Source organism: Hymenobacter lapidiphilus (assembly GCF_003417065.2).
Taxonomy (GTDB): Bacteria; Bacteroidota; Bacteroidia; order Cytophagales; family Hymenobacteraceae; genus Hymenobacter.
In genome coordinates, this window is the sequence record NZ_QVLT01000003.1 from 112,770 (window position 1) to 169,574 (window position 56,805).

Annotated in this window: 53 protein-coding genes and 1 pseudogene (2 of these 54 running past the window's edge); 20 read left to right on the plus strand and 34 right to left on the minus strand. The window is 60.9% G+C overall.

Annotated features, from left to right (window positions below):
• The 10 genes from D0N36_RS02695 to D0N36_RS02740 form a co-directional block, all read right to left on the minus strand.
• A protein-coding gene (locus D0N36_RS02695; RefSeq protein ID WP_116939506.1) for a hypothetical protein crosses the window boundary here: on the minus strand, positions 1-1,032 show its 5' portion. It extends 432 nt beyond the left edge of the window; only the first 1,032 of its 1,464 coding nucleotides appear in the window; the start codon lies at positions 1,030-1,032; its stop codon lies off the left edge, out of view.
• Between the two features lie 151 nt (positions 1,033-1,183).
• Positions 1,184-1,735 carry an LptE family protein gene (locus tag D0N36_RS02700; protein ID WP_242478776.1) on the minus strand — a complete coding sequence of 184 codons (552 nt, stop codon included), beginning with the start codon at positions 1,733-1,735 and terminating at the stop codon, positions 1,184-1,186.
• Between the two features lie 46 nt (positions 1,736-1,781).
• On the minus strand, positions 1,782-3,104 hold the full coding sequence (locus tag D0N36_RS02705; RefSeq protein WP_116939507.1) for a sigma-54 interaction domain-containing protein: 1,323 nt from the start codon (positions 3,102-3,104) through the stop codon (positions 1,782-1,784).
• Positions 3,105-3,154: 50 nt separating this feature from the next.
• Complete coding sequence (locus D0N36_RS02710; RefSeq protein WP_147320718.1) at positions 3,155-3,583, minus strand: hypothetical protein; 429 nt, start codon at positions 3,581-3,583, stop codon at positions 3,155-3,157.
• Between the two features lie 23 nt (positions 3,584-3,606).
• Positions 3,607-5,070: a tRNA (N6-isopentenyl adenosine(37)-C2)-methylthiotransferase MiaB gene (miaB, locus tag D0N36_RS02715; RefSeq protein ID WP_116939508.1), complete on the minus strand. Its 1,464-nt coding sequence runs from the start codon at positions 5,068-5,070 to the stop codon at positions 3,607-3,609.
• 253 nt (positions 5,071-5,323) lie between these two features.
• Positions 5,324-6,601: an aminodeoxychorismate synthase component I gene (gene pabB, locus D0N36_RS02720; RefSeq protein WP_116939509.1), complete on the minus strand. Its 1,278-nt coding sequence runs from the start codon at positions 6,599-6,601 to the stop codon at positions 5,324-5,326.
• Between the two features lie 143 nt (positions 6,602-6,744).
• Positions 6,745-8,130 (minus strand): tetratricopeptide repeat protein, encoded by a 1,386-nt coding sequence (locus D0N36_RS02725; protein WP_116939510.1) that lies wholly within the window; start codon positions 8,128-8,130, stop codon positions 6,745-6,747.
• Between the two features lie 179 nt (positions 8,131-8,309).
• Positions 8,310-9,062 (minus strand): zinc ribbon domain-containing protein, encoded by a 753-nt coding sequence (locus D0N36_RS02730; RefSeq protein ID WP_116939511.1) that lies wholly within the window; start codon positions 9,060-9,062, stop codon positions 8,310-8,312.
• Positions 9,052-10,152, minus strand: coding sequence for a Nif3-like dinuclear metal center hexameric protein (locus tag D0N36_RS02735; RefSeq protein WP_199798295.1), 1,101 nt, complete (start codon positions 10,150-10,152; stop codon positions 9,052-9,054). Before D0N36_RS02735 ends, D0N36_RS02730 begins: the two co-directional genes overlap by 11 nt.
• 137 nt (positions 10,153-10,289) lie before the next feature.
• Positions 10,290-10,967, minus strand: a complete 678-nt coding sequence (locus tag D0N36_RS02740) for a uracil-DNA glycosylase family protein (RefSeq protein ID WP_116939594.1) — start codon at positions 10,965-10,967, stop codon at positions 10,290-10,292.
• 279 nt (positions 10,968-11,246) lie between these two features.
• On the opposite strand from D0N36_RS02740, the gene lpxK reads away from it, so the two are divergent.
• From lpxK to D0N36_RS02760, 4 genes are all read left to right on the plus strand, one after another.
• Positions 11,247-12,323 carry a tetraacyldisaccharide 4'-kinase gene (lpxK, locus tag D0N36_RS02745; RefSeq protein ID WP_242478777.1) on the plus strand — a complete coding sequence of 359 codons (1,077 nt, stop codon included), beginning with the start codon at positions 11,247-11,249 and terminating at the stop codon, positions 12,321-12,323.
• 7 nt (positions 12,324-12,330) lie between these two features.
• The gene (locus tag D0N36_RS02750) at positions 12,331-14,307 is read left to right on the plus strand and encodes a putative porin (RefSeq protein ID WP_200793379.1); all 1,977 of its coding nucleotides are present in this window, start codon (positions 12,331-12,333) and stop codon (positions 14,305-14,307) included.
• Positions 14,308-14,434: 127 nt separating this feature from the next.
• A complete protein-coding gene (miaE, locus tag D0N36_RS02755; protein ID WP_116939513.1) occupies positions 14,435-15,025 on the plus strand; it encodes a tRNA-(ms[2]io[6]A)-hydroxylase in 591 nt (196 codons plus the stop codon).
• A gap of 175 nt (positions 15,026-15,200) precedes the next feature.
• Positions 15,201-15,668 (plus strand): hypothetical protein, encoded by a 468-nt coding sequence (locus D0N36_RS02760; RefSeq protein WP_116939514.1) that lies wholly within the window; start codon positions 15,201-15,203, stop codon positions 15,666-15,668.
• Between the two features lie 148 nt (positions 15,669-15,816).
• On the opposite strand, the gene D0N36_RS02765 is transcribed toward D0N36_RS02760, so the two are convergent.
• Complete coding sequence (locus tag D0N36_RS02765) at positions 15,817-17,094, minus strand: asparagine synthetase B (protein ID WP_116939515.1); 1,278 nt, start codon at positions 17,092-17,094, stop codon at positions 15,817-15,819.
• A gap of 239 nt (positions 17,095-17,333) precedes the next feature.
• On the opposite strand from D0N36_RS02765, the gene D0N36_RS02770 reads away from it, so the two are divergent.
• Together D0N36_RS02770 and D0N36_RS02775 are read left to right on the plus strand one after the other, a co-directional pair.
• Complete coding sequence (locus D0N36_RS02770) at positions 17,334-18,572, plus strand: ABC transporter permease (protein WP_116939516.1); 1,239 nt, start codon at positions 17,334-17,336, stop codon at positions 18,570-18,572.
• 184 nt (positions 18,573-18,756) lie between these two features.
• The gene (locus D0N36_RS02775) at positions 18,757-19,314 is read left to right on the plus strand and encodes a hypothetical protein (RefSeq protein WP_147320719.1); all 558 of its coding nucleotides are present in this window, start codon (positions 18,757-18,759) and stop codon (positions 19,312-19,314) included.
• A gap of 195 nt (positions 19,315-19,509) precedes the next feature.
• On the opposite strand, the pseudogene mtaB reads toward D0N36_RS02775, so the two are convergent.
• The 3 genes and pseudogenes from mtaB to D0N36_RS02790 form a co-directional block, all read right to left on the minus strand.
• A pseudogene (gene mtaB, locus D0N36_RS02780) lies at positions 19,510-20,855 on the minus strand (tRNA (N(6)-L-threonylcarbamoyladenosine(37)-C(2))-methylthiotransferase MtaB).
• 185 nt (positions 20,856-21,040) lie between these two features.
• Entirely contained in the window at positions 21,041-22,159 is a 1,119-nt protein-coding gene (locus tag D0N36_RS02785) for a GTP pyrophosphokinase (RefSeq protein ID WP_116939518.1), read from the minus strand.
• 190 nt (positions 22,160-22,349) lie between these two features.
• A complete protein-coding gene (locus D0N36_RS02790; protein WP_147320720.1) occupies positions 22,350-24,104 on the minus strand; it encodes an LTA synthase family protein in 1,755 nt (584 codons plus the stop codon).
• 380 nt (positions 24,105-24,484) lie between these two features.
• Between D0N36_RS02790 and D0N36_RS02795 the strand changes: the two genes are divergently transcribed.
• Positions 24,485-26,674 carry a glutamine synthetase III family protein gene (locus D0N36_RS02795; RefSeq protein WP_116939520.1) on the plus strand — a complete coding sequence of 730 codons (2,190 nt, stop codon included), beginning with the start codon at positions 24,485-24,487 and terminating at the stop codon, positions 26,672-26,674.
• 166 nt (positions 26,675-26,840) lie between these two features.
• Here D0N36_RS02795 and D0N36_RS02800 read toward each other — a convergent pair whose 3' ends face one another.
• The 4 genes from D0N36_RS02800 to D0N36_RS02815 all read right to left on the minus strand — a co-directional run bounded on the left by D0N36_RS02800 (position 26,841) and on the right by D0N36_RS02815 (position 28,849).
• Positions 26,841-27,053: a hypothetical protein gene (locus tag D0N36_RS02800; protein ID WP_116939521.1), complete on the minus strand. Its 213-nt coding sequence runs from the start codon at positions 27,051-27,053 to the stop codon at positions 26,841-26,843.
• A gap of 226 nt (positions 27,054-27,279) precedes the next feature.
• Entirely contained in the window at positions 27,280-27,702 is a 423-nt protein-coding gene (locus D0N36_RS02805) for an STAS/SEC14 domain-containing protein (protein WP_116939522.1), read from the minus strand.
• 163 nt (positions 27,703-27,865) lie between these two features.
• Positions 27,866-28,228, minus strand: a complete 363-nt coding sequence (locus D0N36_RS02810; RefSeq protein ID WP_116939523.1) for a hypothetical protein — start codon at positions 28,226-28,228, stop codon at positions 27,866-27,868.
• A gap of 120 nt (positions 28,229-28,348) precedes the next feature.
• The gene (locus D0N36_RS02815) at positions 28,349-28,849 is read right to left on the minus strand and encodes a hypothetical protein (protein WP_116939524.1); all 501 of its coding nucleotides are present in this window, start codon (positions 28,847-28,849) and stop codon (positions 28,349-28,351) included.
• A 140-nt stretch (positions 28,850-28,989) separates the two neighbouring features.
• On the opposite strand from D0N36_RS02815, the gene D0N36_RS02820 reads away from it, so the two are divergent.
• A complete protein-coding gene (locus D0N36_RS02820; RefSeq protein WP_116939596.1) occupies positions 28,990-29,964 on the plus strand; it encodes an NAD(P)H-quinone oxidoreductase in 975 nt (324 codons plus the stop codon).
• Positions 29,965-30,073: 109 nt separating this feature from the next.
• Complete coding sequence (locus D0N36_RS02825) at positions 30,074-30,742, plus strand: NAD(P)H-binding protein (protein ID WP_242478778.1); 669 nt, start codon at positions 30,074-30,076, stop codon at positions 30,740-30,742.
• Positions 30,743-30,786: 44 nt separating this feature from the next.
• Here the strand turns inward: D0N36_RS02825 and D0N36_RS02830 are convergent, their stop codons facing one another.
• On the minus strand, positions 30,787-31,995 hold the full coding sequence (locus D0N36_RS02830) for a lactonase family protein (RefSeq protein WP_116939525.1): 1,209 nt from the start codon (positions 31,993-31,995) through the stop codon (positions 30,787-30,789).
• A 185-nt stretch (positions 31,996-32,180) separates the two neighbouring features.
• Between D0N36_RS02830 and ispG the strand changes: the two genes are divergently transcribed.
• Genes ispG through D0N36_RS02855 form a run of 5 tightly spaced genes read left to right on the plus strand, consistent with a single transcriptional unit; the run spans position 32,181 to position 35,798 of the window.
• Complete coding sequence (ispG, locus tag D0N36_RS02835) at positions 32,181-34,238, plus strand: (E)-4-hydroxy-3-methylbut-2-enyl-diphosphate synthase (RefSeq protein WP_116939526.1); 2,058 nt, start codon at positions 32,181-32,183, stop codon at positions 34,236-34,238.
• Between the two features lie 25 nt (positions 34,239-34,263).
• Positions 34,264-34,587, plus strand: a complete 324-nt coding sequence (locus D0N36_RS02840) for a hypothetical protein (RefSeq protein WP_116939527.1) — start codon at positions 34,264-34,266, stop codon at positions 34,585-34,587.
• An 11-nt stretch (positions 34,588-34,598) separates the two neighbouring features.
• Positions 34,599-34,817 (plus strand): type II toxin-antitoxin system Phd/YefM family antitoxin, encoded by a 219-nt coding sequence (locus tag D0N36_RS02845; RefSeq protein WP_116939528.1) that lies wholly within the window; start codon positions 34,599-34,601, stop codon positions 34,815-34,817.
• Entirely contained in the window at positions 34,814-35,080 is a 267-nt protein-coding gene (locus D0N36_RS02850; RefSeq protein WP_116939529.1) for a Txe/YoeB family addiction module toxin, read from the plus strand. The genes D0N36_RS02845 and D0N36_RS02850 overlap by 4 nt, the downstream gene beginning before the upstream one ends.
• Before the next feature lie 58 nt (positions 35,081-35,138).
• Positions 35,139-35,798 carry an NAD-dependent epimerase/dehydratase family protein gene (locus tag D0N36_RS02855; RefSeq protein WP_190242486.1) on the plus strand — a complete coding sequence of 220 codons (660 nt, stop codon included), beginning with the start codon at positions 35,139-35,141 and terminating at the stop codon, positions 35,796-35,798.
• Positions 35,799-35,823: 25 nt separating this feature from the next.
• Here the strand turns inward: D0N36_RS02855 and D0N36_RS02860 are convergent, their stop codons facing one another.
• Entirely contained in the window at positions 35,824-36,285 is a 462-nt protein-coding gene (locus D0N36_RS02860) for a nuclear transport factor 2 family protein (RefSeq protein ID WP_116939530.1), read from the minus strand.
• 140 nt (positions 36,286-36,425) lie between these two features.
• On the opposite strand from D0N36_RS02860, the gene D0N36_RS02865 reads away from it, so the two are divergent.
• The 3 genes from D0N36_RS02865 (at position 36,426) to D0N36_RS02875 (ending at position 38,943) form a co-directional block, all read left to right on the plus strand.
• Positions 36,426-38,195, plus strand: coding sequence for an AMP-dependent synthetase/ligase (locus D0N36_RS02865; RefSeq protein WP_116939531.1), 1,770 nt, complete (start codon positions 36,426-36,428; stop codon positions 38,193-38,195).
• A 112-nt stretch (positions 38,196-38,307) separates the two neighbouring features.
• Complete coding sequence (locus D0N36_RS02870; RefSeq protein WP_190242487.1) at positions 38,308-38,481, plus strand: DUF6728 family protein; 174 nt, start codon at positions 38,308-38,310, stop codon at positions 38,479-38,481.
• A 111-nt stretch (positions 38,482-38,592) separates the two neighbouring features.
• Positions 38,593-38,943 carry an MmcQ/YjbR family DNA-binding protein gene (locus D0N36_RS02875; RefSeq protein ID WP_116939532.1) on the plus strand — a complete coding sequence of 117 codons (351 nt, stop codon included), beginning with the start codon at positions 38,593-38,595 and terminating at the stop codon, positions 38,941-38,943.
• A 284-nt stretch (positions 38,944-39,227) separates the two neighbouring features.
• On the opposite strand, the gene D0N36_RS02880 is transcribed toward D0N36_RS02875, so the two are convergent.
• The 3 genes from D0N36_RS02880 to D0N36_RS02890 all read right to left on the minus strand — a co-directional run bounded on the left by D0N36_RS02880 (position 39,228) and on the right by D0N36_RS02890 (position 43,723).
• Positions 39,228-42,245, minus strand: coding sequence for a leucine--tRNA ligase (locus D0N36_RS02880; protein WP_116939533.1), 3,018 nt, complete (start codon positions 42,243-42,245; stop codon positions 39,228-39,230).
• A 203-nt stretch (positions 42,246-42,448) separates the two neighbouring features.
• Positions 42,449-43,129 (minus strand): spheroidene monooxygenase, encoded by a 681-nt coding sequence (locus D0N36_RS02885; protein ID WP_242478779.1) that lies wholly within the window; start codon positions 43,127-43,129, stop codon positions 42,449-42,451.
• Positions 43,130-43,207: 78 nt separating this feature from the next.
• Positions 43,208-43,723 (minus strand): pyridoxamine 5'-phosphate oxidase family protein, encoded by a 516-nt coding sequence (locus D0N36_RS02890; RefSeq protein ID WP_116939535.1) that lies wholly within the window; start codon positions 43,721-43,723, stop codon positions 43,208-43,210.
• Positions 43,724-43,870: 147 nt separating this feature from the next.
• On the opposite strand from D0N36_RS02890, the gene D0N36_RS02895 reads away from it, so the two are divergent.
• Complete coding sequence (locus D0N36_RS02895) at positions 43,871-44,497, plus strand: acyl carrier protein phosphodiesterase (RefSeq protein ID WP_190242488.1); 627 nt, start codon at positions 43,871-43,873, stop codon at positions 44,495-44,497.
• Positions 44,498-44,603: 106 nt separating this feature from the next.
• Here D0N36_RS02895 and D0N36_RS02900 read toward each other — a convergent pair whose 3' ends face one another.
• Genes D0N36_RS02900 through D0N36_RS02915 form a run of 4 tightly spaced genes read right to left on the minus strand, consistent with a single transcriptional unit; the run spans position 44,604 to position 46,584 of the window.
• Positions 44,604-45,014: a DUF6691 family protein gene (locus D0N36_RS02900; protein ID WP_116939537.1), complete on the minus strand. Its 411-nt coding sequence runs from the start codon at positions 45,012-45,014 to the stop codon at positions 44,604-44,606.
• 2 nt (positions 45,015-45,016) lie between these two features.
• Positions 45,017-45,577 (minus strand): YeeE/YedE family protein, encoded by a 561-nt coding sequence (locus tag D0N36_RS02905; RefSeq protein WP_116939538.1) that lies wholly within the window; start codon positions 45,575-45,577, stop codon positions 45,017-45,019.
• A 19-nt stretch (positions 45,578-45,596) separates the two neighbouring features.
• A complete protein-coding gene (locus tag D0N36_RS02910) occupies positions 45,597-46,241 on the minus strand; it encodes a class I SAM-dependent methyltransferase (RefSeq protein WP_116939539.1) in 645 nt (214 codons plus the stop codon).
• Between the two features lie 4 nt (positions 46,242-46,245).
• Positions 46,246-46,584: a rhodanese-like domain-containing protein gene (locus tag D0N36_RS02915; RefSeq protein ID WP_190242489.1), complete on the minus strand. Its 339-nt coding sequence runs from the start codon at positions 46,582-46,584 to the stop codon at positions 46,246-46,248.
• Between the two features lie 266 nt (positions 46,585-46,850).
• Between D0N36_RS02915 and D0N36_RS02920 the strand changes: the two genes are divergently transcribed.
• Positions 46,851-47,186 carry a TlpA family protein disulfide reductase gene (locus D0N36_RS02920; protein WP_410504150.1) on the plus strand — a complete coding sequence of 112 codons (336 nt, stop codon included), beginning with the start codon at positions 46,851-46,853 and terminating at the stop codon, positions 47,184-47,186.
• Positions 47,187-47,800: 614 nt separating this feature from the next.
• Positions 47,801-49,246: a dihydrolipoyl dehydrogenase family protein gene (locus D0N36_RS02925; protein WP_116939541.1), complete on the plus strand. Its 1,446-nt coding sequence runs from the start codon at positions 47,801-47,803 to the stop codon at positions 49,244-49,246.
• 8 nt (positions 49,247-49,254) lie between these two features.
• Here the strand turns inward: D0N36_RS02925 and D0N36_RS02930 are convergent, their stop codons facing one another.
• The 7 genes from D0N36_RS02930 to D0N36_RS02960 form a co-directional block, all read right to left on the minus strand.
• Complete coding sequence (locus D0N36_RS02930; protein WP_116939542.1) at positions 49,255-49,674, minus strand: peroxiredoxin-like family protein; 420 nt, start codon at positions 49,672-49,674, stop codon at positions 49,255-49,257.
• Between the two features lie 172 nt (positions 49,675-49,846).
• The gene (locus D0N36_RS02935; RefSeq protein WP_242478780.1) at positions 49,847-50,626 is read right to left on the minus strand and encodes a haloacid dehalogenase type II; all 780 of its coding nucleotides are present in this window, start codon (positions 50,624-50,626) and stop codon (positions 49,847-49,849) included.
• A gap of 515 nt (positions 50,627-51,141) precedes the next feature.
• The gene (locus tag D0N36_RS02940; RefSeq protein ID WP_116939543.1) at positions 51,142-51,657 is read right to left on the minus strand and encodes an FKBP-type peptidyl-prolyl cis-trans isomerase; all 516 of its coding nucleotides are present in this window, start codon (positions 51,655-51,657) and stop codon (positions 51,142-51,144) included.
• A 175-nt stretch (positions 51,658-51,832) separates the two neighbouring features.
• Positions 51,833-53,818 carry an AAA domain-containing protein gene (locus tag D0N36_RS02945; protein ID WP_116939544.1) on the minus strand — a complete coding sequence of 662 codons (1,986 nt, stop codon included), beginning with the start codon at positions 53,816-53,818 and terminating at the stop codon, positions 51,833-51,835.
• Positions 53,819-53,917: 99 nt separating this feature from the next.
• Positions 53,918-54,469, minus strand: coding sequence for a hypothetical protein (locus tag D0N36_RS02950; protein WP_147320721.1), 552 nt, complete (start codon positions 54,467-54,469; stop codon positions 53,918-53,920).
• 88 nt (positions 54,470-54,557) lie between these two features.
• Complete coding sequence (locus tag D0N36_RS02955; protein WP_116939546.1) at positions 54,558-54,848, minus strand: NifU family protein; 291 nt, start codon at positions 54,846-54,848, stop codon at positions 54,558-54,560.
• A gap of 266 nt (positions 54,849-55,114) precedes the next feature.
• Positions 55,115-56,805, minus strand: partial view of an efflux RND transporter permease subunit gene (locus tag D0N36_RS02960; RefSeq protein WP_116939547.1) — the 3' portion only. It continues 604 nt past the right edge of the window; only the last 1,691 of its 2,295 coding nucleotides appear in the window; the start codon falls outside the window, past its right edge; its stop codon occupies positions 55,115-55,117.

Consider the following 56,805-nt stretch of genomic DNA (forward strand, 5'->3'; position numbering starts at 1 on the left):
CAGCTCGGCATCGGCCCGGAAGGGAGCGGTAACGCGGGGTGGGGTAGCAGAGCGGGTGGTGGGCAGCTCGTCGTCTTCCGCCGCAAACGTATCGTCGTCGTTATCAATGCCGGGCAGCCGGTAGCTCGTAGGCTCGGGCAAACGAGCCTCGCCCAGGCCAAATTCAAAGCGCGAAATACCTGCACCGCTCGGCGGCCGGATAGGCGGCGCAACGGCCGGCAACAGTTCATCGGCAGGGTCAGCGGCATTCGTAAAAATCGGCGCAACGGCTTTTTCAGCAACGGCGGTTTCCTCCGTAGCGTCGTCGCTGGCGTCCGCCGCTTCTTCTGATGTTGTGGAGGATGTTGCCAGGGGCTTTGCCGGATCGGTAGGTTCTGCAACCGAAGCAGGCTGCCCCTCGTCAGCAGGCGTTTTCACCTCTGGCAGTTCAGCCAGCACGGCTTCAGAAGAGGTAATAGGCGCGGCTGCAGCTGGTTCGACGGCCGTTTCGTGCGCCGCCGCCGGCTCATTGGCGGTGGCCGTTGTAGCTGCTGCTGTGGTATCCTGTGTGTTGGCCGGGGCTTCGGCCGGCACCAGGGAGTCGTGGCCGGCCGGTTCGTCAGCCACCGCAGTTTCGTCAGCCGGGGCAGGTACCGAAACGACTTCCACCGCAAATAAATCGATTTCCGGAGCGGTAGCTGGCTCGGGCAAAGGCGCCGCCGCAAGGGCCACCGGCGCAACCGGGGCCACTTCGGCAGCGGCTACTGCATGGGTCTGAGGCGCACTGGTAATGTGCGTATCTACCGGAAGGGCCGCCGGGGCGGGGCGTTCCAGTAACTGGCGTAGCAGCTCGCGGTCGGCGGCGTAAGTAGCGGCGCGGCGCAGGCGCTGGCCAGCTAGCATACTGCCGCGGTCGTGGGCCGTTTTGGCCAGCAGCACATGGGCCGTCTGGCAGTACGGAAAGGCCGCGGCCAACTGCTCCAGCTCCCGGATTTCATCGTCGGAAATACCGTTTACGTGGTCCAGAATGCGTAAGAGCGACGCGCGGGTCATGCGAAATAGCGTAGAAGAGGCAGCCGGCCAATAGCCTGTGGTAGGATGCGGGCAGGAAAAAAAGGTAGTAGCGACACCCGGCAGCGGCCGGCCGGGCAAGCGGGCTACAAGAATACGGCAATTCGGGCACTAAAACGCAGCCCGCCCACAATTACCAGTTGGCCACCGACTTATTGAACGCGTCGCTGATAAGGTTGCGAAATAGCTCGTTGAGCGCCGTCTGGTCGCTGTTGACGCTGGCAATGTCGCGGGTAGCAGGGAAGGAGCGGGTCGTTTGCAGCGTCTCCTCGAAATCCTGTTTGGGGTCTTTAGTATTGGTAAATTTCACCCGCACCTGAATAGTTAGCTGGTTGGCGCCCGCCTGGTCGATGCCGTTGGCCTGCTGAATGGCGGCCGGGGCAAAGTCATAGGCAAGTATCTGACCCTCAAACTGCAGGTCGCCGTCGCGGGGCACGAGCTTCAGGCTGGTGTTACGCTGAAAGTAGTCCTTGAAATTCTCCGTGAACTGCTGCGACAGAAACGAGGGACCGTTGCTGGCGTTGTTGGCAAACGTAGCAATGGAAATCGTTTTAATGGTGGGGTCGATGTTGGTGCCACTGAACGAGTATACACCGCAGCCGCTGAACAGGAAAATAGCGGTTAGCTGACAGCTGATAGCTATTAGCCTCCGTGCAATGGATGCAAAATGCTTCAGGCTTTTCAAACAGAAAGCTAACGGCCAATAGCTAATAGCTAACAGCTTGCTAAAACTATGCTTGTTCCAGGTCATACTGCTTGAGTTTGCGGTAGAGGGTGCGCTCGGAAATTCCCAAGTCGTGGGCGGCGTACTTGCGCTTGTTATGGTGCTTTTTGAGGGCCTTGATAATCATCTCCTTCTCCTTGGCCTCCAGGCTTAGGGTTTCCTCCTCCGTTTCATGCGGAATGTCCTCCACCCGCTGTACTTCCTCCTCCTCGTAGTCGGCGTCATCGTCGTCGCTTAGCTCGCGCGAGCTGATAATGTATTCGTTGCCGCCCTCGGGCCGCAGGGGCCGGCTGCCAGCCCCCTCGTAGGGCGTTACGGCCGTGCTGTTAAACAGGTGGCTGTTCTGGCGCAGCAACTCCTGGGTTTCGTGGGGGCGCTGACCGGTGGCCAGCTCCAGCACCAGCTTTTTCAGGTCGGTCATGTCGCGGCGCATGTCGAAGAGCACCTTATAGAGCAGGTCGCGCTCCGAGTAGCTGTTGCCGGCCCCGTCGGTGGCGCCGGTGCCGGCGGCGTGCACCAGCATGGGCAGGCGGCTGCTCTGGTCGGCGGGCAGGTACTGGCGCAGGCGGCGGGCATCCACCTCCCGGTCCGTCTCCAGCACCGACATCTGCTCGGCCACGTTCTTGAGCTGGCGGATGTTGCCCGGGAACCGGAACCGCTGTAAATCCTGCACCGCCTCGGGCGTCAGACTAATCGGTTTCACCCGGTAACGGTCAGAAAAATCGGTGGCAAACTTCCTAAACAGTAAGTAGATATCATCACCTCTATCACGTAATGGTGGAACCGTAATCGGCACCGTGTTGAGGCGGTAATACAGGTCTTCGCGGAAGCGGCCCTCGCGCACGGCGTCGAGCAGATTCACGTTGGTGGCGGCCACCACGCGTACATCGGTCTTCTGCACCTTGCTGGAACCCACGCGAATAAACTCGCCGTTTTCGAGCACCCGCAGCAGCCGGGCTTGGGTGCCGAGCGGCATCTCGCCAATCTCATCGAGGAAGATGGTGCCGCCGTTGGTGACCTCGAAGTAGCCCTTGCGCGCCTCCTGCGCCCCGGTAAACGAGCCCTTCTCGTGGCCGAACAGTTCCGAATCAATAGTGCCCTCGGGAATGGCGCCGCAGTTAATGGCAATGAACTGCCCGTGCTTGCGGGGCGAAAGGGCGTGGATAATCTTGGAAAACGACTCCTTACCGGAGCCACTCTCGCCCGTTATCAGCACCGTCATATCGGTCGGGGCCACCTGCGCTGCCACCTGAATGGCATAGTTGAGCGAAGGCGCGTTGCCAATAATGCCGAAGCGCTGCTTGATTGATTGTATTTCTGATGGTGTCAAGATGGAGGGGCTTTCGCTAGAAATAGCAGAACTGTTTGGTTTATAATACCTTAATCATGTGTTCTAACCGAAATAGTTGGAGGTGTTGCTGATAGAATATCTAGACAGCTATCCGTCGTTGCAATATGATAATGGGTTAAAGGCTCCATGAAATATATGCCATACATCAGGCCTAAGTTGAATGACCGCTCCCGATTGGAGTTTGTAACAAGAAAGTTGTTGCCAACGGTTGGAGAAGCAGTTCTTTGTGCCGAAGCAGCCTCTGAAAGATCTGCCTGATAGGCTTCCAGGAATGCTTCATCCGCAATTTGGTAAGGGCCGAACTGCTCAAAATGAAAATTATACACCGTTTCCTCATGCCGAACGGAAAAGACAAGACCTGATTTATTCTCAATTAGCCCTTCAAAAACCAAATGCCAGCCCAAGTCAGAGCATGGTGTATCCCAGCGTTCTAAAACTAGTGCGTCATCGTATGCCATTTGGTGCTTGTCATCTGCTTAGGCTATCCGATGGCTTCGCCTAACAACGTATTAGTGGTTGACTCATGCACCAGCACGTCAACGTAATCACCCTTCTTGTAGTGTTTCTTGGGGAAGATGATGACCTGATTCTGGCTGTTGCGGCCGCTCAGGTGCTCGTCGCTGCGCTTGGAGAAGTTCTCGGCCAGCACGCGGTGGACCTGGCCCACGGCGCGGGCGTTCCGCTCGCGGCTATGGTTTTTCTGCTGGGCAATAACCTCGGCCAAACGGCGCTTTTTTACTTCCAGCGGCACGTCGTCTTCGAGCTTGCGAGCGGCCAGCGTACCGGGGCGCTCCGAGTAGAAGAACATGAAGGCCATGTCGTAGCGCACCTGCGCCATCAGGCTGAGCGTGTCCTGGTGCTCGTCTTCGGTTTCGGAGCAGAAACCCGAAATCATGTCGGTTGAAATGGCGCAGTCGTCGCCCAAGATGCGGCGGATGGCTTGTACGCGCTCCTCGTACCAGGGTCGGTCGTAGGTGCGGTTCATCAGGGCCAGTACCCGCGAATTGCCGCTCTGGGCAGGTAAATGGATGTATTTACAAATGTTTTCGTGTCGCGCTATGGTGTGCAGCACCTCGTCGGTAATGTCTTTGGGGTGGGAAGTGGAGAAGCGCACCCGCAACTCAGGGCTGATGAGGGCCACCTGCTCCAATAGCTGGGCAAAGTTGACGTGCTCGGTGCCAACTTCCGAAGCCCACTTATAGGAGTCCACGTTCTGGCCCAGCAGGGTCACTTCCTTGTAGCCGGCCGCTACCAAATCCTGCGCCTCGCGCACGATGCTGTGGGCGTCGCGGCTCCGCTCGCGGCCCCGGGTGAAGGGCACCACGCAGAACGAGCACATGTTGTCGCAGCCCCGCATGATGCTGATGAAGGCCGTGATACCGTTGGAGTTGAGGCGCACCGGCGTGATGTCGGCGTAGGTTTCCTCGCGGCTCAGCAGCACGTTCACGGCCTTCTGGCCGCCATCCACCTGGGCAATGAGCTGGGGTAGGTCGCGGTAGGCGTCGGGGCCCACCACGAGGTCCACGAGCTTTTCTTCTTCCAGAAACCGGGTTTTCAGGCGCTCGGCCATGCAACCGAGCACGCCCACCAGCATACCGGGCCGGCGCTTCTTGTAGCTGTTGATTTGCGAGAGGCGCATACGCACGGTCTGCTCGGCCTTCTCGCGGATGGAGCAGGTGTTGAGCAGCACCAGGTCGGCCTGGTCGAGCGAGTCGGTAGTGTCGAAGCCTTCGTCGAAGAGGATACTCGACACGATTTCCGAGTCGGAGAAGTTCATCTGGCAGCCGTAGCTTTCCAGGTAGAGCTTGCGCGAGCGGCCGGTGCGGGTGGCCGGGTTCACGCGCACCTCGCCCGAGGGCGTATCGGCGTGCGTAACGGCGTCCACGCTGGGCGCAGGCAGGGTAGGAGCGTCGAGAAAATCGAGGGTAATCAGGGGTTGGGCCATCGGAAAAATGCCGGTTAACGGCAGCAGCTTCGCAGTTCAGGGAACGGCAAAGGTAGCGGTTTTAGGCTGAAAAAATGACAGAATGGCAGAGGGAGATGCGTGAGTTGCTGGGGGAAAATGGAACGTCATGCTGAGCGAAGCCGAAGCATCTCTACTGCAGTGCTAATCAAGTGTACCGTTACAACGATGCGGTAGAGATGCTTCGACTCCGGCTCCGCCTGCGCTCAGCATGACACGTTCTTGTGAAACCAACTCACTCAGCCACCACTGCCCCAAGTACCTCCAGGATGGCGCGGGCTTTGAGCAGGCACTCGGCGTACTCGCGCTTGGAGTCCGAGTCGTAGGTGATGGCCGAACCGACCTGGAAGCTGAGGTGGCGCGTGTCGGTGCGGTACTGCAGGCTGCGGATGACGACGTTGAAATCGAAGTCGCCATTGGGCCAGATGAGGCCTAGCGAACCGCTGTAGAGGCCGCGGCGGCTCCGCTCATAGTGCTCGATGAGCTGCATAGCCCTGATTTTTGGCGCGCCGGTCATCGAGCCCATTGGGAAGGTGGCCCGCAACACGTCTACCACGTCCAGATCGGGCCGCAGGCGGGCGGTTACGCTGGAAATCATCTGCCAGACGTGGCGGAAGGGGTAGAGGCCGAACAGCTCGGGTACCTGCACGGTGCCAGTCTGGGCCACCCGGGCCAAGTCGTTGCGCACGAGGTCCACAATCATCAGGTTTTCGGCGCGCTCCTTTTCATCGTGCAGCAGGATCTGGCGCTGCTGCTCATCTTCAGCCGGCGTGGCCCCGCGCCCAACGGTGCCCTTGATGGGTTGGGAAAGCAGCTCGGGGCCGGTGCGGCGCACGAACCGCTCGGGCGAGGCGCAGAGCAGGTAATGGTTTTCGTGGCGCACAAAGCCCGCAAACGGTGCCGGCGAGGCTGCGTTGAGGCGATGGAATACGTCCACCGGGTCCAGCGGCACATCGTCGGCGCAGAATTCCTGGCAAAGATTCAACTCGTACACCTCGCCGTTGAGAATATCTTCGCGCACGGCTTGCACGGCCCGCAGGTAATCGGCTTTCGGCATCCGGGGCCTGACGGTGGCCACGGCCGGGGTCGGAACCGTGGGCAGGGGCGTGGCCGCAATGGCGGCCAGCACGCCCGCTGTGTCGCCGTGAATATGCAGGGCATCCACTTCCCAAATCAGCCAGGTACGGGGCCGGAAGAAGTGCAGCTGAGGCCAGGCTAGGTCGCTGTAGTTGGCGCTGGTAAGATCCTCCAGCTCATCCTTTACTTCATAACTGATGAAGCCGCAAGCCGGGGCTTCCGCACCGTCCCCGGCCGCCAGCCAGGCCTGCAGTTCGCCCAGACTGCGCGGGGCGTCCGGTGCCGCTTCAGCCACGGCCAGCAGCCGCCGGAACGGGCCGCCCGGGTAGGCCAGGTCGTTGGGCTCGTAGTAGGCACAGTGGGCAAAGCTGGCCGCCCAGCGCAGAGCGCGGGCACGGAAGTCGGGCGTCAGTTGGGCGAGAGGAACAGTCAGCACGTTTGATTCAGTGAATAAGGAAGAACGTCATTCAGAGCGCAGCGAAGAATCTCGCGTGCTGATGTTGCAACGGTGTAACAACGATTTCACGCGAGATTCTTCGCTGCGCTCTGAATGACGTTCTTCTTTATTCACTAGCCTCCTCATTTCAACTCCGCCAAAGCTAGCTTGGCTTTGGTGTCGGTGCTGTTCTTATACTCGTGGCGGGGGTAGCTCAGGGCCTTCTGGAAGTACGCTTTGGCCGTGCTCTTCTGGCCTTCCAAATGATACAGGTAGCCCAACTGCAACGCTGACTGGGGCGCGTAGTAGTAGGGCGCGAGGCCGGCGCGGGCAATGGTTTGGGCGTAGAGCACGCGGGCCGAATCGGGCTGGCCAAGCAGGTGCAGGGCGCGGGCGCGGCGGTAAAAGTGCTCCAACTGGTCGCGCAGAGGCGTGGCGGTGTGGGGGCGGAACGCGGCCAGCGTGGCCAAAGCGGGGCGGTAGTAGCCGCCGTCAATCTGCAGGCGGGCGCGGGTGAGGGTGGCATCGAGCGGCTGCGGGTCGTCGAAGAAGCGCTGGGCGTAGGTGTCCTCCTCCAGCACCGTGCGGCCCGCGGAGCCGATGCGGGCGCGGTAGCGAGCAGCAGCCGGCGCATCGCCCCCCAGCCAGCAGGCCAGATACAGCTTGAAATAAGCATCCTTCAGGTAATGCCGGCCTCGGTACTGCTGCAGAAACAGCTCGTTTTCGCGGCGTGCGGCGGCGTACTGGCCCTTATAGAGCAGCAGGTCGGCGGCCAAGTGGTGCAGATAGGGTAGCGGCAGATAGTCCGGGCCGGTGGGGCGGGCGCGGAAGGCGGCTAGGGCCTCATCGGTGCGGTGCTGCTTTTTGCGCTGGCTGATGAGCAGAAACGCCAGCAGCTGGTTTTCGGGCTGCTCGCGGTGCAGGCGCTCCACCAGGGCCAGGGCCGCGGCGGGCTTCTTGTAGTAGGTTTCCTCGAGCAGCGCCAGCACCAGGCGGGCTTCGAGTTGGAAGTCGTTGGGCTGGCTGGCGGCCCGGCGCAGGTTGGCCAAGCCCGCGTCTACCGAGCCTGGCAGGCCCAGTAGCCGCAGAAACCAGCGGTAGCCCTCGGGCAGCGAGCCGATGAAAAACTGCAGCATCCCGAGCGTTTTGCGGGCCGGCAGGTAATTGGGGTAGCGCTCCGTCACGCGTTGCATGGCCCCATAGCTTTGGCGCAGGTTCCAGGCCCCGCGCACCTCCTGCCCGAACACCACTTGGGCAGCAGCCTGATGCAGCCGGATTTCGGCCGCCGCGTACTCGGCCAGCGGGCCGGTTTGCGGGTTCAGCTGCTCCAGCCGCGCATCCTGGGCCGCTACGGTGCTTGCGAAGCGGGTAGCATCCTGGCTGATGAGCAGCTCGGTGATGCTCAGGCAGTCCTGCACCAGCAGTGTGCCGGCATCCTGCCCCGTGCCGAGCAGGGCGCGGGCGGCGGCGGGGCGCATGTTCAGCACCTCGGCGTAGGCACGGGCCTGGCGCTCGGTCAGTTCCACCACAGATTCCCGCCGAGGTGCGCAGAAGGTTTCGGAGAGGCTCGCAGAGCAGAGTACGACCAGCCAGCACGCTCTCAGCGCACCTCTGCAAAACCCTCTGCGTACCTCCGCGGGAAATTTCATAGAACAAAAAAGAACGGCCCCGGAAAGAGGCCGTTCTTCAAAACTAAAACATAGGCGGATTATTCGCTCCGAGTCTCCACATCGGCGAAAATACGGCCGCAATGCTCGCACACGATGATTTTCTTGTGCGAAATGATGTCGGCCTGGCGCTGCGGGGGCACCGTGTTGAAGCAGCCGCCGCAGGCGTCGCGCTTTACCTCCACCACGGCCAGGCCGTTGCGCACGTTGCCGCGGATGCGGGTGTAGGCGGTCAGCAGACGCGCTTCGATGGGCTTCACGGCCTTGTTGCGCTGGTCCATGAGCTTCTTCTCGTCGGCCTCACTCTCGCCCACAATGGTTTCCAGCTCGCCCTTCTTGTTGTCGAGGTCCTTCTTGCGCTCAATCAGGCGCTGCTTGGTGCCGCTGATGTCGTTGTTCTTCTGCTCAATCTGATACTGAGCTTCCTTGGTTTTCTTCTCCGCAATCTGAATTTCCAGCTTCTGGAGCTCAATTTCCTTGGCAACTGCCTCGTACTCGCGGTTGTTGCGCACGTTTTGCTGCTGCTCCTCATAACGCTTAATCAGGCCATCAGCATCCTTTACGGCCTGCTTGCGCTGCTTGATCTGGTCGTTGAGGCCAGCAATTTCTTCGTCGAACTTGCCCACGCGCACTTCGTAGCCGGCAATTTCGTCCTCCAGATCCTGCACTTCCTCGGGCAAGTCGCCGCGTACGCGCCGAATTTCGTCCAGTTGCGAGTCAATTTGCTGCAGGTGCAGCAGGGCTTCCAGTTTGCTGGCAACGGTAACTTCCGCGGCGGCTGGGTTAGAAATCATATCGGACGGGGTTGGTGAGGGTCTGTGCGATTAAGACCGCAAAAGTACTTCCAAAGTTGGCGGCAAGCAAATCCTGGAATATTTCACCCGTAAACTGCTCGCTCTCGAAGTGGCCTACATCACAAAGCATCAACCGGCCCTCGGCCCCAAAATACTCGTGGTATTTCAGGTCGCCGGTTACGTAGGCATCGGCCCCGGCAGCGCGGGCCTTGCCGATGAGAAACGAGCCCGCCCCGCCGCACAGCGCCACTTTTTTAATGGGCTGCTCGAAGTTGGTGTACTTGACCACCGGCACGCCCAGCGCCGCGCGCAGCCGCTGCCGGAACGCGGCCGGGCTCAGCGCCTCGGGTAGCTCGCCCACAAAGCCCGAGCCCACTTCCTGGTGTCTGTTTTCGAGCCTGATGAGCTCGTAAGCCACTTCTTCATAAGGATGCGCGGCGCGCAATGCGGCCAGTGCGGGGCCCTGCAGATGTAACGGTAACAGCACTTCCACGCGCTCCTCGGGGCCGGTGTGGGGCTGGCCGGACTGGCCCAGGAAGGGGTTGCTTCCCGCGCCGGGCGTGAAAGTGAACGTGCCTTCGCTGCGGAAGCTGCACCCGGAATACTGGCCCACCTGGCCCGCGCCAGCTGCGTAGAGCGCCGCCAGCACGGCCGCGGTGTGCGTGGCCGGCACGTAGGTTATCAGCTTGCCCAGCAGGCCGGGCTTGGGGTCGAGGATGCGGCCGTTTTCGAGCCCCAGCTTGTCGGCCAGCTTGCGGTTGACGCCGTGGGCCACGTTGTCGAGGTTGGTGTGGGCGGCGTACAAGGCCACATCGTTTTTGATTGCTTTAAGCAGCGTCTGCTCCACCTCGTTGGCCCCGGTCAGGCGCTTGAGGGGCTTGAAGATAAGCGGGTGGTGGGCCACTACCACGTTGCAGCCCCGCCGGATGGCCTCGTATACCACGGCCGGGGTGCAGTCGAGGCTGATGAGTACGCCCCGGATTTCCATCTGCGGGTCGCCGCACTGCAGGCCGGCGTTGTCGTAGCTTTCCTGGTAGGCAAGGGGGGCGGCGGCTTCGAGCACGCGCATCAGGTCCTGAACAGTGGGCATGGGGTCAAGTAAGAATTGAAAGTTGAAAATGGCTGGTTGGCCGCGTTGCCAGTTGGTAGCGCGAAGCTCCAGCTTCGCATTTCATTGAGCGAAGTCATCTGAAAGTCAGCAACGATACGCGAAGCTGGAGCTTCGTGCTACAAACCGGCGGCCATGGCGAGGACTTCCACGTAGCGGGCGACGTTTTCGGCCAGTTGGCGGCGCTGGTACTGCATCAGGTAGCGCGGGTGGTCGAGCACGTGAATCTGCTCGAAAAGGCCCAGCTCGTTGTTGAGGCGCTGGAAGAACTTCGCGTTGCGCCGGCCCAGGCACACGGCTGCCGGTCGGGCCATGCCTACTTCCGCAACCAGCTGCCGCAGGTTCGTTTGGATGTCGGGCCAGAGGGCTTCGGTCAGGGCCGGTGCGTCGTAGAAATTGTAGTTGCGGCCGTCTTTCAGCAGCACCAGCGGGTAAAGCGAGCCGACGTAGAACTGCCGGTAGAACGGTTCCGGCCCACCCCAGGCCTCCACCACGGCCTGCATAAACTCGCTCGACGGCTCGCGGCGCAGCGGCAGCGCGTGCGCTATTCCCCAGGCCGTGAGGGCCGGCCCGTCGGTGAAGGCCACGCCGCTACGGCCGTTGCCCAGCCGGCCGGGGTTGATGCCCAGCACTGCTACCCTTGGCTGGTTGTCGGCGTAGTAGCGGCGGGCAAACTCGGTGAACAGCGTCCGCGGCTCCGGCTCCTGGTATGGGCTGTACGCCGTTACCCCATCGGGCAGGGGCGGAGGCAGCGGAAAATCGGTGAGGGACTGGAGCAGGCGGTCGGCGAAGGGCATCGGGGCGGGCTGGGAGCTGGTGCGGTGGGGGAGGGCGCGCAGTAAAGGCAGCAATAGCACTACGGGCCTGATGGAGCAAAGGTGGGTTTCTGTTATAAAACTGCTTCAACCCGCCCCAACCCGCTACTTTAGCGGCGGCTGCGGCTAATGGTGTAAAGGCGCAATATCTTCGTCTCGTCGTTGGACGGCAGCGCGAAACGGTCAACATCAGCAACGACGAGCCGCAAGATATTGCGCCTCTACGCCGTTCCAGCGGCAACAACACCCCTTTCTCGCCTTGTGGCTCCCATCCTGACAACCCTGCTGCTCCCTTTTAGCTGGCTCTACGCGGCCGTGCTGGCGGCGCGCAACTGGCTCTACGACCGGGGCTGGAAGGCCAGCACTGCCTTCACCGAGGTGCCGGTGCTCAGCGTGGGCAACCTGCGGGTGGGCGGAACCGGCAAAACGCCCCACGTGGCCTGGCTGGTGGCCTGGCTGCGGGCCCGCGGGCAGCAGCCGGCGCTATTGAGCCGGGGCTACGGCCGCCGCACCCGTGGCTACCGGCTCGCCACGGCCGCCGACTCGGCCGCTACCGTAGGTGATGAGCCCTGGCAGCAGTTCGGGCAGTTTGGCGGGGCCGTGCCGGTGGCGGTGAGCGAAGATCGGGTGGCCGGTATCCGGCAGCTGCTGGCCGAAGTGCCGTCCCTGACGGCCGTGGTGCTCGACGATGCCTACCAGCACCGCCGGGTGCGGCCGGCCGTCAATATCCTGCTTAGCGAGCAGCAGCGGCCGTTTTATGCGGATGAAGTGCTGCCCGCCGGCCGCCTGCGCGAGAGCCGGGCCGGGGCCGCCCGCGCCGATGCGGTTATCATCACCAAGTGCGCCCCCGACCTGAGCGCGGCGGCCCGCGCCACCATCACCCGGCAGGTGCGCCGCTATTCCCGGGCGAGCGTGCCGGTGCTATTTTCGTCCTACGACTACGGCCCGCCGGTGCCCGTGCCGGGTACGGCGGCCGGCCGGATGGCCGCGCCGATGGGTGGGAGCGAGGTGATGCTGCTGACCGGTATTGCCCAGCCCGGCCCGCTGCTGGCGCACCTGGCGGCGGCCGGCTACTGCGTAACGCACCACGCCCGCTTCGCCGACCACCACGTGTTTACGCCTGCCGAAATTGCGGCCCTGGCTGCGCAATGCCAGCCCGGCCAGTGCGTTCTGACTACCCAGAAGGATGCGGCCCGCCTGCAAGAGCCCGCGCTGGCGGCAAGTGTGGCCGATTTGCCCGTATTTTACATCCCGATTACCGTCCGGTTCCTGGCCGATGGGGAGGCCCGGCTGGCCGCCCTGCTTGGTTCCTACTTTCCGCTTCCCGCCGTTGGCTGATTTTCCGTTGCTTTTCTTCCGTACCTCCTCGCTGCGCCTGAGCTTGCTGCTGCTGGCCGGCCTGCTGGGGCTGGGCCTGCTGCGCCCCCGGGCCGGCCACGCCCAGATTCTCGACGACTCGACCCGCAACCGCTACGGGGCCCGCACTACCTTTATTCTGAAGGAGCGCGACCTGCTGCAGGGCGATACCGTGGGCCGGATGGTGGACTCGACGCTCACGCGCCTGCCCCAGCAGCGCTATTGGACTCACGATACCACATTTCAGCAGACGCTGGGCTACTTCGGCGCGGCCTCGCGGCCGCTGCTCTGGGAGGCCAACCGCCAGCTGGGCGCCCGCCTGGGCCGTACTGTCTTCGACCAGTACGCCCGTGGGCCCGAAGACGTGAACTACTACGATACGAAGTCGCCGTACACGTTTTTCCGCTTTTTTCAGGGCAACCCCTACGAGCAGGTATTCGAGCTGGGCTACGCCCGCAGCCTCAAAAAGCGCTTCAATGTGGGCTTCAACTACGAGCGGTTCGGGGCCAACAAGGCCATTGCCGTCAGCAACACCAAAACCGGCCAGGTCGAGCACAACAACTTCGTGTTCTTTGCCCGCTACCAGTCGCTCAACAACCGCTACCACGCTATGGGCCACTTCGCTACGGCCCGGCACACGCTGGCCGAGCAGGGCGGTATCCGGCCCCTGGCCAGCGATACGCTTGCGGATGGCCGGATAGACCTGAGCCTGCTGTTTGATTACCAGCGGGAGGTAGTGAACCTGACCAACGCCAAAAACCGCGACTCCCGCGACCGGGTGCGGCTGCTACACAGCTACCAGCTGCTGGGCCGGGGCCTCACGGCGTATCACCTCTTCAACTTCAGCCGGCAGCTTAATAGATACACCGACGAACAGCCGGCGCCCAGCGGCGTGCGCAACCCGTTCTACCCGATAAACCGGCTGAGCTCGGCCGCTACCGACGACCGGGCCGAGTTCCGGCAGTTCGAAAACACCGTGGGGGTGATGGGGCAGAGCCAGCTGGTAAACTACCGCCTGTACGGCCGATACCGCACGTATTCGCTCGAAACGCGCTCGGCCTACGGGGCACCGCCCGTGGTGCGGGAGGCGCTGCCGACGGTCGATGGCCCCAGCCAGCTGTTTGCGGGCGGCACGGCGGCGTTCCAGTACCGGCAGTTCGCCATCGAAACGGCCGGTGAAGTGAAGCCCTCTACCGAGCAGCTCGAGTACTGGCTGAGCGGCCGGGCCCGGCTGGGCTTTTTGAGTGGGGAGGTATTGCTGACCAGCGCCGCCCCCACGCTCACGGAGCAGCAGTTTTCGGGCAACCACTTTGCCTGGAATACTGACTTTAAAAACGTGAATGTACAGCAGCTGCGGGTGCGGGCCGCCCGGCAATTGGGCCGGCACTTCGTGGAAGCAGTGGGCACGGTGGCCAATGTCAGCAACTACATCTACTACTCCGTCGACCCGATTTCCCAGACGGACCAGATACATATGGATGGCCCCCGGCAGGCCAGCGGTAATGCGGACAAATTCCAGATCAGTAGCCTGATGGGGCACTACCGGGGTAGTGTGGGCCACTTGTTCTTCGAAACGCAGGCGACTGTTACGCTTGGTGCCGGCTCCGACAACCCGGCGCTGCGGATTCCGGCCGTGGTGGGCGAGGCGCGGGTGTACTACCAGGGCTACCTGTTCAAAAAGGCCCTTTTCGGGCAGGTGGGCGTGCAGGGCTACTACCAGTCGCGTTGGAAGGCCTACGACTACAGCCCCAGCACCCAGCAGTTTTTCGTGCAGGACCACTTCACCATCCGCAGCGTGCCGGTGGCCGATGTGTTCCTGAACGCCGACATCAAAACGGTGGGCGTGTTCCTGAAAATGAGCTACATCAACCAGTTTCTGCCCCAAAACGGCTATTTCGCCGCGCCCTACTACGCTGCCCTTCCCCGCCGCCTCCAGTTCGGCCTGCGCTGGCAGTTCTTTAATTAGGGTTTAGGTGTTAGGAGCTTAGGGCTTGGATAATGTTCGGGCAGACCAATGCTAATGGAAGGTCGTCTGAACTCCTAACTACCAGCCCTAAAGTCCCAAAACCTAACCCCTAATACCTAAGCCCTACATGAAAACCATCCTCAAGCTGAAGCTCAACACCGACCCGCGGTGGGTGGATATTGCCAGCAAAAACCTCGAAGATATTCTGGTTGACCACGCCTACTGCGAGCAGAAGGCGGCCAGCACCGGCATTTCGCTCATCCTCAAATACCCCGAGAAAACCCGGCTGGTAGAGGAGCTGACGGCGCTGGTGGCCGAGGAGTGGGAACATTTCGGCCGGGTGATGCAGGAGCTGCGCCAGCGCGGCTTCGCGCTGGGCCGCCCGCGCCGCGACGAGTACGTAGTGGAGTTGCTGACCCACGTGCGCAAGGGTGGCCCCCGCGAGCGGCAGCTCATGGACCAGCTGCTGGTGAGTGCGTTGATTGAGGCCCGCAGCTGCGAGCGGTTTAAGCTGCTGTGGAAACACATTCCCGACCCCGGCCTGAGCCAGTTTTACTACGAGCTGATGGCCTCCGAAGCCGGCCACTTTGTAAGCTACGTGGAACTGGCCAAGGAATACGCCGACCCGCAGGAGGTGGACGTGCGCTTCCAGGAGCTGCTGCGCGTCGAAGGCGACATCATTACCAACCTGCCCGTCCGCGACGACCGGATGCACTGAGTCGGTTGCGGGTTGTTAGTTGGCAGAGTGGCGTATCATCACTAATAACCAGCAACTAACAACCAATTAGCCGAGCCGGAAATAGGGCCGGCCTAAAAAACTTGCCTTCCGTTCCGGCTCTTCGTAGCTTAGGCCCCGACCATTTAGCCAGTTCTGCTTCTCTGCCCAATTACTCATGAAGAATCTGCTATTCTTTGCGCTGCTGCTGGCGCTACCCTTCACCGGCCGGGCGCAAGTCTCAGCCAGCTCCCAGCTTAACTTCTGCGGCGTCAATCTGCCCCTGGAAAATGGCTATACCGCCGTTTCAAGCTCCGAAGTAACCGGCCCGGCCTACCAGCTGGCCTGGGTGTACCTCGATTACAGCGTGATGCGTACCTACCCGCCCGAACATGTGCGGGTGGCGAAGAAAAAGCAGAAAAACGTGGAGGTAACCCCCTTCACGTGCACGCTGCTCGACGGCCCGCCGGCCCAGGGTACGCGCCTGGCGTATGCTACCGAAACGGGTGGCATGGCCTACCAGTACATCGTGTTTGGCATAGCCAAAGGCCAACCCGTGCTAGTTGACCTCACGCTGCCCCTCGACCCCGAAAAAACCGACGACCTACCCGCTCTCGTGCAGCAGTTTATGCGGCTGGAGAAGTAAGCAGACCGCTGCTGCCGGATTCCGGAAAAAACAGCACTCCGTTAAGGTTTCAACACCCGGCTAATGCAAAGGGGCACGGACTAAAGTCCGTGCCCCTTTGCATTAGCCGGGTGTTGCTGTACCGTTTCTCACTTCTCACTGGCGAGCATCAGGTTTTCTGCTTCTTCTTTTTGGCGGCCGGAAACAGGATGTTGTTGAGGATGAGGCGGTAGCCGGGCGAGTTGGGGTGCAGGCTCAGGTCGGTGGGCTCTTCCTCTACCAAGTGCTGATAGTCTTCGGGGTCGTGGCCGCTGTAAAAGGTCCAGGTGCCTTTGCCCAGCGTGCCGTGCATATAGCGCACCTCCCCCGAAGCCTTGTTCTCGCCCATTATCACCACATCGGGCTTCACCAGGCTTTTGCGGAAGGCCGTAGTCTGGCCCATAAAGCCCTTGATGGTGCGCTCGTGGTTCTGGCTGAGCATGGTGGGCACTGGGTCGTACTTGGCCGAGAAGTTAAAGAGCTGGAAATAGTCGTTGTCTTCGTACACGCCCCGCTCGCGCGGGTCCATGTCGATATTGGAGTATTCGTACTCGAAGGGATTGGGGCGCAGCTGGAAGTTCTGGAAGCCCAGCGTGCGGTTGAAGTTGAGCTTGCTCTGGGCCTGCGGGTCGGCCGGGTCGCCGTCGTACATACTCTCCACCATATCCAGGCCCAGGCCGGCCAGGGCAATGTCGTACGAGTCGGTGGCCGAGCACATGGCGAACATGAACCCCCCGCCGGCAATGAACTCCTGCATTTTTACGGTTACGGCGCCCTTCATCTGGCTTACTTTGGCAAAGCCGTTGCGTTTGGCCGCCGCTTCGGCATCGCGCTGCTGCTGCTGGTACCAGGGCCGGCTGCGGTACGAGGCGTAGAACTTGCCGTACTGGCCCGTGAAATCCTCGTGGTGCAGGTGCAGCCAGTCGTACTTGGGCAAATCGCCGCGCAACACTTCGTCGTCGTAGATGGGGGTGAAGGGGATTTCGGCGTACGTGAGCACCAGCGTCACGGCATCATCCCAGGGCATCTTACCTTTGGGCGTGTACACCGCAATTTTGGGCACCTTTTCCAGCTTCATCACATCCATATTGGCATTGGGGTCGGCTATTTCGGAGAGGATGCTGGTGTACTGCGCCCCGGAAATTACCTGGTAGCTCACGCCCCGCACGGCCAGCTCGTTTTCGGCCCCCGGCACCACATCGAAGGCGAAGGCCCCGCCGCGGTAATTCAGCAGCCAGTCCACCTCTACCTGCTTGCCCAGCAGCCAGTAAGCCGCGCCGTAGGCCTTCAGGTGTTCCTTCTGGCTGTTATCCATCGGAATGAGGATATGGTTGGCCCGAGCCGCCAGCGGCCCCAGCAGTCCGGCAGCCAGCACGAGCAATAAACTCAGCAGACGAAGATTTCTCATAGATAAAAGGCTAAAAAAACGGCCAGTCGAAAGGTAGCAAATCGGGACGGAGTTGTGGGCCAAACGCGCTACCTTGCACAGGCGGCCCGGGGCCGCTCCACGTGGGTGGCGGCTGACGAAACACGGGTTTCAGAACTCCGGCACCCTTTTCAGGCAACCAACCAATTACCGCGCCGCGGGCGAAATGCTGTTATGCAGAAAAGCTAACAGCCAATAGCTAAAGGCTAACAGCTGTATCTATGCATTTGCTGGAAAACATCAAAGAGGCGTTTCGTTCCATTGGCAGCAACCTGCTGCGCACCATTCTCACGGCCCTTATTGTAAGCATCGGTATTATGTCACTGGTGGGCATTCTCACAGCCATTGATGCTATAAAGGCTTCGCTCAATTCTACTTTCGCCAGCCTGGGCGCCAACTCGTTCGAAATTAAGGCGAAGGGTTACAATAACCGGGGCCGCCGGGGTGGGGTGCAGGCCAAAACCTACCCGGCCATCGACTACCTGCAGGCCCGCCAGTACAAGCAGCAGCTCGGCGACGAGGCCAAGGTGGGCATTTCGGCCTTCGTGGCCGGCGCCACCGAGGTGAAGGCCAACGGCGAGAAAACCAACCCCAACATGCAGGTGGTGGCCGGCGACGAAAACTACCTGCTCATCCAGAGCTACGGCCTGAAGGCCGGCCGCGGCTTTTCGCCGACCGAGCTCGACAACGGAGCCAACGTGGTGATTGTGGGTTCCGAAATCAAGGATAAGCTGTTTCCTGGCCAAAGCCCGGTGGGCAAGTATGTGTACATGCTGGGACGGCGGTTTCAGGTGGTGGGCGAGCTGGAGAAAAGCGGCAGCAGCATGGGTGGCGGCGGGGCCGACCGGCTCATGCTCGTGCCGCTGGAAACGGGCAACCAGCTGCCCCGCCAGCGCGCCCTTACCTACGACGTGAAAACGGCTACCACCGACGCCAGCCAGCTCAACTACCTCACGGGCGAGGCCACCGGCATCATGCGCGCCGTGCGCCACGACGAGCTTGGCCAGCCCGACAGCTTCGAAGTGGAGCGCTCCGACTCGCTGGCCGGCAAGCTCGATTCGCTGTCGGGCAACCTGCGCATCGGTGGCTTTCTGGTGGGCTTCATCACCCTGCTCGGCGCCAGCATCGCCCTGATGAACATCATGATGGTATCAGTTACCGAGCGCACCCGCGAAATCGGGGTCCGCAAGGCCATGGGCGCCACGGCCCTGCTCATCCGCCAGCAATTCCTCATCGAGGCCATTGTAATCTGTGTAATGGGCGGCTCGCTGGGCATCCTGCTGGGTGTGGGCATCGGCAACGCCGTGGCGCTGCTGGTGGGCAGCGGCGGATTCATTATTCCCTGGCTCTGGATGAGCGTGGGGCTGGCTATCTGCGTAACGGTGGGCCTGGCTTCGGGCTACTACCCGGCCAGCAAAGCCGCCGCCCTCGACCCCATCGAGAGCCTGCGCTTCGAATAGGAGGGAAGCCTTGTCAGATGATTGTAAGCCGCTGTTTTCTGAGGAAGACAGCCGGCTTATTCATTTGGTAGTATATTGCTGCTGTATTCACTAAGCGCACTTACGCATGGCAACGCAAACAACGGTCGGACAACGGTTTACTCAATTGATAGATCATTTGGGGCTGTCTAAAAACGCCTTTGCTATGTCATTGGACAAGACGGCTACCGTAATTCAGCACCTCGTGGACGAGCGCAACAAGCCGGGTTTCGACCTGCTGTGCCGAGTGTTTGAGGTGTACCCAAATGTGTCGAAAGACTGGCTATTGGAAGGCCGCGAGCCCATGCTGACCGACGAAACCGAGTCCGCCACTGCCGAAACCCAAGCTGCTGCTGCTGCTCCTGCCCCAGCCGCCCCGAAGAGCCCAGCTCCCGAGCCACGCCAGGAACCAGCCGCCGCGCCAATGCCCGCAGCTGCGCCAGCTCCTGCAGAAGCGGCGCCTTTGGTGGCTCCGGTTGCTGCTCCTGCACCAGTTGCACCCGCTCCCGTTGAAGCGCCGGCCGCTCCTGTTGCCGCGTCCCAGCCTGCGCCGGTTCAGACTCCCGCTGCCCCGGCCGCCCCAGATGCCAGCTGGCAAACGGCCCTCTACACCCAGCAAATGGCTCACCAGTTGGCCATGGCCGAAATGCGCAACCAGCACCTGCAGGACCAGCAGCGCATGATGCAGCAGATGCTGGACCTGATGCAGCGGCAGCTGGCGTAGCAGAACTGTCATTGCGCGCAGTGCGAGGCAACCGAAGGACAGCGCAGCTAATCCACCTTTCACAGAGTCCCAAGCACTGGTAAGCAGAAAGCCCCCGACGTGAGAACGTCAGGGGCTTTCTGCTTGTCAAAGTTTATCACTTCATGTATGCGGATTGCTTCGCGCCACTCGTAACGACGAGTTCGACGGTGCCTGCTAGTGCTGGAACACCTCGATACCCATTTCCTCGGCTTCCATCAGGCCGGCGGGGCTCACGGCAGTCAGGCGCAGGAGCTTCAGTTCGCCCACCAGCAGCGGGTCGTACTTGGCCACCACGCGGATGTAGTTGGGCGTGAAGCCTTCCATCTGGCCGTTGGTCACGTCGTCTTCGAACAAAACCTGGGTTTCGAGGCCCGTGTGCTGCTCGTAGAAGAAGCGCTTCTTCTTCTCGGAGAGGCTACGCAGCTGCGTGGTGCGCTCGTGGCGGTGGCGGTCCTGCACGCGGCCGGGCAGGCTGGGCGCCAGCGTATTGGCCCGTTCCGAGTAGGGGAACACGTGCAGATAGCTCACGTCGAGCTGGTTGAGGAACTGGTAGGTCTCCAGAAAATCAGCCTCGGTTTCGCCTGGAAACCCCACGATAACATCGACGCCGATGCAGGCGTGGGGCATCACCTCCTTGATAAGCGCTACCCGCTCCTGGTACAGCTCGCGGCGGTAGCGGCGGCGCATCTGGCCCAAAATTTTATTGGAGCCCGACTGCAGCGGAATGTGGAAGTGCGGCATAAACCGCTTCGACTGCGCCACGAAGCGGATAATTTCGTCGGAGAGCAGGTTGGGCTCGCAGGAGCTGATACGGAACCGGGCAATGCCTTCCACTTCATCCAGCGCCCGCACCAAGTCGTAGAAATCCTCCGGCCGCTCCCGATCCGGCCCCTGCACGCCGAAGTCGCCGAGGTTGACGCCGGTGAGCACGATTTCCTTGACGCCGGTTTCGGCCAGCTTTTGCACGCGCTCCACCACGCTCTGCACCGAGCCCGAGCGGCTGGCCCCGCGAGCCAGCGGAATCGTGCAGAACGAGCAGGAGTAGTCGCAGCCGTCCTGCACCTTGAGGAAGGTGCGGGTCCGGTCGCCGTAGGAGTGGGCGGCGTGGAACTCGGTAGCCTCCGAAATGGGCGAGGCGAATACCCGGCCCGGCTGGCCGGCGGCGGGCCGGGTGAAGCCGGCCAGTGTTTCCACGAGCTGGAATTTCTCGGCCGCCCCGAGCACGGCGTGCACGCCAGGGATTTCGGAAATTTCCTGGGGCTTGAGTTGGGCGTAGCAGCCCACGATGGCCACAAAGGCCTCGGGGTTGTGCTTGAGCGCCTCCTTTACCACCTTCCGGCACTTGCGGTCGGCGTGGTCAGTGACGGAGCAGGTGTTGATAACGTAGATGTCGGCCGCGTCCTGGAAGGCGTTTTCACGAAGCCCGCCTCCTCAAATTGCCGCCCGATGGCCGACGTCTCGGAGAAATTGAGCTTGCAGCCCAGCGTGTAAAAGGCAACTTTCTTGGTTTCCATTTCCATAAGCAAGGCCGCAAAGATACGGCGGAAGCGGCAGGCTTCCAGCAGTGAGGTAATAGCTTGTTGCGCGAGTTATCTGCAAACTCTACTTTTGGCTGGCTTGCTTGGTGGAGAGACTTGCATGATGTGGAATGAATAAGTCAGCCGATTGAGAATGGTTTTAGTGAAAAAAACATTAAAGTGATTCATTATGATGCGTCTATAGGAAATTTAGATATGACTTGCGATGCTAGATTGTTTATATGAGGGCTCAAGGTGCTTTTTTTCGTTTCACTCAATACTCCTTCTTTTGATAAAATGCTTAATAGTAGATGAGTTAAGTAAGCTATAGATACTCCAGCTGGAAAGATAACGCTACCATGGATGATCCTTATAGATCGATTGTTTGAGGTTGTTACCGATGTGCCAACTAATAGTTTGGCTAATTCAATAATACGATTTTCGTGTATCTGTAATGATATGTTGATGTCATCAATGGTCTTTAGTTTTAATAGATGCATTTTATTGACTATACTAGGAATGCTATCTTCATCCTGTGGCGAAGTATGTTTTGCACCTGCAATTTTGATAATTGCCGCATCAATACGCTTAACTACGGAGCTCCCGTTTATAAAAGCTCTTATGGAATCGCCGTCTATCATGAAATTTTCAGGCGCTTTTTCGACGTTAGCTGATGCCTCTTCTCTGTAAGTCTCAAGCTCTTTTTTTATGCCATCGAATTCCTTATCTGCTATTTCCAGCAACCCAGCTACTAATGCAAAACGTCGTCGAATATGATGGGGTACTTCAATTTCACTCTTATAGCCCAAATCATGTTCAATTTCCGCCCAAGCATGCTGCAAAATTGAGCGAGTTTGTAATTCTATTTTTAGCCCTCTGAAAGCTTTGTACTCTGTAAGCTCGCAACGACTTGCCTTTAAGGATATGACGTGGTGCAAGGATAAGTAGCCGAAGCGGTCAGCCGCTAGTGAACGGCGCTTGTCTACCGAATTAGTATGATCAATATCAAATTCATCTGATATTGCGACGGCAACGCGGTCTACGTCTTCGGCAAAGTAGGTTGTAACTCGCAAACCAACTAGGTCGGTTATTTCTGATAATTGCTTATAGTGAGCATCGACTTTTGCTAACTTACCTATTAGGCTCACGCGACTCTTAGGTCTACTAGTAATTGAGTGTACTTCTATGCCACGCTCAAATAGAATATCATGTAGAAGTTGTTTTAGTTTTGGAGCCAAAGCGCTATAGATATGAGCATTGTTGTCATACTCTATAAGAATATTGTCTTGAGTTTCTTTATCGACCATTATGTTGAATTAAGGATTGCTAATTGTAAACTGTAGTCAAATTATCGAATTGCTCCGCTTCAGCCGCTTCCTTACTTCCCCAGAAAATCCCCGAACGACACCTGCTCATACGCCTGCCCTAACCGCAACTGTCGAGCCGTAACCGCCGAATCGCGCTCGATGACGCGGCGGGCTACGTTGTCGTAAGTAACTACGCCGGCGGCGTCGCGACGCCGAAACCGTCGGTGAAGGAGTAGAAGGCCGCGCCGCCGGGCCAGGTGGGAGGGGTGGGGGCCAGCAGGTCGCGGCTCCAGGGGAAGGTGGTGGCGGGCAGGTTCAGCTGGTGTAGCAGCGTGGCGGCCACGTCGGTTTGCGAGCCGTAGGTGAGCACCTCCCGGCCCTGAGCAGCGGGGGCCAGCGCGCCGCCGGTGAGTAGCAGCGGAATCCGGAATTTGGCCGGGTCGTGGTTGGGCGAGTTGCCGGGCTGGGGGTGGCCGTGGTCGGCTACCAGCACTACCAGCGTATTGGCCCACCAAGGCTGTTGGCGGGCCTTCTGCAGAAACTGGCCCAGCACGTGGTCGGTGTAATAGACCGAGTTGCGGAAGCGGCTGGCCTCGTCCGTGCCCCGGAAGCGGGCGCGCATGGGCACGTCGAACGGCTCGTGGCTGCTCAGGGTGAAGGCCGTGACGAAGAATGGGGCCGGTTGGTCCGGCAGCTCCTGCTGTAGCCGGTTGAACAGCACGTGGTCGTGGGCGCCCCACTTGGCGTTCTGGTCCTGGGTTCGGAAGTCGGCCCGCTCGGTGAAGCGCTGGTAGCCGGCCGTGACGAGGTAGCTTTTCATGTTGGCAAAAGCCAGCTCGCCGCCGTGGTAGTAGGCCGTGGAGTAGCCCTGCGCACGCAGCACCCGCGCCAAATGGGGCAGTTGCTCGGTTTTGCGCGGGTACTTGATGATGCTGGTAGCCGGCTGGTTGGGGTAGCCTGACAGCAGCGCCACGAGGCCCTTCTGGCTTCGGTCGCCGGCCGCAAACACGTTGTGGAAGGCCACGCCGGTGCGGCTCAGGCTATCGAGCGTGGGCGTGATGCCCGGCTCGCCGCCCAAATGGCCCACCAGCTTGCCGGTGAAGCTCTCCAGGATGATAAACAGCACGTTGGGCTTTTGCAGGCCGGGGCGCAGCAGCCGCACCGTATCGGGGCCGGTGGCATTGGCCGCGGGGTATAGGCTGGCGGTGAGGCGGGCGGCGGCGGTGTCGGGCAGGAACTGGTAGGGGTTGCGGGTGCTGTTCTGTAAAAACAGCGAGTTGAGCACGTTCCAGGGCACGTTGAGGGCCGCGTGGTTGGCAAACGGTACCGAGGAGAAGTACACGTCACTCTGGTTGATGGGAATCTGCTGCAGGCCCCCGCGCAGCGGCACCACCAGCAGCGCCAGGTACAGCAGCCCCGCCAGTGCCGCCCGGCCCCGGCTGAAGCCCGCCGGCAGGGCCGGTATCCGGCCCACCACTCCTTTATAAAGGCCCCAGCCCACGCCCAGCAGCGCCAGCCACAGCCCTAGCAGTAGCCCAAGCAGGCCGGGGCTGGCCGAAGCCGCCGCCTCGCCCGGCGTGCGCAGGTACTGCAGCGGCGTGGCATCGAGCCGGAAGCCCCAGGGGCCGTAGAGGGCCAGGTCGGCCACCGTGAGCAGCGCCACCAGCGCCACCAGCACCATGGTAAGCCCGCGCAGGCCACGCGCCAACCCGAACCTTGCTCCGGCCAGACTGCCGACCACGAACAACAGGAAAGGCGCCAGGCACAGGTAGGCCGCCGCCGAGGCATCGAGCCGCAGGGCGTGGCCGAAAATGCGCGGCACCGTGCCGGCCGGCAGCGCCGAGGTGCGCGACAGGTAGTAAACCAGAAACAGGGCCCGAACCAGCCCGAAATACAGCAGCCAGAACAAGAAGTAGCGCGGCTGAAACGCGAAGCGGCTTTTCACGCCCGCAAAGGTAATCCCCCGGCCCGGATGCCCGGAGTTGGCGGCCGGGCTTTTCAAACCCAGTCTGCACAGCACGACGTAGGGGCGGGGCTTGCCCCCGCCCGCCGTTCAACGGTCCGGGTCTGAATCGTTGAACGGCGGACGGGGACGAGTCCCGCCCCTACATCGTGCTGTTACGTACTCTCTTTTATAATACATGCATACATATCGTAGAGGAGGGGGTATTAAATGATGGGGTTCAGCTAGTAAAAGGTAATTTATATCGAAGGTAGGGGTGTAAAATAAGGGGGTTAGTGTCATTTTTTATACTTAGGTCGTATATTTGACCTTATTGATAAGCGCTACACTTTGCAATTTCCTCCGCGTACTTCATCTCCTCCATGGCAATCCTCCGCTTTAAAGCTCTTGAGCAAGTTACCCAGCGCCAGCCGCTGACCGTCGCAAACACTGGTGAGCGGCGCTCCGACAGCTTCGGCAAAAATGTTTTCAACCTAGATGCCATGCGGGCCACCATGCCCGGCGAGTATTTCAAGAAGCTGCAGGCTGCCGTGAAGCAGGGTACGCCCGTGGAGCGCAACGTAGCCGACGCCGTGGCTTCGGCCATGAAAACCTGGGCCATGGCCAAAGGTGCCACCCACTACACCCACTGGTTTCAGCCCCTGACGGGTGCTACGGCCGAGAAGCACGACTCGTTCTTCGACCTCAACTCTGATGGCCAGCCCGTCGAAAACTTTAAGGGCTCGGCCCTGGTGCAGCAGGAGCCCGACGCTTCGAGCTTCCCCAACGGCGGCATTCGTAATACCTTCGAAGCCCGCGGCTACACCGCCTGGGACCCTACCTCGCCGGCATTTCTCATTGAAACCGGCGGGGCTAAAACCCTGTGCATTCCAACTATTTTTGTGGCCTACACCGGTGAGGCACTCGACTATAAAGCCCCGCTGCTCAAGTCGTTGGACGTGCTTGAAAAGGCCGCCCTCGACGTGTGCCACTACTTCGACAAGGACGTGGCCCGCGTAACGACTACGCTGGGCATCGAGCAGGAGTATTTTCTGGTGGATAAGGCCCTGTATGCCGCCCGCCCCGACCTGATGCTGACCGGCCGCACGCTGTTCGGGCACTCCTCGGCCAAAGGCCAGCAGCTCGACGACCACTACTTCGGCTCGATTCCGGCACGGGTGCACGCTTACATGCTCGAATACGAGGAGGAAGCCAATAAGCTCGGCATCCCGCTGCGCACCCGCCACAACGAGGTGGCGCCCCACCAGTTCGAGTGCGCCCCCACCTTCGAGGAGGCTAACCTGGCCGTCGACCACAACCAGCTGCTGATGGATGTGATGGCCCGCGTGGCTGACAAGCACAACTTTAAGGTGCTGCTGCACGAAAAGCCGTTTGCCGGCGTAAACGGCTCGGGCAAGCACAACAACTGGGCCCTGAGCACCGATACCGGCGTGAACCTGCTCGCGCCCGGCCGCCGGCCCAAGGAAAACCTACAGTTCCTCACGTTCTTCATCACCACCATTAAAGCCGTACACCGCCACGCCGACTTGCTGCGTGCCAGCATCGCTTCGGCCAGCAACGACCACCGCCTGGGCGCCAACGAGGCCCCGCCGGCCATCATGTCGGTGTTCGTGGGCTCGATGCTCGATTCGGTGATGAACGAGCTGGAGCGCACGGCCCAGGTGCCGCTTGATAAGGGCGACAACATCTACCTCAAGCTCGGCATCGATAAGATTCCGGCCATTCTGCTCGACAACACCGACCGCAACCGCACCTCGCCCTTCGCCTTCACCGGCAACAAGTTCGAGTTCCGGGCCGTGGGCTCATCGGCCAACAGCTCGTCGGCCGTTACCACGCTCAATACCATTGTGGCCGACCAGCTCATCGACTTCAAGCGTTCAGTTGACCAGCTGATTGCCGATGGCCGCAAGAAGGAAGTGGCCATTGTGGAGGTGCTGCGCGAGTATGTCATCAGCTCCAAGGCCATCCGCTTCGAGGGCAACGGCTACTCCGATGAGTGGAAGGAAGAAGCCGCGGCCCGGGGCCTGAGCAACCTGCCCACCACGCCCCAGGCCCTCGACGCCATTGTTACGCCCGAGTCAGCCGCGCTGTTTGCGCGCCATCACATATATTCGCCCGTCGAGCTACATGCCCGCCACGAAATTGTGCTGGAAGACTACGTGAAGAAAATCCAGATTGAAGGCCGGGTGATGGGCGATTTGGCCATCAACCACATCGTGCCAACGGCGCTGGCTTACCAGACCAAGCTGGTAAACAACGTGCGCGGCCTGCGCGAGCTGGGCCTCGACGACGAGTATACCAATGGTACGCTCGATACCATTAAGTCTATCTCGCGCCATGTGTCCATCATCAAAACCCAGGTGGTAGAGATGATTAAAGCCCGCAAAACCGCCAACAAAATAACCGACACCCGCGAGCAGGCCATTGCCTATTGCGACACGGTAAAAGTGCATTTCGACACCATCCGCCGCTCGGTGGACAAGCTGGAGCTGATGGTGGACGATGAGGACTGGCCCCTGGTAAAGTACCGTGAACTGTTGTTCCTGCACTAAGCCAGGGTCAGAGTCGGGCCGGAGTTGGGTGGGAATTTTTCTCCGCGCCCCGATCTTAGAAAGGCCGCATCCGGGGGATGCGGCTTTTTTTGTGGGGTAGTAAAGGGTCTGGCCGGCGCGTACTGCGCTTTAAAAAGCGCTTTACCTGCTGATGGACGTTTACCGGCTACAGGTGTTCTTCCACCTCTTGGTAAGGAATGTTTGGCCGCTGGTTGATATCCTTGAAACGTAAGCCCAGCGAATTATTCGTCAACTCTATAATCGTGACTTGATTTTGGCCGAAGCGAAGCTGCCGGCTGTTGCGGATATAGCTGTGGCTGTCCCAGGAGTGACCGTCGCGGATGTAACGGAAGTGCAGCAAATCGGCTGTAATCGTCAAATAAAATCTTTTATCGGGCTAACTAATCCTTTTCAATAGTTGCCCATCAGCATCCTACTTAAGCCCCACGATGATATCTGTATTCCAGCGACCCAAAAACTCTGGCTCAGAAACGGGCTGAGGGGCGTATTTACCACAGGAACAGACGACGAGCAAGAGAACCAGAAGGCAGAGCAAGGGAATCTTAATAGGCGCAAAGTAAACTGGCGGAACTCTGCTATTTCGCCTACACCCCAACCTCCCGCTGGGCCTGCCGCAGCCACGCTTTGGCCTCGTCCATGTTGCCAAACATTTTCATTTCGAGCCGGCCGCCGATGCCCATGTGCATGGCCTCGGCCGAAATAGCCGCCAGCGCCTCGGGACTGACGATGTGAGCGAAGTGCGTGAGGCCCTGGGCTAGCGCACGCGGGGCCCAATCGGTCACAATCCACTCCACGGCATGGTCCCAGGGGCCGATAACCTCGCGGTTATCGTTGAGCAGGTAGGGGCAGGCGTGCGCACGCAGCGGGGCCAGGCAGGCATCGGCCCCGGCCACAATGCCGGCGTAGGTTTGGTAGCCCACCCAGTTGTTGTACACCCACTCGTTGGCCTGTTCGTAGGCAATAGTCAGGTATACTTTGCCGAAGCCGTTGGTAAGTTCTTGCATCATGGGGCGGGAAGTGGGACCACAGAGTGGGGCGAATCACTCAAAAATGCGGAAATAGTAGCAGCTTGCCAAATACTTCCCGCTACCCCTGCAGCTTAGGGGTTGATGCTTAGCCTGAAGTAATAAACGCAGCTTCGGCAGCCAGGGAAGGAGTCGTCTGGCCGTTTCAGGCAAATGGGACCAGGGCGGCCAGCAGGGTAGTGGTAATGCGGTGCCACTGCGGATAAGGCCAGCTGGTACCGGCAGCAGTACCCGCGTGGGCGATGTCGCGGCGGGCTGTGGCTACCCAGGCCAGCAGCACGGCGCGGGCCGGTAGCGGCTGGCCCGAGTGCAGCGCCCCGGGCCATTGGGCAGCGGGCCAGGAGTCGAGCAGGTACTCGGCCTGGTCGGCAATGCGGGCCAGGCGGGCAGGGGTATAAGGGTCGGCAGAGGGCAAATGCCGCGCAGTACGGTAGAGGTTGCGCAGGGCGGCGCAGGCGGGTGGAAGTAGAATAGTTTGGCCCATTTCCGGGGCAGTATCTTTTTTCATGTGGGCCAACGTACGGCCCGGTTTCAGGAGTTGGATTCCCTGCCAGGACTCGGAAAAGGTAAATAATAAATAAAATTCTTACCCGGAATTATTTGCCCTGCCGGCCGGTTTAAAGCCGGTTCAGGCCGAAAGCTTCGGGGGTAGCTCGTGGTCGTCGGGCAGGACTTCGACACTGCTGCCGTGGTCGGGTGCGAGGCGTTTCCAGGTGGTGGCCCGTAGCTCCTCAAGGCGCCGGAGCGTGTCCTGCACGGTGGCATGCTGGCCCACTTTTTCGAACAGGCCCGAACTGCGGCCGGCCTTCAGCAACTGCTCGACTACCAAGGGAAGAATCCAGCCAACCACATTGCTGGCCAGGGCGCCGCGCAGGCCCAGGCGCAGCAATAGGCCAGTAGCCATGCGTTCGAGCAGCAGCGCGCGGGCCACAGGCAGGGCTTTGCCCACCAGGAACTCGCGTACCAGCTCGCCGTTACCCTTTACAACTTCGGCCCGCAGCACGTCCTGCACCGCATCAAGGGCCGAGCGGGCCGCTTTTCGGAACAACAGGCCGGTTTGCCAGGCAGCCAGCCGGCCCGTTTGCCCGGCCGCACGCAGAAACGGAGGGAGATGGAGCGGATTTTTCATGGGGTGATTGGAAGAACGGCCGGCCGGGTGCGCAGTCAGGCTCAGAAAGCCCAACGGTACCCAAAGGCGCGGTTTCTGCGTAAAGTTCAGCTTACGCTTTGCCCGGCCCACGGTTGCCGGCCCTACTTTACTTTATTGCCATGAACGCCATTGTTATCAAACAGGCCGGCGAGCCCGAATGCCTGATGCTGCAAACCCGGCCCCGCCCCGAGCCCGGCCCCGGCCAGGTGCTGCTGCGGGTGGCCGCGGCGGGCGTCAACCGCCCCGATGTGCTGATGCGCCAGGGCAAATACGCCGGTGCCGATGATGTAGCCGGCCTCGTGCCGGGCCTCGAAGTGGCCGGCCACGTGGAAGAATGTGGTGCGGGCGTAACCCAATGGCAGCCCGGCGACGCCGTGTGCGCCCTGCTGGGCCAGGGCGGCTACGCCGAATACGCGGTGGTCGATGCCGGCCACTGCCTGCCCGTTCCGGCCGGCCTGAGCCTCATGGAAGCCGCCAGCCTGCCCGAAACGGCCTTTACCGTGTGGCATAACGTGTTTCAGCGCGGCGGGCTGCTGCCCGGCGAAACCCTGCTGGTGCACGGCGGCAGCAGCGGCATTGGGGTGCTGGCCGTGCAGCTGGCCCAGGCGTTGGGCAGCCGGGTGGCCGCCACGGCCGGCTCGGCCGAAAAGTGCGCCGCCGTGGCCCGCCTCGGAGCCGATACCGTCGTCAACTACAAAGAAGAGGACTTTGAAACCGTGGTGGCCGCCGCCGGCGGGGCCGACGTGATTCTGGACATGGTGGGCGGCGACTACACGCCTAAAAACCTGCGCCTGCTGCGCGATGATGGCCGGCTGGTGTTCATCAACGCCATGCAGGGGGCCAAAGCCGAATTCAATGCCCTCGACCTGATGCGCCGCCGCCTCACCATCACGGGCAGTACGCTGCGGCCCCGCTCGGCCGAATTCAAGGCGGCCCTGGCCCGGGAGGTCGAGCGCCACGTGTGGCCCATAGTGGCGGACGGCCGGCTACGCCCCGTTATCGAGCGGACCTTTCCGCTGGCCGAGGCCGCAGAAGCCCACCGGCTGATGGAAAGCAGCAGCCATATCGGTAAAATTGTGTTGTTGGTGCCGTAGGGCCACTTCCGAAACTTTTAACCAACAAAAGGCCCTTGCGGCCGTTGTGCTTACTGCCAGGCTACAGTTGAGCTTGGCCCGCCTCCTGTCTTTTAAATCATCAGTTTATATGGATACCGCACTTCTGATCGGTGCCACCGGCCTCGTGGGCGACTACCTGCTACGGCAGTTGCTGGCCGACGAGCAGTTCCGGCACATCAAAGTTTTCACCCGCCGGCCCACCGGCTACCAGAACCCGCGGCTGGAGGAGCATATCGTTGATTTCGACCAGCCCCGCACCTGGAATCATCTGCTGCAGGGCGACGTGCTGTTTTCGAGCCTCGGTACCACGCTGGCCCAGGCCGGCAGCCAGCAGGCCCAATACCAGGTCGATTACAGCTACCAGTATCAGGCAGCCCAGGCGGCGGCCGAAAACGGGGTAGCGGCCTATGTGCTGGTGTCTTCGACCGGGGCCGATACCGAGGCATTGCTGTTCTACAGCCGCATGAAGGGCGAGCTGGAGCGCGATATTAAACGGCTGCCGTTTCAGCGCATCCGCATCATTCAGCCCGGCGTTCTGGCTGGGTCGAGGGCCGAAACCCGGCCGGCCGAGAAAGTGGGCCTCTGGCTGGCTACGGCCGCCAGCGCTATGCCGCTCCTGCGCAGCTACCGTCCCATCCATGGCCGCACCGTGGCGCGCGCCATGCGCCTGGCCGCCCTCGATGAAACCCCCGGCGTACAGACCGATACGCTCGAAGAAGTGTTTACCCGAGCAGGAAAGGAGACCAAGAAAGATTGAGCCGGAACTGGCCTCCTGGCCTTGGATCATGCTTCCACAATCACTCAGCGTGCTATAAAATCGGGCACTATCTGCAGGGAAACCGGCTTGGGAACGGTGGCAGTATGGCCAGTTGCCGTGAGCAGGCCGGTTTGGGAATCGACGCGGAACGTGACGATGGAGTTGGAGTTCTGGTTGGCCACCAGCAGCAGGCGGCCGTCGGGGCTGAGGGCGAAGTTGCGGGGCATCTGGCCCTGGGTACTCACGGTTTGCAGCAGGGTCAAGCGGCCGGTTTCGGGGGCTACGCCAAACACGGCCAAGCTGTTGTGGCCGCGGTTGGAGCTGTACACGAACCGGCCGTTGGGCGCCACATGAATATCGGCGGCGGTGTTGGGCGCGGCGAAACCAGTCGGCAGCGCCGACAGCGTATTGACTTCGGCGAAGGTGCCGGCCGTGGCATCGTAGCGCAGGGCCGTAATGGTCGAGCTTAGCTCGTTGGCCAGGTAGGCCCAGCGGCCGTTGGGGTGGAAGGTGAGGTGGCGCGGCCCCGCGCCGGGTTGGGCCATAAAGGCGGGGGCAGCCAACGGTTGCAACTGGCCCTTTGCCGCGTCGAGCCGGTAGCCTACCACCTGGTCAATGCCCAAATCGACGGCGAAAGCAAACCGGCCGGCCGGGTCAGGCACGATGCAGTGGGCGTGCGGTTTTTCCTGCCGCTCCCGGTTCGGGCCGGAGCCCTGGTGCGCGGCGGTGGCCGCGGCTGGGCCCAGCTGCCCGTTGGGGGCCAGGGGCAGCAACGCCACGTTGCCGCCGGTGTAGTTGGCGACCAGCGCGGATTGGTTATCGGGGCTCAGGCTGAGGTAGCAGGGGGCGGCCCCGACCGAGGCTTGCCGCCCCAGGGCCGTAAGCTGGCCCGTTTGCTGATTAATGCCAAAGGCGCTGACGAAGCCGCTGACGAAGCCGCTGGCGGCTCCTTCGAACTGGCCCACCTCGTTGGCGGCGTACAGGTACTGGTGGCGGGAATCGAGGGCGAGAAACGACGGATTGGGCCCGGCTTTTTCGGCCCGCAAACGGGTTAGCGCCCCTGTGCCACTTATGCGGTAGAGGAAAATGCTTTCGGCCTCCGCCGCGGCATAGGTGCCCACATACATAAGGTAGTCGGGCCGGGAGCTGCCGGGCAGGCGGCCCGCGCCGCAGCCCGCCAGCAGCGGCAGGCCGGCCAGGGCTAGGGTAAGCAGGTGCAGGAAACTACGACGCGAAAAACCGGCAGGGCGCATAGGGAAAGCGGAAAAAGTACTGAACGGCGGTTAAGATAAGTATCCTGCTTCCATAAGGTTGGCAGCGGGGGCAGCGGCGGGTTTGCGCCGGCCGGCTTCCGCTGCTGGGGCTTGGCCGCTGCCCGGTAGCGCGTACCTTTGCCCTGCCGGCGCAACTTTCGCCCGCGGCCCCCGGTTTTCTTCCTATGAACAAGACGTATTGCCCCAGCCTGACCGAGTACAAGCGCCGCCTGAGCCGCGAGGTGAAGATTGGCGACCTGCCGATGGGCGGCCTGAACCCGATTCGGGTGCAAAGCATGACCACCGTGGACACCATGGACACGCTGGGCTCGGTGGAGCAGACCCTGCGCATGGTGGCGGCCGGCTGCGAGTACGTACGCATCACGGCCCCCAGCACCAAGGAGGCCCAGAACCTGCTCGAAATCAAGAAGGAACTGCGCAAGCGCGGCTGCACCGTGCCGTTGATTGCCGACATCCACTTCACGCCCAACGCCGCCGAGCTGGCTGCCCGCATCGTGGAGAAAGTGCGCGTGAATCCCGGCAACTACGCCGACAAGAAGAAATTCGACCTCATTGAGTACACTGATGCCAGCTACGCGGCCGAGGTGGACCGTATCCGCGAGCGGTTCCGGCCGCTGGTGCAGATTTGCAAGCAATACGGCACGGCCATGCGCATCGGCACCAACCACGGCTCTTTATCTGATAGAATATTAAGCCGCTACGGCGACACGCCGCTGGGCATGGTGGAGTCGGCGCTGGAGTTTCTGCGCCTCTGCGAGGAGGAAAACTACTACGACGTGGTGCTGAGTATGAAGGCCAGCAACACCCAAGTGATGGTGCAGGCCTACCGCCTGCTGGTGCAGAAGCTCGACTCCGAAGGCCTGCAGCCCTACCCGCTGCACCTGGGCGTAACCGAAGCCGGCGAGGCTGAAGACGGCCGCATCAAAAGCGCCGTGGGCATCGGCACGCTGCTCGAAGACGGCCTCGGCGACACCGTGCGGGTGTCGCTCACCGAAGCCCCCGAAGCCGAAGCCCCGGTGGCCCGCATGCTCATCAACCGCTACACTCACCGCGCCGAAGAGACAGATCCTATTTTAGCTATTAACTCTGATTCAGCTATTAGCTTAGAGCTGTTAGCTGATAGCTCTTCGTTGAGCGAAGCTAACAGCTCAGAATACAACCCCATCAATCCTTTCCAGTACCACCGCCGCGACACGCATGAGGTGGCCAATTTTGGGGGCCTGAACGTGCCGCGGGTGGTAACCGATTTGTCGCGGCTACCCCGGCTGGAGTATGCCGATCTGCGGGCCGCCGGGCACCTGTACTCGTCGTTTCTGGACAAGTTTCAGATGAGCGATTTGGGGGCTGACTATGTGTACACCGGCGAGCAGCCGGTGCCGTTTATGCTGCCCAACGGCCTGCGCGAAATCGTGACCCACACGGCCTGGATCGACGCCGGCCAGCGCGCCGACCATTACCCGCTGCTTACGCTCGATTCATACATGATCGATGCCCCGAAGCTGCACCCCGAGTTGAATTTTCTGATAGTAGACCGGGCCAGCCTCGATCGGGAACTGTTGACCCATTTGCGGCCGGAACGGCGAGTGGTGCTGGTGCTCGAAACCACCAACGCCCACGCCATGCCCGAAATGCGGCAGGCCTTTTTCGCCCTCATTGAAGCCGGCGTAACCTGCCCCGTATTGGTGCGCCGGATTTACCCCATGAGCAACCCCGCCCAGACCCAGCTCGACGCCGCTACCGACGTGGGTGGCCTGCTCATCGACGGCCTCGGCGACGGTATCTCGCTTTGTACCGACCTGCTGCCCATCAGCGACCAGGAGATGCTATTGCGCGACATCGACGGCCTAAACCAGCTCAGCTTCGGCATTCTGCAGGCGGCCCGCACCCGCATGAGCAAAACCGAATACATCAGCTGCCCCAGCTGCGGCCGCACCCTGTTCGATTTGCAGGAAACCACCGCCATGATTCGCCAGCGCACCGACCACCTCAAGGGCGTGAAAATCGGCATAATGGGCTGCATCGTGAACGGCCCCGGCGAAATGGCCGATGCCGACTACGGCTACGTGGGCGTGGGCAAGGGTAAAATAGCGCTCTACCGCGGCCAGGAAGTCATCAAGAAATCGGTGCCCGAAGCCCAGGCCGTCGACCAGCTGATTGACTTGATGCGCGAGGACGGCCGCTGGGTGGAAAAGGAGTTTCTGGAGCAGCCGGTAGCGGGGTAAAGGCTGTTTTTTAATCGTATGCACAATGAGGATTCAACTGTTTGCTGACTCCACTTATTTAGGTGATACACAAGCAAAAATAGTGGATGCCTCTATGGGGGTGATTGGCGGAAAGCTCAACCCATCTGCCGCTTACATTCTGCAGTTTCAGTATTTCTTCCGCCGGCACCTACAAGTGCCCGATTGGAAAGAACTCGAAACTTTAGGGTTACGGGCAGTTGGTGAATCAGGAGAGAGCATGGAAGCTCAGCTTGGTGTCTGCATCGAAGACCTGCCCGGTTTCGAAATAGAAGTAGCGATATGCGGAGTGAGGCATAAAATAATTGACATTATCTCTCAAAACCAGTAGATTATACATCTATGGAAATCACCTTCGAAGTACCCGCCGACCGTGCCGCATTTATGATGGAAATGCTGCGGAGCATGTCCTTTGTGAGTAACCCGCGCCCCAGCAACCCGGCTGCTGCCGATACTACGGCTTACCTACTGGCCTCGCCTGCCAATGCCGAGCGGTTGCGGCAGGCTTATGAGCAGTTTGATGCGGGCCAGCGCGTCGAGTTCAGCCTGCCTACCGAATGACGTACGCGCTGGCTTTTGTGCCGCTGGCCTGGGAAGACTACCAGCATTGGCAGCAAACCGATAAGGCCATTCTAAAGCGGCTTCATATTCTGCTGAAAGAACTCCAGCGTACCCCGCTCACGGGCACCGGCAAACCAGAATTGCTAAAACACGACCGGGCGGGCACTTGGTCGCGGCGGATTACTGATGAGCATCGGTTGGTGTATCGGGTAGAGGGAGAGGCTGTGTGGATATTGCAGTGCCGGTACCATTACGCGAAATGAAAGGCATTATTAGAAAAAACTCTGGCTCCTGATGGCTCCCTATCCATCTGCTCACCCCATGAAACTACGCGTAATTATCACCGGGGCGACGGGCATGGTAGGCGAGGGCGTGCTGCACGAATGCCTGCTCAGCCCTGATGTGGAGCAGGTGCTGTCCATCAGCCGCCGGCCCAGCGGGCAGACGCATGCGAAGCTGCGGGAAATCCTGGTGGCCGACTTTTTCGACCTTACGGCCGTGGCCGACCAGCTGGCGGGCTACAACGCCTGCTTCTTCTGCCTCGGCGTGTCGTCGGTGGGGCTGAAGGAGCCCGAGTACCGCCGCCTCACTTACGAGCTGGCGCTGCACTTCGTCCGCACCCTGCTCGCCCGCAACGGCCCCGACCTCACGTTCTGCTACGTGTCGGGCGCGGGCACTGATAGTGAGAGCCGGCAGATGTGGGCGCGGGTGAAGGGCGCAACCGAAAACGAGCTGCTGGCCCTGGGTTTTCGGGCGGCGCATATGTTTCGGCCGGGCTTTCTGCGGCCCACGCCGGGCCTGCAGAATACGCTGGGCTACTACCGTTACATCAGCTGGCTGTATCCGGTAATGAGTCGGCTGGCACCACGCTATTTCGGAACGCTGGCCGGGCTGGGCCAAGCCATGCTGCGGGTGGCGCAGGGCGGCTACCCACGGCCGGTGCTCGAAGCGCCCGATATGGTGGCGGCGGCCAACGGGTAACGGCCCAAGTTGCGGCCGGCCCGTGCTACTTACACTTCTCCTTGCGGCGCGTGTCGATGACGTGGGCGATGCGCCAGCCGTCGGCCAGTTTCACCAGCTGAAACGAGTTGTAGCCGCAGTGGCTGAAGGTGCTGCCCAGGTAGAACTCGTAGGGCGTCCAGACGCTGGCCAGATTGGCGTCGATGAGCACTTTCTCGAACGTTATGCGCTCATCCCACACCTGCGGATGCGGCGTGCCTACGGCCTTCACAAACCCCGACGGATTTTCGGGGCGTAGCTGGGTCTGGCCGTTTTTGGTGACGAGGGTATGGAAAACCGCCCCCGGGGCCAGCGTGGCGCGCACGGCGGTGCTGTCGCCGCGGCGCATGCCATCGAAGAACCGACGGACGGTTTGCTGCACGGCCTCCGTTTCGGCGTTTGGCTGGGTTTGGGCGAAGGCGGCCGGCGCGCTCAGCAGCAGCAACGGCAACAGCAGCAGGGGTTTCATAGGCGGAGCAACGGCGCGGATAAGGGTCGTTAAAGCGAATGTAGTTTGATAATAATAGGGTCTGGCACCATTGCCACCGCGGAGCGGGCTATTTTTGACTGACTGTCGCGGTTCCGGCAGCTTACCCCGCCCTGTTTTCTATGACGTTTTCCCGCACCTTCGATTTGCTGGCCCACTTGGCCGAAACCACTCCGCAGGCCGACTGCCTGGTAGAAAAGCGCGACGGCCGCTGGCAGCCCCGTAGCGCCCAACAGGTGCAGCAAAGCAGTGACCAACTCAGCCTGGGCCTGCGGAAGCTGGGAGTAGGAGCCGGCGACAAAGTGGCTATCATCTGCGCCAACCGGCCCGAGTGGGTGGTGGCCGATATGGCCATTGCCCAGCTCGGGGCCGTGAGCGTGCCGATGTACCCGACCATCACCGTCGACGACTACCGCCATATTTTCCAGGATGCCGGCGTGCGCGTGGTGCTGGTGCAGGATGCGCCGCTGCTCGACAAAGTGCGGGAGGCCATTGCTGGGCTCGAAACCGGCCCCGAGCACATCTTCACCTTCGACCCCACGCCCGGCGCCCCCTCATATGCCGACCTGTTGGCCCAGGGTGCCGCCGCCGACCCGGCCGAGCTGGTACCGCTCAAAGCCGCCGTGCAGCCCGACGATTTGCTCACGCTCATCTACACTTCGGGCACCACCGGCCGGCCCAAGGGCGTCATGCTCAGCCACCGCAACATCCTGTTCAACTGCGAGAACCTGCTGAGCTATCTGCCCCTGGCGCCGGGCGGTAAAACGCTCAGCTTTCTGCCCCTGAGCCATATTTTCGAGCGCACCGCCACGTTTCTGTACCTGCAGCTGGGCTTCAGCATCTACTACGCCGAGAGTGTGGCCCTCATTGCCGACAATCTGCGCGAGGTGCAGCCTCAGGCCTTCACGACGGTGCCGCGCCTGCTCGAAAAGATATTCGACAAGATTGTAGCCACCGGCCAGCAGCTGACCGGTACCAAACGCAAGCTCTTCGACTGGGCCCTGGAGTTGGGGCTACGCTACGACACCCAGCAGGACCAGGGCTGGTGGTACAACACGCAGCTGGCACTGGCTAACAAGCTCGTGTTCAGCAAGTGGCGGGCGGCCCTGGGCGGCGAGGTGCGCTTTATTATCTGCGGCGGCGCGGCCCTGCAGCCGCGGCTGGCACGGGTGTTCTGGGCGGCCGGCATCCGGGTGATGGAGGGCTACGGCATGACCGAAACCTCGCCCGTAATTGCCGCCAGCCGGCCCGAGCCGGAGAACAACCTGATTGGGGCCGTGGGGCCGGTGCTGCCGAATGTGGAGGTGAAAATTGCGGCCGACGGCGAAATCCTGACCCGCTCGCCCTCCGTGATGCGCGGTTACTACAACCGCCCCGACCTCACGGCCGAGGTGCTCGACGCCGACGGCTGGCTGCACACCGGCGACATTGGCGAACTGGTGCGGGGCAAGTTCCTCAAAATAACGGACCGCAAAAAGGAGATGTTCAAGAACGCCAACGGCAAGTACGTGGCCCCGCAGCCCCTGGAATCGAAGCTGTCGGAGTCGCCGCTGGTGGAACAGGTGATGGTGGTGGGCGAGGGCGAGAAATTCACGGCCGCGCTGCTGGTGCCGGCCTTTGCCGAGCTACGCACCTGGGCCGCCGGCCAGGGCCTGCCCGCCGGGCTGTCGGACGAAGCGCTGGCGGGCCACGAGCGGGTGCAGCAGCGCTACGACCAGCTGTTGCAGGACGCTAACGCCACATTTGCCCAGTGGGAACAGATAAAGAAAGTGGCGCTGCTGGCCACGCCCTGGAGCGTGGAATCGGGTGAACTGACGCCCACGCTCAAGTTGAAGCGCAAGATTATCCGCGAGAATAACGTGGCGGGCCTTGAACAGCTCTACCGCGGGTAGGACCATAAAATACTCCGCAACCTGGGCCAGAATAAGGCATTATTCTGGCCCGCCGGAAAATCTTTTTTTGGTGGCAGATGTTATAATACTGAACCTGCTATATCTTCATCCCATGCGCAAAGACTTGTTCAACCTCGGCCCCGTGTTCGGTTATTTCTTCCGCAAGAATGACCCCAATCGGCCTTCCAATTTCAATCTGCGGACCATGCACTTCATCAATAAGCTGAGCATGTCGATATTTCTGGTGGGGCTTCTAGTACTGCTTTACCGCTGGTTCCTCCGCTAGGCCGGAACCAGCATCGGCAACCAAAGCCACCAGTTGGTATATTTAAGCCGCCTGCCATCCTTCGCACTGCTTGGGGTAGCAGGCGGTTTGCTTTCCTGACGCTGCCCGCCCATGCACATCGAAGACTTCCGCGACTACTGCCTGCTGAAGCCCGGCGTTACAGAGCAAACGCCCTTCGGCCCCGATACGCTGGTGTTCAAAGTCGGCAGCAAGATTTTCGCCCTTACTGACCTCAACATTTTCGGCAGCATCAACCTCAAGTGCGACCCCGAGCGGGCCATGGAATTGCGCGAGCAGCACGAGTACGTACGGCCCGGCTACCATATGAACAAGAAGCACTGGAACACGGTGCTCATCGGCACCGGCATCCCCAGTGTGCAACTCCGCGAGCTAATTGACCACTCCTATGATTTGGTGCGCGCCTCCCTGCCCCGGGCAGTGCGGGAAGGAATAGAGGGGTAAAATAGAACGTCATTTAGAGCGAAGCGAAGAATATCGCGGGCTGAAGTAATCCTGTCGTAGGAAATTACTTCGGCACGCGAGATTCTTCGCTTCGCTCTGAATGACGGTCTTTTCTGAGCCCTAAAAAAACCTGAGTTGTGGAGGTCGGTGTAGGGGCGGGGCTTGCCCCCGCCCGCCGTTAGAACAACGTGTTGAACGGCAGATACAGGCCCGCTACGCGTCGTTATGGCGGCGGGCGGGGGCAAGCCCCGCCCCTACACCGACCTCCCCACTTGGGTTAAAAGCTACACCACGATATTTACCATTCGGCCGGGTACAACGATGACCTTTTTGGCTGGTTTGCCTTCAGCGAAGCGCACTAAGATATCGGTGGCGCGCACGGCGGCCTCGATTTCGGCGGCGGTGGCGGTGGCCGGGAACTGCAGCTGCTCGCGCACCTTACCGTTGATGGCCACCGGGTAGTTCACTACGTCCTCGACCAGAAATTCCTCGCGGAACTCAGGGTAGGGGGCCGTGCTAATGGAACCGGCCGCGTGGCCCAGCTCCGACCATAGCTCCTCGGCCAAGTGGGGCGCGTAGGGGGAAAGCAGCACCACCAGCGGCTCCAGAATGGCCCGCTTGTGGCAATCCAGGGCCGTCAGCTCGTTCACGGTAATCATCAGGGCGCTGACGGTGGTGTTGAACGAGAACCGCTCGATGTCTTCCTCCACCTTGCGGATGGCCTTATGTAAGGCCTTTAGCTCGGCGGGTGCGGCCGGTTCGTCGGTTACGGCGAAAGCGCCATCCTGGGGGTGGTAGAGGCGCCAGAGCTTCTTGAGGAAGCCCGCCACGCCGCTCATGCCATTGGTATTCCAGGGCTTGAACTGTTCCAGCGGCCCCAGGAACATCTCGTACATCCGCAACGCATCGGCCCCGTAGCGCTCAATCAACGTGTCGGGGTTCACCACGTTGTACTTCGACTTCGACATCTTCTCGACCTCCACGCCGCAGACGTAGGTGCCGTTTTCTTCGAGGATGAATTCAGCATCGGCATATTCTTCGCGCCAGTTACGGAAGGCTTCGATGTCGAGTGCTTCATTTTCCACAATGTTGACGTCGACATGAAGAGGAGTTACATAGTCATTTATATTATTTGTTTTCTTAGAATCTAGTAGATCGACATATACAGAGTAGCCCGTCATTTTGGACAGCTTCTCAGAAACTGACTGCATCGCACTTTTCAAACGAGGGTCGTTCAGGTCTTTTATTGATTCCTTAAATGATTGCGAAATAAAAATTGACGGAGTTGAGTATGCTTTTGCAGATTCATCTGAACTTGAAACCCTTCCTGAATCGGCCAAACGATACACGAAGTTCGAACGGCCCAATATCATCCCCTGATTAATCAGTTTCTGGAAGGGCTCGGGGGCGGTTACCAGGCCCCGGTCTTTGAGGAACAGGTGCCAGAAGCGGGAGTAGAGCAGGTGGCCGGTGGCGTGTTCGGCCCCGCCGAGGTAGAGGTCCACGTTTTGCCAGTAGGCTTCGGCTTCCTCGCCCACGAACCGGTCCGCGTTGTGCGGGTCCATGTAGCGGAGGTAGTACCAGCTGGAGCCGGCCCAGCCGGGCATGGTGCTCAGCTCGTAATCGTACTGGCCCTTGTACTTCCAGTTGGTGGCGCGGGCCAGGGGCGGCTCGCCGGTTTCGGTGGGCTTGTACTCGTCGATTTCGGGCAGCACCAGCGGCAGGTCGGCTTCGGCCACGCCGTAGGCTACCCCGTCCTTGTAATAAATCGGGATGGGCTCGCCCCAGTAGCGCTGGCGGCCGAAAATGGCGTCGCGGATACGGAAAGTGGTTTTCGGCTCGCCTACGCGGTTGGCCCGCAGGCGTAGGCGCAGCTCTTCCACTGCCTCATCGTAGGTCAGGCCCGTGATGAAGCCCGAGTTGATGTAGCGGCCTTCCTTGGTGGGGTCGGCCTGCTGGTCGAGGTGCTGCTGGCCATCCAGAATCTGGCGGATGGGCAGGTTGAAATGGGTGGCGAACAGCCAGTCGCGCTGGTCGCCGCTGGGCACGCCCATTACGGCACCCGTGCCGTAGCCGGCCAGCACGTAGTCGGCGGTCCAGACGGGTACAAACTCCAGTGTGAACGGGTTCTGCACGTAAAAACCGGTCGGCGCGCCGCTCACGATTTTCACGTCGGTCTGCCGCTCGCGCTCCGAGCGGTTGGTAGCCGTTTTCACGTAGGTCTGCAGTTCCGATAATGTCTGCGAGGCCTCGGGCGAGTAATCGGCCTGAGCCGCGGCCCGCTCGCCCATGGCCAGGGTCAGGTCAAGTTCGGGGGCCAGCACCAGGAAAGTCGCGCCGAAAATCGTGTCCACGCGGGTCGTGAATACTTCGATTTCCTCGGGCTGGGGCTTCATGTCGCCGTCGGAAGTGCGCAGGTACACCGGGAAGCGTACGCTGGCGCCGATGCTCTTGCCAATCCAGTTGCGCTGCATCTCCTTCACGGCATCGGGCCAGTCGAGCTGGTCGAGGCCGCGCAGCAGGCGGTCGGCGTAGGCGGTGATGCGCAGGTTCCACTGGGGCATCAGCCGGCGCTCGACGGGGAAACCGCCGCGCTCCGAGAGGCCGTCCTTCACCTCATCGTTGCTGAGCACCGTGCCCAAACCGGGGCACCAGTTCACATAAGTGTCCTGCTGATAGGCCAGCCGGTAGGGGTGTACGGCCTGCAGGCGCTGCTTTTCGGTGAAGCCCTGCCACTGCCCGGCCGTGAACTCGTGGCGCTCGGCCTCATCACCGGCCGCCCGGATGTTGGCGCTGCCGTTGTTGGCAAACTTGTCGAGCAGCGTCTTCAGCGGCTCGGCGCGGTCGGTTTCGAGGTTGTACCAGCTGTTGAACAGCTGCAGGAAAATCCACTGCGTCCACTTGTAGTACTGGGGGTCGGAGGTGCGGATTTCGCGGCTCCAATCGTAGCTGAACCCCAGGGCCGAGAGCTGGCGAATGTAGGTGCTGATGTTCTGCTCGGTGGTCAGGGCCGGGTGCTGGCCGGTCTGGATGGCATACTGCTCGGCGGGCAGGCCAAACGAGTCGAAGCCCATCGGGTGCAGCACGTTGAAGCCGCGCAGCCGCTTGTAGCGGGCTACGATATCGGAGGCAATGTAGCCCAGCGGGTGGCCCACGTGCAGCCCCGCCCCGCTGGGGTAGGGGAACATATCGAGCACGTAGTATTTGGGCTTTTCGGAAGCGTTATCGGCCTTGAAGGTCTGGTGGTCTTTCCAGAAGTCTTGCCACTTCTTCTCAATATCCTGGGGATGGTAGCCGGGCATGGTTGACGGAGCTGTTAGCTGATAGCCGTCAGCTAATAGCTTTCGGGCTGTAGGTTAGAGGCGTTTAAGCGGGCGAAATTACGCAAAATTCGTCCTTAGCTGGTTTCACGCAGGGTCTCGGGGTGGGTGACGCAGGGTTTCGCAGTGTCGTTCAACGGCCACTGCGAGACCCTGCGTCACCCACCCCGAGACACTGCGTGAAATTATAGCTGCCCGTCCCACGCGCCCTTGGTGCTCAGCACCCGAAACCGGGCGAACATTTCCTCCGAATACCAGTCTTCCTGCCGCGTCAGGCGAATAACCTCTTTGTGCTTTTCGTTGCGGTAGGCGTAATCCTGCATGGCGCGGGCCGAGTCCCAGAGGCTGACGGTGGCCTGGCGCACAATGGGCAGCTCGCCCAGCCCGATAGCGGCCCGCACACCCGGCGCATCGGCAATGGTGGCACTCACTGGGGCCACGTAGCGCCAGAAACGGGGCGTCTTCAGCAGCCGGATAGACGCCCGCGTAAGTACCAGCACCGGCGCATCAGCATCAGCCGTTTCGGTGGCGTAGTCAAACGGGTTCACCCCATCCCAGAGGCCGTGGGCCTTAATGGGGGTCAGGTGAGCCGTCCAGATGTCGGTGGTGCGCTGGCGGAACTGCTGCCAGAGCGGGTGCCGGCCAAAGAACTCCGCGGCCGCGGCTTCCGACTCCCAGACGGCCATAAAGCCGTAGCGGCGCAGGTTGGGCAGGGCCCCGAAGCCATTGGTGGCCCCGCTGCCCAGCAGCTTGGCAAACCGCAGACCCGCCACCCGCCGCAGGCCCCACGGGGCCGTGCCCATCTGGGAAAACCCCCAACGGCGCTGGTTGGGCTGGAGGGTGATAATAGATAAAGTGGTAAGCAAGGGAGTGAGGTCTGGAGAGAAAGCAACAAAAAAGGGCCGGAATTGCTTCCGGCCCTTCTGCAATCAGCCAAATATAGGCTACTTGACTTCTACTTTAGCATGTTCGTTCACGTCGTCGGAGTCGCTCTTCTCGCCCGTGGCTACGGCCCGCACGTAGGCGTAGGCGCGGCTGAGCAGGCCGCTGGGCGAATCCCAGTACTCGCCCTTTTCAATCTCCACTTTCAGAATCATAATGTTAGGGTCCTCTTTGCCCTCAGGGAACCAGGCCTTCATGTCCTCGCTCCACAGCTCATTGATTTTGGCCTGGTCGCGGTAGGCATTGCAGCGGCCCGAAACCGACACATACACGTTGTCGTCGGGGTTGCCGTAGCTCAAACCTACGTGGCTATCCTTTTTCACCTCGTATACCTTGGCCGAATCCTTATCGGTCAGGAAGAGCAGGGAGTTGTCGGCCTCGGGCTTCTGGGTGGCCATCGGGCGGCTACGCAACGATTTGTCGTCGTCGGAGGTAGTCGTCATCATGCAGATATTGATGTCCTTGATTTTTTCGAGCAGCGTCTTAACGTCGTTGGTTACGGGCGTTTTATTAGCCATGATAATGCAGGTTTGGGTTGGGTTAAATGATAGGAGCAAAGCGCCCTGGCCAAGGCCGGAGGCGCGGAAGTAAATACGGCCCGCCTATGGTTGGGGTTGGCTATGCGGTCCGCATTGCCCGTATTATACCAACCTTACCCGCACTTCATGAACTTTCTGGCCCACCTGCTACTCTCCGGCTCGCCCGCCGCCACCCCCCACTACGACGATATAGTAGTGGGCAACTTCGCGGCCGAAGCCGTGCGGGGCCGGGCCGGGCTGCTGGCCTACCCCGAGCCAGTGCAGCGCGGCATCCGCCTGCACCGCTTCATCGACTCGTTTACTGACACCCACCCCGTTGTGCGCCGCACCACGGCTCGCCTGCGCGAAGCCGGTCTGGGCAAGTGGGCCGGCGTAGTGGCCGACATGGGCTACGACCACCTGCTGGCCCGCGACTTCACCCACCACCACCCCGCCGAGCCGCTACCCGATTTCGCCCAGCGCCAATACGCGCTACTGCACGCCCGCCGCCACGAAATACCGGAGCGCCTCCAGCCCCTGCTGCACCACATGCGCCAGGGCGACTGGCTCAGCGGCTACGCCCACCCCACAGGCTTAGAACAGGCGCTGCAGGGCCTCAGCCGCCGCGTGCCCGCCGGGGCCATAATGGCCACCGGCGCCGCCGCCTTCCTGGCCGAGCTGCCTGCCTACGAGGCCGATTTCGCGGAGTTCTGGCCGCAGTTGCGGATGGGGGTGGAGGGTAGCATCACTGAGTTTCTAAAAGAAGTGGGCTGAGGAAGCTCCGCTGTTTTTGGCGGGCAAATCGGGAGGGAAAGCAGTGGTTTAAGGTGCTGGCCTCGGATGCAATGAATCACCCTAAAAACCGTGCGCCGCCAACTGCCTACATCGGTAGCTTCTCGCGCAGGGCACTGTAGGTCCAGGTGCCGGCCAGAGCGGCCAGAATCATTACAGCGGCGGCGGCTACACCGCTGCCGAGCTGGGCAAACAGGGGGCCGGGGCAGGCGCCGGTCAGGGCCCAGCCCAGTCCGAAAATAATGCCCCCGATCCAGGTGCCGTGGGTGTACTTTTTATCAGCAAGCACGATTTCCTCACCGTTGATGGTTTTGAGGCGGTTGCGCTTGATCAGCTGGATGGAAACCAGGCCCACCACAATGGCCGAGCCGATAACGCCATACATATGTAAGGCCTGGAAGCGGAACATTTCCTGAATCCGGAACCAGCTGATGACTTCGCTTTTGGTGAGAATAATGCCGAACAGCACGCCCAGCGCCAGGTATTTGATGTTTTTCATCGTTAAAAAAGCAAGGGGTAAATCACCCAGGTTAGCAGCAGGCCTCCCGCAAAAAAGCCGATAACGGCCACCAGCGACACCCATTGCAGGTTGGAGAGGCCCGAAATGGCGTGGCCCGAGGTGCAGCCGCCGGCGTAGCGTGTGCCGAAGCCCACCAGAAAGCCGCCCAGTACCATAAATACCCAGCCCTTCCAGTTGGCCAGATTCTCCAGGGCAAACAGCTCTTTGGGCAGCAGGCCCGAGAAGTCAGTCAGCCCCATCTGGGTCTTCAGGTCGCGCACGGTTTCAGCCGAAATGGCGATGGTGTCGGGGTGGCCCATCACCTGGTAGCCAATAAAGCCGCCGATGCCAATGCCGAGCACAAACCACAGATTCCAGCTTTCCTTGCGCCAATCGTAGGTGAGGAAGGGAATGCCGGCCGGTAGGCAGGCAGCGCACACGTGGCGCAGCGAGGAGCTGATGCCCAAGGCTTTATTGCCGATGAGCAGCAGCGCCGGCACCGTGAGGCCGATAAGCGGGCCGGCCACGTACCAGGCCCAGGATTGTTGCAGAAGATCAGTCATGAAAACGAGCTACAGAGAACTACGCCGCGGCCGGCTGCTGCTGGCGGCGGAATGAGCAGAACAGGAAGTTCTGGCTGGTTTGAAAGGGGGTGAGGTGGTCTTCGGTGCGGCAACGCAGTTTCGTGAAGCCCTGCTGCAGCTGTTGCGTGAGGCTGGCCTCATCATACTGCTGCACGGGCAGCCCGCTGCAGGCCGTGGGGCCATCGGTGGAGAAAGTGCCCATGGTGAGGTAGCCCTGCGGTGCCACAGCCTGCCGGGCCAGGGCCAGGTAGTGCGCCATATCAGAAGCGGTGGTTAGGAAATGAAACGCGGCCCGGTCGTGCCAAAGGGCGTACTGCTGCGGCGGAATGAAGCCGCGGATATCGGCCTCTATCCACCTTACCCGGTCGGCGGCGGGGCCCAGGCGCTGGCGGGCGCGGGCCAGCGCCGCCCCCGAAATGTCGAGCACCGTCAGGTTCTCATAGCCCTCGGCCAGCAAAAAATCCACCAGCCGACTATCCCCCCCGCCAATATCAATGATGGGAGCTTGGCTGGGTAGTTCGAAGGCGTGGATGAACTCCAGCGAGGTCTGGGGTACTTCTTCTGTCCAGCTCACCTCGTGGGGCTGGCGGGTTTCGTACACGGTTTCCCAGTGTTGTTTTGGGCCAGATGCGGGCTTTTTCATGGCTTTAGCGCACCAGCGGTTCAGACCAGTCGAGCACGCCGCCGAGCATATTATGCACGTTCGCAAATCCGGCTTTGCTGAGCTGCCCGGCTGCCGTGGCCGAGCGGGCACCGCTGCGGCAGTATACGTACACCGGGGCATCTTTGTCGAGGGCGGCGGCGCGCTGCGTGAAGTCAGGCGCCGTCACTTCCAGGTTCAGGGCGTTGGGCAGGTGGCCGCCGGCAAACTCGTCGGGGCGTCGCACATCCAGCAGCACCGCGCCGGGCTGGCGCAACCCCTGCGCAAACTGCGCGGGGGTCAGGTTCTGATAAGCGGGAGCAGCGGATTTCAGGAAATCAAACATGAGAAGTTTAAAAAAGGAAAGAGGAAATGACCGGGGCCGTATGCCCGCTAGTCGCCGGCTTAAAGCACTCGTGCCTAAGCAAATGCACATTGCGCCTGAAGCAACGCTTCGCTAATTAGAACGAAAGCTGACAGCTAGCGGCTAATGGCTCATTACTTAATAGACTGAAACGACTTCACAGCCTCGCCTAAATCGAAAACGGGCGTGTTTCCCAGCACCGGGGCCACAATGCTGCTGCCCGCAGCCGAGCGGTAGCCGCCGGCGCAATGCACCACCACCGGCTTGCCAGCTGGTGCCCGCCCTGCGTGGCCGAGATGCCGGGCATTCAGGCACTCTACAAAAAAATGGATCCTGAAAAGGTGGCCTTCGTGATGATTTCGCTGGATGAGAATCCGGCCAGGGCCCGGGCCATGCTTAAGCGCAAGGGCTACACGTTCCCGGTGTATTTCCCTGCCGGCCCGCTGGTTCCGCCTTTCAATTCCAACTCCATTCCCTCCACCGTAATTCTGGGCCCCAACGGCGAGGTAGCCGCTCGCCACGACGGCATGGCCGACTACGACACGCCCGAGTTTAAAGCGGCCCTGGAGCAGCTGGCGCGCTAGTCCGGCTTGCTGGTATATACTCCCTCATGCGGGCGCCAGCCATAGTGGCTGCGCTTTCCGTTTATGCCCTTGCGTCTAATTTCCCGCACCGGCTACTGCGCGCCGGGCTACCCGTTGGCGAAAATTGTGCTGCGCACTGGCCGGGGTAATAAAGGCCCTGGAGCCTGTCCGCCACTGCCCGTGTGCCGTATGCACAGTAGTAAACGGTCACCATTAGTACCACCGCCCCATGAACAAGCTGCTGCGTCTTATTGCCTCCCCGGCCGCCGAATTGCCCGCGCCGCCATTGGCGCTTCGCTGGTTGCTGCGGGCCTGATCCGGGGCCGCAATGGATTGCCGCTGACGGTGGCCGGCCTGCTGCCGCTGTCGATGGGGGTTTTCGACTGGTGCTTGCTGGCGCCTCTAAAAGGGCTGCCTTTCAATGGGCCGCAACTTCGCGCTATACTGGGGCCCGAAAGCAGTGCGGTTGCCGGGTAAGCTCGGCTGCTCAAAACCAATCAATTGCCAGCCCACTTTATCTCGGGTCCGAAACACCGGCTCACTTCCAACCGAGGTTGCCAAAGCGCGCGAACCACCCTGGCGTGCGGCTTATTGTCCCGACTCTCAAAACTTCTATGACCGATAACGCTGCTGATTTTGACCTGATTGTACTTGGCGCCGGTTCGGCCGGGCTGGGCCTGAGCTTGTTTATGGCCCGCATCAAGCTGCGCGTGCTGCTCATCGACCTCACGGCCGAGGATGTGGGCGGCGACTGTCTCAACCACGGCTGCGTGCCCAGCAAGGCCCTTATTCATGCTTCGCGGCAGGTGCATCAGGCCCGGCAGGCCACCCAGTTTGGCCTGCAGGTGAGCGGTGCGGCCGATATGGGCAAGGTGATGGACTACGTGCAAAGCCGGCAGGACATCATCCGGCACCACGAAACTCCCGAGTACCTGCGTGGGCTGGGCATTACCGTCGAAATTGGCCGGCCCCGGTTTGTGGGCGAGCACGCCGTGGAAGTAAACGGCCACACCTACACCAGCCGCAAGCTGGTGGTGGCCACCGGCTCGCGGCCGGCGCAGCTGCAGGTGCCCGGCGCCGACCAGGTAAACCTCTACGACAACCAGCGCGTGTGGGACCTGCGCGAGCTGCCCAAACGCCTGCTGGTGGTGGGCGGCGGCCCCAACGGCGTGGAGCTAGGCCAGGCCATGCAGCGCCTGGGCTCACAGGTAACTATCGTGCACCACGGGGCCGCCATCCTCGAAAAGGAAGACCCCGCCATCCGGGCCGTGCTGGCCGAGCGGCTGCGGGCCGAGGGGCTGACTATCCATCTGGAGGCCGAAGTGGAGGCTTTCACCTCGGCTTCCCAGGCCCAGATCAAGCCCAAATCGGGGGACTCGTTTGCGGTGGATTTCGACGTGGTGTATGTGGCCATTGGGCGGCACGTGAGCTTTGAGGGGCTACAGCTGGAAAAGGCCGGCGTGGAGGTGGACGAGAAGGGTCACATCAGACTCGATGAGCATCTGCAGACCAGCAACCCCGATATTTTCGTGGCCGGCGATGCGGCCAACTCGCTCAAGTTCAGCCACGGAGCCGAGCTGCACGTGCGTCTGCTGCTGTTCAACTTCTTCTCGCCCATTAAGAAGAAGCTGAGCTACGACCATTTTTCGTGGGTCACCTTTACCGACCCCGAGGTGGCGCACTTCGGCCTCGACGCTGCCGAGCTCGACCAGCGCGGCACGGCCTACGAGCGGTGGGAAACCAGCTTCGCCGACGACGACCGGGCGGTGGTGGACAGCTACCGCGACGGCCACCTGCTGCTCTTTATTGAGAAGAATGCCTTGCCGCTGCCCGGCCGCAAGCGCCGCATTCTGGGCGGGGCCATGGTGGCCCCCGGCGCGGGCGAGCTGATTCAGGAGTTGATTCTGGCCAATACCAGCGGGTTAGGCATCAGCGAAATTTTCGACAAGGTGTACCCGTACCCGGTGGCGTCCCGCATCAACCAGAAGCTCATCGTCGACCACCAAGACGTGTCGCCACTGCTGCAAACGGCGCTGGATGTGGCGTTTAAGCTGCAATAACGTCCCGGCTACAGCGCGGCGGCTATCCGGCGCACCGACACGCGCTGCTTGTAGTCGGGGTTGAAGTAAGTGAACTTGATGCGGCCGTCGCGGCCGATGACGTAGGTGGCCGGCACGGGCAGCACGTCGTCGGTGGAGGCGTTGGCTTTCTGCAAATCCACGCCAAAACCTTTGTATTTGAGCACGGTGACCGGGTCGACGGTGAAGGCCGTGTTGTAGGCTTTCATAATGACGAAGCCCTGGTCGTGCACGATGGGGAAGGCCGCTTTGGTCTTCTCCACGGTCTTGCCGATGTTCTCCTGGGTTTCGGGCGTTACGACCACTACCTGGGCGCCTTTGGCCGCAAGCAGCTGCAGCGAATCCTGGAGCTGGCTGAGCTGCTTGCTGCAGTAGTGGCACCACTGGCCGCGGTAGAAGTAGAGGACCACCGGCCCTTTTTCAGCAGCTGCTTCAGCTCCACGGGCCGGCCGGCAGCATCTGTTCCTTTAAAATCCGGGGCTACGGTGCCCACGGCCAGCGGCGTGGCCGGCCAGCGGCAACGCAGAAAAAAGCAGGGCTGTAACGGCTAGTCGGTAGTGCATCATGGCCGCAAGGTAGTGGCTACGCCCTGGTCTTCAGTTGAAAAGCCACCGGGCTGCCCGGATACAGCTGACGTATCGGGCAGTCCGGCGGCTTTGGGGTGTGAGCAGTTGCTGGTTTAGCCGATAAGCTGGCGGGCAACATCGAGTAAAGTGAGGCCGGTGAGGGTGGGCGCGGGGGCAGCGGGTACACCTGCTGGCCCGGACGGGAGATAAACGCGGCCTGTAGGCCCGCCAGCTGCGCGCCGGCCGTGTCCCAGCCGTGGGCGGCCACCAGCATAGTTTGGGCGGGCGCCACTTTCAGCTGCTGGCAGGTGCTGTGGTAGGTGTCGGGGTGAGGCTTGTAGCGCCGGAGCGTATCGATGCTGAGCAGCTGCTCGAAAAAGCTGGTGAGGCCCGCGTAAGCCATCTGCTTCTGCACCGTGGCGTCGGGCGAATTGGTGAGCGTGACCATGCGGAAGCCCGCCTGTTGCAGCGCCGTGAGGCCGGGAATAATGTCAGGGTGCGGGGGCAGCTCGGTGATGAGCGTGAGGATTTCCTTCTTGCGGGCCGCCGGGCGCGCCGGTTGGCCCAAGGCCTGCGCCAGCATGTCGAGGGCCGCGTCGCCAATCTGCCCAAAGTTGTGGTAGTTGCCGGTTACGGTATCGACCAGTGAGTACTGCAATAGCAGCGCAAACCACTGCTTAAAGGCCGTTTCAGACTTGAATTCCTGATTGATGGCCCGCTGCAGCTTGCTCAGGTCGAGCAGGGTTTCGTTAACGTCGAAAATCAGCAGTTGGGGGCGGTTGGGTGCAGCAGTCATAGCGAACAGGGAAAGGGGCAGGGCTGCGGCGGCAGTGGCCAAGGCGGGGGAAGGTAAATAGTGAGCCATTAGCTTTTAGCTCACCCAAGTTGCGGAGGCGCTGTAGGGGCGGGGCTTAGCTTCGCTGTCCTTCGGTTGCCCCCGCCCGCCGTCAGAAGGAGGCGTTGAACAGCTGTTTTGAGGCCCCGAAATGCCCGTGCTAACGGCGGGCGGGGGCAAGCCTCTACGTAGTGCTGACAGAGTCACTCCGCAACTTGGATGAGCTATCAGCTTTCGTTCTGTTTTACAGCATTCTACCTCGAAGTCAATTCAGACGCAAGTGCTTCTAAACAAAGCGTCGGACCACCACCACTGGCTTACTAAATGACGACTTTGTGCGGCCTTGCCTGCTACGAGCCGCAGCCCGGCCCGCTTGTTACGGCCCGCACAGCGTTGGCGGCGAGTAACAAGCCAAAACTGCCCACAAAAAAAGCGGAGCCATCCGGCCCCGCTTTTCGTTTTTCACTGACAACTAATTAATGCTGGTGGCCGCCTTCGCCGTGCACGTGGCCGTGGTCCATTTCCTCAGCGGTGGCTTCGCGTACTTCGGCTACGTTGCCGTCGAAGTGCATAACCATACCGGCCAGCGGGTGGTTAAAGTCCATCTTTACGGCGTCGTCGCTGATTTCGACCACTTTGCCCTGCATGTGGTGGCCCTGGTTATCGGCCATGGGCAGGAAGTTGCCCACTACCAGCATCTCCTCGTCGGTCTGGCCGTCGATTTCGAACACGCTGCGCGGGATTTCGACTACGGCCTGCTCGTCGTACTCGCCATAAGCCTGCTCGGGGGTGAGGCTGAAGCTGAACGGGTCGCCGGTGTTTTTGTCGGCCAGCTGACGCTCGAACTCCTCGGGCAGGCCGCTCTGGCCGAACAGAAACACCATGGGCGCATCAGTGTCGGCCGACTCTACGAGCACTTTCTCCTGGTTTTCGTCGGTTACGCTCAGGTCGTAGGTGATGGTAACGACTTTGTTGGCACTGATCTGCGTCATGGCGGGGTGGAATTAATAGGCAAAAAGACTACTGCTAGTTACGGAAATGTTGGCGAAGGGGTCGGGAAAATACTTGGCAAAACCGGTGAAATTGTCAACTTATATGTCGTTTTCATTGACTGGTTTTGCTTCTATTGACCATAACAGCAGACAGTTAATCCGGCAACTGTCGCGTTTAGCTCTCCAGCTCCCAGGCGGTGCGGTAGGCGCCGATGCTTTCGGTGTAGTCGATGAAGGCTTTGAAGAAGGGATGGGCACTCAGGGTGGATGAGTCGCCGATGAGCAGCAGCTTTTTGCGGGCCCGGGTCATGCCCACATTCATGCGGCGGATGTCGCTCAGGAAGCCGATTTCGCCCTGGGGGTTGCTGCGGGTGAGGCTGATGGCGATGATGTCGCGCTCCTGGCCCTGGAACGAATCAACGGTGCCCACGCTCAGCATCCGGTGTTCCATGAGGCCCACCAGCTCGTCGTTTTCCTCGATAGCATCCTTGAGGTAGTTGATCTGGGCGCGGTAGGGGGCAATAACGCCGATGGTGAGCAGGTCAGTTTCGTGGTCGGCGGGGTCGTAGGGCTCCAGCAGCTGGGCCAGCCGCTTTAGCAGCAGGTCGGCCTCCTCGGGGTTGGCCGTCGAGCGGCTTTCCTCAATCGTGAGCTCCTGGAAGCCAAAGCCGGCCGTATCGAGGAACTCCACGGCCAGGTCGGGGGCAAAGCGCGGGTCGTAGGCTGCCAGGTCGGCTTGGGCCACGCTGGGGGCGGCTTTCAGGCGGCCTTCGTAGAACTGCTCCGAGCTGAAAGCCATAATCAGCTCGTGCATGCGGTACTGGGTTTCCAGCATCCGGGCCACGCCGGGCTGGCGCTTGATGCACTTCTCGAACAGCGTTTCGCGCAGGCCTTCGCGGGCCGCTTTTTCGCTTTTCACGGTGGGCGGCAGCTGCTGGTGGTCGCCGGCCAGCACCACCCGGCCCGCCTTGGCAATCGGAATCCAAGAGCCTGGCTCCAAGGCCTGGGCAGCCTCGTCGATGAATACGGTTTCGTAGGTGAGGTGGCGAATGGCGCGGTTGCCGGCCCCCACCAGCGTGCAGGTAATCACCTGCACCTGCTCGAGCAAATCCTCGGTAATGTAGCGCTCCAACTGGTCCGATTCCTGAAGCAGCTCGTGGGCCTGCTGCTTGAGCAGGCGGCGCTGCTCACGCTCCTCGTGGCCAAAGTGTTTTTTGAACTTGCCGGCTGCTTCGCGGTACTGCTCAGCTGTCTGGCGCAGGCTCCGCAGTTCGGCGTAGCTCTTATGATTCATTATCTGGGCATCGAGCGTGTGCTGTAGCAACAGGTCAGATACCCGCGAGGGGTTGCCCATACGAATGACGTTCACGCCGCGCTCGGCCAGCTTTTCGGTCAGCAAATCGACGGCCGTGTTGCTCGGCGCGCACACCAGCACCCGCCGCTCGCGCCGGATGGTTTCGATAATGGCCTGCACCAGCGTGGTGGTTTTGCCGGTGCCGGGCGGGCCGTGGATAATGGCGACATCCTGGGCCGCCAGCACGTGGCGCACGGCGGCCAGCTGCGAGTCGTTGAGGGGCGAAGGGTAGTAGAGCGTGGCTTCACTCTCGGGCCGGAAGCGGGCCGGTTTGGCCCCCAGCAGCACATCACGCAGCTCGGCCAGGCGCGAATCGTAGGCCCCCATCACCTTGCCCAGGGCGTAGTCCATCTCACGGTAGCTCACCTCGTCGAAGGTCAAATCCACGCCCAGCTTGCCCTCGTCGGTCCAGTCGGGCAGGTCTTCCTTGGTGGTGCTGAGGCGGATTTTATTGCGCTTGACGCTGGTAATTACGCCGCTGAGCGTGGGCCGGTCGGAGCCCGAGCGGCCGGGAATATTGGCGAACAGCGCCGCATTCTTGCCCACCTGAAACAGGTGCAGCCCGCCCTGGCCACCCTGGCGCTCCAGCTCCAGCACCAGCTTGCCGCCGAAGCCAATATCTTCCTGGATTATCTTGACCGGGTACCAAGTGAGGCCCCGGCGCTGGCGCTCGGCAATGCTGGCCTGGGCGCTTTTGACCTTGAATTGCTCGTAGTCCTCCTGCTGCTCCAGCTTGAGAAGGGCCTGCACCTTGCGCAGCTCTTTTTCGAGGGCGTAGGGTTCGGTATAAGTAGGTTGTTCCGCCAACAGATTCTATAGTTTGGGATTCTTTAGCCTAACAACGAAACCGGGCAAATGGTGGCCGCAAGGTCGGGAGGAAATCGGGAAGGCGTAGGTGCGAGCCGGTCAGTTATAGCTGATAAGTTGAGAGTAGCACCGCTGAATTCTACCATCGGCACCAAATAAAAATAGGTAGAGCAGCGACTGGTCAAAAGTGGAAAATACGTTACGCAAGCCCGGTCCGCCCTCTTGGTTATCACTTACTTCGGCCAACAGCATGTTATTATCCAGCCGCGAGAATACGATGACCGTGCCGCCTTTCGTAAGGCCAGGATTAGTGGTTAGCCGGGCCGTTAGCGCTGAAAAATAGGGTGTGTGGGAAGTCGTTATTTCTAACTGAGACAAAGAGTCTATTAACCGTTTTTCCTTTTGATAGCCTGTATAACCCCATAATACTCCGAGGTCTTGACTGAACCACGTCAAATTCTTATGAACGATACTATCGAATACAGCTACGTCTTTAAGTCTATACCCCATCCGGCGAAGTTTACGGTCCCGCTTGATATGGTTGAAGGCCGCTTCGTAGGCTTTTTCGGGAGCCGGAAGCGACTGGCCGCTAGTGATACAGGGCAGCATTGCCAGAATGCAAAGTAGGAGTAGCCGCATATCAAAGGTCAAAAATCACGATAGTAAAACCCACCGCGCCCCGCTGCCACCGATGAAACGGCAGGAGCGGGGCGCGGTGTAAAAGGGTTCAATAACAGCTCTACCGTACCTGGCCGGCGGGCTGCTCGCTCATGGGCGTCAGGTTGATGGCTTCCACGGACCGGATTTCGGGCACGGCTTTCTTTACCGATTCCTCCACGCCGGCCTTCAGCGTCATGGCCGACATGGGGCAGGTGCCGCAGGCACCAAGCAGCTCTAGGCGCAGCACCATGTCGTCGGTGATTTCCAGGACTCGCACGTTGCCACCGTCGGCGGCCAGGTAGGGCCGGATGCCGTCGAGGGCCTGCTCGATACGGGGCAGTAGCGGGTGATTGTCGACGGATACTTCCATGAATCGCTGTTTTAGGTGATGCTAAAGCAAAGATAAGCTTTCTGCCGGGGTACAGGTGTCAACCAGCGAAGCAGGCGGGAAGTTCGGGGCCGGTGGTGGGTGGATGAACGTCATTCAGAGCGCAGCGAAGAATCTCGCGCGCTGATGTTGGATGACTGGCGCAATGCCAGCACGCGAGATTCTTCGCTGCGCTCTGAATGACGTTCTTTCCTAATCCCTAATCCCTAATCCCTAATCCCTAATCCCTAATCCCTAATCCCTAATCCCTACGGAACCACCACGGCCTCGCGGATGGCTTTGGGCTCGTGCTTGTACAGCCACAGAATCAGAATCGGCAGCAGCGTCAGCTCGGCTACCACGCCGAAAATCAGCGTCAGGCCAATCAGCAGGCCCACGTAGAAGGTGCCGTCGAAGGAGGAAAAAATCAGCGTAGAGAAGCCGCCCACCAGAATCAGCGAGGTGACGATAACGGCTTTTCCAGCCATCAGGTAGGTTTTGCGCACGGCCCGGAACAGGTTGTCTTCCTTGAGCAGAATCAGCTTGAGCTTGCTCATGAAGTGGATGGTGTCGTCGACGGCAATGCCGAAGGCGATGGTGAAGATGATGCTCGTGCTCACCTTCATGCTCACCCCGGCCAGGCCCATTACGCCGGCCACAATCAGAATCGGGAACAGGTTGGGAATGAGCACGACCAGCGTCATGCGCAGGCTCCGGAACAGGGCCAGGATGATGATGGTCACCATCACAATGTCGAGCGTCATGCCGATAATCATGTCGCGGCTCAGGTTCTCGTTGTTCTTGTCGATGAGGTTGGCCGAGCCGGTGAGCCGGGTCTGGACCACCGTCGAGTCGACGGACGTGCGCAGAAACTGCTGCAGGCCGTTGTTGAGCGCGTGTACCTTGATGCTGCCCACATCGGCCATGCGGCCGGTGAGGCGGCCAGCGGAGGCGTCGGGCAGGGCCAGGGCCCGAAACTCGGGCTTCTGCCGGAACAGCTTCACCTTGCGCAGCAGCCGCGCCAACTCGTCCTCGTCGGCGGGTAAGCGGTATTCTTCTACCATGCCGCCGTTCAGGGCCTTGCGCACCGATTTGATGATGGTTACAGGCGAGGCCACGAAGTTGAGGCCGTAACTCTGCTGCAGGTGGTTCTCAATCTGCTCGGTTTCGCGTAGCACTTCCAAATCGAATACCGTGCGGTTGGGGCCGGGGTCGAGGGCCATTTCGAAGGGCCGGACGCCGGCAAAGTTGTCCTCGAAAAACCGGAAATCCAGTTTCACCGGGTCGTTTTTGGAGAGGTCGTCGAGCAGCGCCGAGTTGATGCGGATGGTAGAGGCCGAGGACACCGACAGCACCAGCACCACGGCGCTGATGCCCACCACCCAGTGCCGCCGGGCCAGCACCTGCCGGAACAGGCGGCCCAGCACGCCGTCCCAGCTGTGGCCTTGGGCGCGCGGCACCCGCAGCTGGGGCTTTTTGAGCAGCACCAGCAAGGCCGGCAGCAGCGTAAAGCTCAGCACAAACGTGAGCAGCACGGCAATGCCCGTGAACAGGCCGAAGTTGTAGATGGGCCGGATGGAGCTGGTCATCAGCGAGAAGAAGCCGATGCTGGTAGTCAGGGCCGACAGTCCCGAGCCGAAGGCCGATTCGCGCATGGCCACCAGCAGCGCCTTCTTCTTCTCGGCCCCATAGCCCAGCTCCGTGACGTAGCGGGTTATCAGGTGAATGGTGTCGGACATACCCACCACGAACAGCATCACCGGCAGTAGGGCCGTCATCAAATCGATGCTCACCCCGAAGGCCGACATCACGGCCAAGCCCCACAGAATGGAGCCCAGCACCACCACCAGCGGCAGCACCACGCCCCACCAAGTCCGGAACGTGAGCCACAGCAACCCCGTCACGAGCACCACCGACAGGCTCATGAACAGCACCAGCTCGTTCTGCAGCCGGTCCACGA

Coding starts and splice junctions, on each gene's coding strand:
- D0N36_RS02810 (WP_116939523.1), bottom strand. CDS start 28,228: ATGAAAAAAGATACTGCCCCGGAAATGGGCCAAACTATTCTACTTCCA.
- D0N36_RS02795 (WP_116939520.1), top strand. CDS start 24,485: ATGGCAATCCTCCGCTTTAAAGCTCTTGAGCAAGTTACCCAGCGCCAG.
- D0N36_RS02935 (WP_242478780.1), bottom strand. CDS start 50,626: ATGACTGCTGCACCCAACCGCCCCCAACTGCTGATTTTCGACGTTAAC.
- D0N36_RS02915 (WP_190242489.1), bottom strand. CDS start 46,584: ATGTTTGATTTCCTGAAATCCGCTGCTCCCGCTTATCAGAACCTGACC.
- D0N36_RS02830 (WP_116939525.1), bottom strand. CDS start 31,995: ATGCGCCCTGCCGGTTTTTCGCGTCGTAGTTTCCTGCACCTGCTTACC.
- D0N36_RS02770 (WP_116939516.1), top strand. CDS start 17,334: ATGCATTTGCTGGAAAACATCAAAGAGGCGTTTCGTTCCATTGGCAGC.
- D0N36_RS02730 (WP_116939511.1), bottom strand. CDS start 9,062: ATGATTTCTAACCCAGCCGCCGCGGAAGTTACCGTTGCCAGCAAACTG.
- D0N36_RS02865 (WP_116939531.1), top strand. CDS start 36,426: ATGACGTTTTCCCGCACCTTCGATTTGCTGGCCCACTTGGCCGAAACC.
- miaE (WP_116939513.1), top strand. CDS start 14,435: ATGAAAACCATCCTCAAGCTGAAGCTCAACACCGACCCGCGGTGGGTG.
- D0N36_RS02870 (WP_190242487.1), top strand. CDS start 38,308: ATGCGCAAAGACTTGTTCAACCTCGGCCCCGTGTTCGGTTATTTCTTC.
- D0N36_RS02815 (WP_116939524.1), bottom strand. CDS start 28,849: ATGAAAAATCCGCTCCATCTCCCTCCGTTTCTGCGTGCGGCCGGGCAA.
- D0N36_RS02850 (WP_116939529.1), top strand. CDS start 34,814: ATGACGTACGCGCTGGCTTTTGTGCCGCTGGCCTGGGAAGACTACCAG.
- D0N36_RS02875 (WP_116939532.1), top strand. CDS start 38,593: ATGCACATCGAAGACTTCCGCGACTACTGCCTGCTGAAGCCCGGCGTT.
- D0N36_RS02955 (WP_116939546.1), bottom strand. CDS start 54,848: ATGGAAGTATCCGTCGACAATCACCCGCTACTGCCCCGTATCGAGCAG.
- D0N36_RS02805 (WP_116939522.1), bottom strand. CDS start 27,702: ATGATGCAAGAACTTACCAACGGCTTCGGCAAAGTATACCTGACTATT.
- D0N36_RS02775 (WP_147320719.1), top strand. CDS start 18,757: ATGTCATTGGACAAGACGGCTACCGTAATTCAGCACCTCGTGGACGAG.
- D0N36_RS02845 (WP_116939528.1), top strand. CDS start 34,599: ATGGAAATCACCTTCGAAGTACCCGCCGACCGTGCCGCATTTATGATG.
- D0N36_RS02825 (WP_242478778.1), top strand. CDS start 30,074: ATGGATACCGCACTTCTGATCGGTGCCACCGGCCTCGTGGGCGACTAC.
- D0N36_RS02910 (WP_116939539.1), bottom strand. CDS start 46,241: ATGAAAAAGCCCGCATCTGGCCCAAAACAACACTGGGAAACCGTGTAC.
- D0N36_RS02920 (WP_410504150.1), top strand. CDS start 46,851: ATGCACCACCACCGGCTTGCCAGCTGGTGCCCGCCCTGCGTGGCCGAG.
- D0N36_RS02735 (WP_199798295.1), bottom strand. CDS start 10,152: ATGCCCACTGTTCAGGACCTGATGCGCGTGCTCGAAGCCGCCGCCCCC.
- miaB (WP_116939508.1), bottom strand. CDS start 5,070: ATGGCCCAACCCCTGATTACCCTCGATTTTCTCGACGCTCCTACCCTG.
- D0N36_RS02820 (WP_116939596.1), top strand. CDS start 28,990: ATGAACGCCATTGTTATCAAACAGGCCGGCGAGCCCGAATGCCTGATG.
- D0N36_RS02740 (WP_116939594.1), bottom strand. CDS start 10,967: ATGCCCTTCGCCGACCGCCTGCTCCAGTCCCTCACCGATTTTCCGCTG.
- D0N36_RS02765 (WP_116939515.1), bottom strand. CDS start 17,094: ATGAGAAATCTTCGTCTGCTGAGTTTATTGCTCGTGCTGGCTGCCGGA.
- D0N36_RS02785 (WP_116939518.1), bottom strand. CDS start 22,159: ATGGTCGATAAAGAAACTCAAGACAATATTCTTATAGAGTATGACAAC.
- D0N36_RS02890 (WP_116939535.1), bottom strand. CDS start 43,723: ATGGCTAATAAAACGCCCGTAACCAACGACGTTAAGACGCTGCTCGAA.
- D0N36_RS02760 (WP_116939514.1), top strand. CDS start 15,201: ATGAAGAATCTGCTATTCTTTGCGCTGCTGCTGGCGCTACCCTTCACC.
- D0N36_RS02860 (WP_116939530.1), bottom strand. CDS start 36,285: ATGAAACCCCTGCTGCTGTTGCCGTTGCTGCTGCTGAGCGCGCCGGCC.
- D0N36_RS02940 (WP_116939543.1), bottom strand. CDS start 51,657: ATGACGCAGATCAGTGCCAACAAAGTCGTTACCATCACCTACGACCTG.
- D0N36_RS02840 (WP_116939527.1), top strand. CDS start 34,264: ATGAGGATTCAACTGTTTGCTGACTCCACTTATTTAGGTGATACACAA.
- D0N36_RS02900 (WP_116939537.1), bottom strand. CDS start 45,014: ATGAAAAACATCAAATACCTGGCGCTGGGCGTGCTGTTCGGCATTATT.
- D0N36_RS02895 (WP_190242488.1), top strand. CDS start 43,871: ATGAACTTTCTGGCCCACCTGCTACTCTCCGGCTCGCCCGCCGCCACC.
- D0N36_RS02855 (WP_190242486.1), top strand. CDS start 35,139: ATGAAACTACGCGTAATTATCACCGGGGCGACGGGCATGGTAGGCGAG.
- ispG (WP_116939526.1), top strand. CDS start 32,181: ATGAACAAGACGTATTGCCCCAGCCTGACCGAGTACAAGCGCCGCCTG.
- D0N36_RS02880 (WP_116939533.1), bottom strand. CDS start 42,245: ATGCCCGGCTACCATCCCCAGGATATTGAGAAGAAGTGGCAAGACTTC.
- D0N36_RS02905 (WP_116939538.1), bottom strand. CDS start 45,577: ATGACTGATCTTCTGCAACAATCCTGGGCCTGGTACGTGGCCGGCCCG.
- D0N36_RS02925 (WP_116939541.1), top strand. CDS start 47,801: ATGACCGATAACGCTGCTGATTTTGACCTGATTGTACTTGGCGCCGGT.
- D0N36_RS02710 (WP_147320718.1), bottom strand. CDS start 3,583: ATGGCATACGATGACGCACTAGTTTTAGAACGCTGGGATACACCATGC.